This window comes from Alteromonas sp. ABV4_515, from assembly GCF_056160345.1.
The window spans coordinates 576,714-634,384 of the sequence record NZ_JBSWWZ010000001.1 but is presented as its reverse complement, the minus strand read 5'-3'; the positions used below and the strand labels follow the sequence as shown (position 1 = coordinate 634,384).

Here is a 57,671-nt window from a genome sequence, read left to right as displayed (position 1 = left end):
CAGTAATTCCTACTTATGCGCATTTTTGCGGAAATTCCGTTTCCAGGTCATGTCTGCGTTTGATGGTGTGGAAGCGCTGAAGATCTTGCGCGAGAACCCTGACATAAAACTCGTCATTTCAGATTACATGATGCCCAATATGGACGGCTTTGAGTTGGTTAAAGCGGTTCGACAAGACAGGGCCTTCCAGGATCTCGTATTCATTGGCCTATCGGCAAACGGAAACAGTATGTTGTCCGCCAAATTTATTAAAAGCGGTGCCAATGATTTTCTGAGTAAACCTTTCTATCACGAAGAGTTTTTCTGCCGGGTGTTACAAAACCTCGAAGCTCAGGAAATGCTGGAAACAATCCGCGAAGCTGCCAGCCTGGATTCCCTAACCAATACATATAACCGCCGCTACCTTTTTGAACATGGCGAAGCACTGTTCAGACAAGCAAAAGGCGAAGTGGGTCTCAGTGTGGCCATGCTTGATGTTGACGACTTTAAATCCGTGAATGATACCTATGGGCATAAGGTGGGCGACCAACTGTTGCAAGAGTTTGCCAGCCTGATGGGAGACTACTTTGGTGATGATCTCTACGGTCGATATGGCGGTGAAGAATTTAGCGTGATGTCAACGCGTCAGTATCACCTGTTTATTGAAGACATTAATAAATTTGTTGCGGCGGTTAGAAACCACGAGTTCACCGAACACAGGCTCAAACTCACCTGCAGTATAGGTATTTGTTCAGAAGAGCAAGAAACGCTGGATCAACTGGTTGATATTGCAGACGCTCGCATGTACAACGCCAAGCGCTCAGGAAAAGACCAAGTTATAGAGATGGATTGAGTCGACGGGCTTATGAGCCAATATTCAGTGCGCGGTGCTATGGAAAGTATTTAAAATTGATTAAGGACAATGGTTATGTGCAATCGAATACCTTTTGGCGCGCTTTTGTTTACGCTGGTTTGTTGGCTTTCCACGCCACTTGCCAGCGCTAACGAAGATACGCCAGACACTCTAAGCCAGCTTGATAGTGAAATAGCAACCCTCCTCGAAACCCGCAATATTCCCTCTATATCTTACGCCATCATCCAACCTGATCAGCCACTGCATATTAAATCGATAGGCATTGCCGACAACGCCACAGGCAAACCGGTGCAACCTTCTTCTCAGTACCGTATCGCTTCTGTGAGTAAGATGTTTGTGGCTATTGCGGTGATGCAGCTCATTGAGCAAGGCCGCATCGATCCTGAAGCGAATGTGCGTGATGTATTGCCCGACTTCATGTTCGAGAACCCTTGGGAAGATAGTCACCCCCTCAAAGTAAAGCATCTGCTCGAGAGTACAACGGGGTGGGATGATTTGTCGCTGATGGAATTTGTCCATGATAGTCGGCCAGCACTGCCGCTCGACGATGCGCTGAATTTCCACCCAGACAGCCATGTATCACGATGGCCGCCGGGAACCCGCCATGCGTATTCAAATAGTGCTGCAGCTGTTGCGGCCCTGCTGGTAGAAAAAACTGCTGGCATGCCCTTTGGTGACTATGTCAAAGCCAATATCTGGCAGCCATTGGGCATGAATAACACCACTTACAACAAACCCGACGATGAGCATTCTGTTACGGGATACAGCAACGGCCATGCGGTATCTCATCAACAAATACTGGTTTACCCTGCAGGCGGCGCATCGGCCAGTATTGAAGACCTGGTCACCTTGCTACAAGTGTATCTCAATCGCGGTGAACCGCTGCTAGGCACCTCAAGTGTTGAGCGAATGGAACAGTCTGAAACCACCAACGTGGGTACGTTTTCTGGCGGCTATGGCATTTATAATTTTGCGGCCACGTTCGACGGTTGGCGTTTTCGTGGTCATGACGGCTCAATAGCTGGCTGGTCTTCCGAGCTGGCATACATGCCCGAAACCGGCGCCGGATTTGTGGTATTGCAAAACAGTGAAGATCAGCGAGGTTTTTATCAGGTGGTGCGTAAACTGGCGGATTTTCTTTCCCAAAATTACCCGTTGCCAGAATTAGAATCACAACCTGTACCAGCAAATTGGCAGGAAAAATCAGGTTTTTATCGCCCTATTAACCCCCGTATTGAGAAACAATATTTTCTTGAGCGAATTGGTTCACCTTTGAAGATAGATATCACCGAAAGTGGCGCGATTCTTTACAGCGTGGCAACCCCGGGGTTCGACCGGGAAGCCGTTTATGTGGGTGATAATTTATGGAAGAACGACAAAGGTGCCGTGGTAATGACTGCCGGAACCGATCCGGAAGCAGGAGACGTCATTCATTACGGCAACATGGTGTTAATGAAAACCTCCGCGTTCGATGTTTTTGCCGATAAAGCCGTTTTATTGCTTTGGTTGCTGTGCTTAATGATTTCTCTGGTATACACGCCGGTGTGGCTGATCAACAAGGCCAGAGGCAAAATCACAGCACGCGCTGGCATTATGCTTCGTAAGTGGATGTCGTTGTCTATGCTATCAGCAGTGGCTTTCTTGGCGTTACTCGCAGTTGGTTTAGGCGACCCTTTTGGTCAGCTTTCTGCGCCCGGATTTGTGTCGATAGGGATCACCGTGATGTCTGTGGTATTTGCTGCTATCACCCTGTATGCCTGTGGTGTGCGGTTCAAATATCGTGGCAAAGACACGTCCCGCTGGCTCCGGGGCTTTGTTGGTTTCTATTTGGTTTTACAGGTGGTTGTGGTTATCTATTTGTTTATCAATGGTGTAATCGGACTCATCCCCTGGACCTGATAGCGCAATAAATTAGCCCATAAAAATCTGTCGCTCCTGTTTTTTTACATCATAAGGCCATTGCGCCTGTGATAGTGAAAAGGTGGGAGCGCCTACCTTCCACTTTTTTTGCTTTTAGCGTTTCACTTTTTACGTTTCAATTTGCGCGTTAACCCGTCGTTAACCCTCCCCGCGTTATTCTGAGATCATCAGAGTAATAAGAGATGCGTCATGAACGTTAAACTGTCGATGCTGGCAATCGGCATCAGTTGCCTTCTAAGCGGCTGCGCCAGTCAATCCGAAACCCATTACAGTGAGCAGGCATTGGAAAGCCTTAACACCGGTGAAAGCTGGGGCCTCGAGCAGTCGAATGCCAAAAGAACAACCAGTCTTGTTGAGTTAATGCCGGTTGCACAAGTGCAGCATCTAATCGACGAAGCCTTGCTGCATAACCCCGGATTGCAACAAACGCTGATCACCTTGAAGCAATCCCGGGTGCGGGAAACCTCGGCAAACGCATCCCGACTGCCGCAGGCATCAACCTCATTGTCGGGCTCAAAATCTGAGAACGGGGAAGACGTGTATAGCGCTGCACTGAATGTAAGCTGGGAACTTGATGTGTGGAATCGCATTGGAAACAGTGTGAGTGCAGCTGAATTCACTTCTCAGAGCAATGCCGCCGCACTGCAGTCGGCGCAAGCGACATTAGCAGCCAGCGTGATGCAGGCTTATCTTGACGTAATAACACAGCAAAAAGTGTTGGAAATTGAGCGAAGAAACCTCGCTACGCTGGAAAACAGTGAAAGTGTGATTCTGGCGCGCTACCGGGCAGGTCTTGGCACCTTGAGCGATTTAGACACCGCCCGTACCAGCAGCGCAACTTCTCGCGCAAATATTGCAGAATACGAATACAACCTGGCGAATTCACGGCGTTCACTGGCGGTGTTGCTGGGCAGAACCGATATGTCGCTAAGTGATATTAGTGATGCCAGTCAGTTCCCGGAAGTGATATTGCCACTGGCAACCATGCCCGAACAGGATTTGGCCCGCCGGCCGGACCTAATGGCGGCGTATTATCAGATAAAAGCGAATGAGTCCTCTGAGAAAGTCGCGTATAAACAACTGCTTCCTTCATTAAGTATTTCTGGTTCACTCAGTGACAGTGGCGGCACGCCAGCGTTAGCATTGTTTAAAGATCCGGTATGGAGCCTGTTAAGCAGTGTAACTGCGCCACTATTCCAAGGTGGTGAACTGCGAGCCAATATCAAACTGGCAGAACTGGATACCCTGAACAGTTGGTGGGGTTATCAACAAACTCTGCTGACTGCCGTACAGGAAGTGCAATCGGCACTGGATTTGGAAACCACCTACCAGCGCCAGCAACAGCACACCCGTCAGGCGTATCAGAACGCCAGACGTAGCCTGGACAACTACACCAGCCAGTACCGTCAGGGTTTGAGCGACATACTCGATTACCTCTCGGTCACCCAAACCACCTATTCGCTGGAAGCGCAGTTGGTACAACTGCAACGCAATCAATTATCAAACCGCATTGACCTGGGCCTGGCGCTGGGCCTTGGAGTATCGTCATGAGTCAGAAACGTAAAACTATAATTGTCACCCTTGCTGCGGCAGCGGTGATTTTCCTGTCGTTACAAGTGGTAGGTGGCTCGTCGCAGCCGCCAGGACCACCGTCTGCCCCTGGCGGTAAACCCGAATCTTCCCAGCCGAACGCTGAGCCGGGTTCACAAAATCCCGAGCGTGCAGCAACACCTTCTCGTCCAAGTATGGGCGCACAGGAAGCAACGGTACCTGAGGTGGGTGTGGTGAATGTGGTAAGCCGCTCGCATCAGGCCAATGTGGAAGGTTACGGCCAGGTGAACCCACAGTTCAATCTTACTTTATCTGCACAAGTAGCAGGGCGCATCCAGTCATTGGCTGATAATTTTGAAACCGGCGTACAGTTCAGTGAAGGCGACACCCTGGCAACCATCGACGATACCGACTACAAACAAGCGGCTGCTGCAGCTAGTGCCGCGCTGGAAGAGGCAAAAGTTGCCCTGGAAGAAGAGCGATTACAAGGCAAGCAGGCACTGTCTGAATGGCAGCGTTCGGGCCTTGATGGCGAACCTTCTTCCGCGCTGGTACTGCGCGAGCCGCAACTGGCCGCCGCGGAGGCTGCGGTTAAGCAAGCCAGTGAAGCCTTGACGCAGGCCAAGCGCGACCTGGCTTATACGGAAATTACGTCTCCGTTTAACAGTGTGGTCGTGAGCAGAAGTATTCAGCCTGGCAGTTTTGTTCAGTCTGGTGCTGATGTTGCTGGCTTGTACGCTACGGATATCGCCGAAATCTCTGTGCCGCTTTCTGCCAGTCAGTGGAACAACCTGCCACCTGCAAGCTCGCTTAAACAGCAGCAGTGGCCGGTAACGCTCACCGACATGGACGGGCTTACTCAATGGCAGGGTGTGGTTGAGCGTGTGGAGCAACATCTTGATACCACGTCGCGCCAGCGTAGCGCTGTTGTACGTGTGGCAAAACCTCTTGAGCAATCTACACCGCTTTATTTCGGCACTTATGTGGTGGCGAAAATCACTGGTCGCGTGTGGGATGACGTGTGGCAAATTCCGTCTACGGCGATTTCGCAGAAGCAGGAAGTTTGGTTCGTCACCGATAATAACACGCTGGATAAATTCACACCGTCAGTACTGTTTATGGAAGGCGGTCACGCCTTTATCACCCCGGTGGAAGGTATGGATATGGCAAAAATTGTCGTGCGCCCACTCAACAGTTACTTAGTGAATACAAAAGTAATGCCGGTATCGGAGGCCTCTGATGGACAATAATAACGGCGGTATCATTGGCTGGTTTGCCCGTAACCCGGTAGCCGCTAACCTGCTGATGCTGACAATGATTGTGGTGGGTATTGCGTCGTTGAGCGATATCCGCAAAGAGGCATTCCCAAGCATGGACCCCCGTTTTATTACCGTGTCCATGACCTACGACAGTGGTGATGCCGAGCAGGCGGAAGAGGGCATTGCGATTAATATCGAGAATGCGCTCGAATCTGTGCCAGGCATTAAGCGGATCACGTCTACCTCATCTGCCAGCGGCGCCAGTGTGCAGGTTGAGAAGGAAAGTGACTACGACCTCGATACGCTGCTAACCGATGTGAAAACCAAAGTCGACAGTATCTACAATTTCCCGTCAGATGCAGAAAAAGCGGTGATTTCGAAAGGGCGTCGTCAGGAGCATGTGATCTGGGTTGAGTTATACGGCGATACCGACCGCGCCACCCTGCAACAACTGGGCGAGCGCCTGGAACGAGAATTACTGGCCAAAGACGGTATTCGCGAAGTCAGTACCCCTAATTTTATCGACCCGATGATGTCCATCGAAATTGATGAAGCGAAGTTGCAGGCTTATGGGATCACCATGTCCGACATTGCTGATGCAATTAATCAGGAGTCGGCTACCGCCCTGACCACTAGCCTGCGGAACAAAGAGAAAGTCATCCGTCTTAAGGCGTCTGAACAAGCCTATTATGCCGAAGACTTTGCCAGTATTCCGCTGGTAGCCAATGACAACGGCACCTATCTTACCGTGGGCGATGTAGCCAAAGTCACCGATATGTTTGCCGACGATAGCTATTCGCTGGCCCGTTATAACGGCGTGAACGGCTACGGTATCGAGATCGTGATGGACGAAAACGGTGACGTGGTCAACATGGTTGAACAGGCGAAGCAGGTCGTTGCCGACTGGCACGAGCGCGATTTACTGCCTGAAGGTGTCGAGCTGGAAACCTGGTACGACAGCAGCTCTATGATCACCGACCGCCTTTCTCTGCTCACTAAAAATGCCATGTCGGGCATTATTCTGGTGTTCATAACACTGGCAATATTCCTGAACTTACGCGTGGCGTTCTGGGTTGCGGCAGGCTTGCCGTTTATCTTCTTCGGCACACTGTTTTTCATGACCGACGATTTTGCAGGCATGACCATTAATGAAATGACCACGTTTGGTTTCATAATGGCCCTGGGGATTGTGGTGGATGACGCCGTAGTGGTGGGGGAGAGCGTATACTCCACCCGGCAGAAATACGGCGATACGTTGAGCAACACGATTAAAGGCACCTTACGGGTTGCTGTGCCTACCTTATTTGGTGTGTTAACCACGGTGGCGACGTTCTTTGCGTTGTCGAACGTGGAAGGCGGATTAGGGAAGCTGTATTCTCAGTTCGGTATGATTGTCACGATTTGTCTGTTACTGTCGGTGGTTGAATCTAAGCTCATTCTACCGGCTCACCTTGCACACTTGCCCACACACAGAAAGCCGAAAAAAGGCATTGCTGACTTGTGGGGTAAAGTGCAGCGCGGTGCCGATCGGGGACTGTCTTTCTTCAACGAGCGCATGTATCAGCCTGCGTTGAAAAAAGCGATTCAGTATCGCTATGCCTCGGTAATGCTGTTCATTGCCCTGTTTATTCTGGTGATTGGCATGCCTATGAACGGTATTGTGCGGGTCGGCTTTTTCCCCAGCATGCCGGGTGACACGGTATCCGCTACCATGACCTTACAGAGCGATGCCAGTTATGGTCAGAATGAGAAGAACCTTACCCGCCTTGAAAATACCCTCAATCAGGCCGACGCTTTTTTGATGGAAAAGCATGGTCTTGAAGGTTCGGGTATTGGTAACCTGCAGGTTACCGCCTCTGGTGACCAAAGTGGTAGCCTGACCGTGTTTCTTTCAGAGGACAAGCCTTACACACTGGACGAGCTGGCAAGTAAGTGGCGTGAACTGGCAGGGAACCCGGAAGGGGTGAAGCAACTTAAAATTCAATCCCGCCGCGAGATGGTAAGTGCCTTCCAGGTTGAGCTGAAAAGTATCAGTAACGACACCCTGAACGCGGCTGAAGCGGCTTTTCGTGAAGAGCTCGCCAGTATCGAGGGGGTTCACAGTGTGGAAAGTTCACTCACACCCGGTGAAGCCATGCTGCGCTTTGAACTAACGCCCCAGGGCCGCGCGCTGGGTATGGATACCAAAAGCCTTTCACAGCAATTACTGCGGGCATTCGGTGGTGAAATTGTTCAGCGTTATCTGCGCGACAAGAACGAGGTGAAAGTGCGGGTACGTTACCCGGAAGCCGATCGTTCTAACCCCGCAGATATTCTTAACGCCCGTGTGCGTTTGGACGATGGTACAGTGGTACCACTGGATGTGGTCGCCAGAATCATCCCAGATAGCCAGCAGAAACAAATCACACGGATTGATGGTTTGCGAGCGCTTACTGTCTCTGCGTCGGTTGTTAGTGATACGGTCACGTCTACAGAGCTAGTGCAACAGTTGAACGAAGGTTTGGCGGCGAAGCTTGAGCGTCAGTATGCCGATCTTAAAATTCACTTTGCCGGTGAAGCCGAGCAACAGGAAGAAACCCAGAGCTCTATGGAAACGGTGTTCATCCTGGCGCTGATTGCGATCTATTCACTCCTAGCCATTCCATTGAAATCGTACATACAGCCGCTAATCATCATGACCGCCATTCCCTTTGGCATCGTTGGGGCTATTCTCGGTCATTGGAGTAACGGACTGATGATGAGCTTGCTTTCATTGAACGGCATTCTCGCCCTCAGCGGGGTAGTGGTGAATGACTCATTGTTACTGGTTTCCCGGTTCAATGAACTGCGCCGCATGGGGCAAGGTGTGCAAGACGCTATTGTCGAATCTTGCAGTAGCCGCTTGCGGGCCGTTCTGCTGACATCGGTAACCACCTTCGCCGGGTTGTATCCTATTCTTGGTGAAACCTCACGTCAGGCCCAGTTCCTGATCCCTGCGGCGGCATCGTTAGGTTATGGTATTCTGTTTGCCACTGTCATCACCTTGTTGCTTATTCCTGCACTGGTGCTGATTAACGAAGATGCCAAACGTGGTCTGCTGTCACTTAAGCATGCCATTGGAAAACGGTTTGGAGACCGCAATGACCACATTACTGCTGGTTGAAGATGATTTCGATTTAGCCGGGAACATTGTTGATTATCTGGCACTGGAAGACTTTGACTGTGATCATGCCAGTAACGGCGTGGCCGCACTGAATTTTCTGGAGGAAAACGAATATGCCGTGGTCATTCTGGATATCAATTTGCCCCGACTGGATGGCTTGTCGGTCTGCGAGAAGCTGCGTGAAAAGGGCAATGATACTCCGGTTATCATGCTCACCGCACGGGACCAGCTAGATGACAAGCTGGCCGGGTTTGCTAAAGGCGCCGATGATTATCTGGTAAAGCCGTTCGCCATGGCTGAGCTGGTGGCACGTTTGCAAGCGCTGTCGTTGCGACGAAGCGGACAGGTAAAGCAGCTGCGATGTGGTGAACTTTGCGTAGACGTGAACGGAAAAACGGCTACGTTGGCAGGCGAGCCCATAAAGATGAGCCCCACCGCGTTTGTTGTTCTTGAACAACTGGTACGGGCTTACCCTGCACCGGTATCCAGGGAAATGCTTTCTCAGGCAGTGTGGGGAGAAAACCGACCAGACTCCAACAGTCTGAAGGTACATATTCACCACTTGAGAAAAGCACTGGGGAAAGACAGCGGCCTGGACGTACAAGCCGCTACCGGTGTGGGTTTTAGATTAGTTTCCGGAGCACAATAATATGGTTCGTGGCTTCAGCCTGAGTTTAAGACGCTATATTCTCATTGCTTTGCTGGTAATGGGAACCGTGGTCATTTCTGGTTTCAGCGTACTCGCAATGATGAATTTTTTTGCCGGTATGGATGGCGTTATGCGCGGCACTATGGTGGATGCAGCCAGACAGACCAGGGTCGAGCCAGGTAAGCCACAGGAAGTATTGAGCTATATTATTGCTGCCGACTGGAACGATTTGCCCGAAAGCGTTAAATCAAAATTTAACCCCGACACGCTTCGCCCTTTTCACTTGTATAAGGAAGTGGAGCGATCATTTATTTTTTTCCGCCCTACGAGCGCAATGTTTGTGGTGAAAGTGGTTGATCGCAGAGGCATTCATCCCGACAGATATGTGGCGCAGGTGTTTGGTTCGTTGCGATTAGAAGATGAGCCGAGGTACATCCTGTCCCACGAGGGCTGGTCTATGCTGTTAGGTCTGGTGGTACTGATATTGTTTGCGGGCGTGCTGATGATCCTGTTGCGTAGTGTGTCCAAACCGGTAGAACGATTACGTTTATGGGCGCAGGGGCTTAACGAGCAAACTCTGGAGCAACCTGTACCGGAATTTAAATACCAGGAGCTCAACGAGTTGGCGGGTATTGTCCATTCCAGCCTGCAACACGTGCGGGAAGGATTGGTGAGGGAACGAGAATTTGTTTCCCACGCCAGCCATGAACTTCGCACCCCTATTGCGGTGATTCGTTCCAGTGTGGAATTGCTACATAAGCTTGAAGAGAAGGGGCCATCAAAAGGCGGCAATGCCATACGACGGATTGACCACGCTTCGCACACCATGACCGACCTCACCGAAACTCTGCTGTGGCTGAGCCGACAGGACCACGACGATCTGGTTATCTCTGAAATTCAGCCAGGCAAAATGCTGTCTACACTGGTGCAGGACTTACAATACCTGCTAATCGGAAAGCAGGTGCAGGTGGAACTCGCTACGGATGAGGCCGTTTGCTCTATCCCGCGTACGGCGCTTCGCATTGTGTGCGGCAACCTTATTCGTAACGCATTCCAACATACCCAAAGCGGCACGGTTATCATTCGCCAGTGCGGCCAAACGCTGACCATCAATAATCGTGAAGACAATACCGATCAGTGTGATGACACAACCACAGGCAACGAGCTAGGTTACGGGCTTGGTTTGGATTTAGTGAAAAGGGTAACGGCCAAACTGGAATGGACCTATCAGCACCGTTTTACTTCCGATGGCTGCGAAGTGCGTATTGTGCTCTCATGATTGAAGTTTGCTGTTTGAGTATCATCCCACTGTCATAAATCTGCATTAATGTTGTCATCTCTCATCTTCTGCAGCGAAGGCAACATTGAACGAAAGCAACTCTCCGGCTGACTGGCAGGGCATTACCGACCCGGCAGCCGTTCAGTCCCGCAGCGCGTTAAAAGCGTTTATCCGCGGGCTTACCAATGATCCGGTGGTAGCCGAAGACGTGCTGCAGGAAACCCTGCTGCGCACCAGTAAAAGTGTGCGCTTCGCCGAACTGGAAAATCCACTTGCCTACATGATTACCGTGGCGAAGTCGGTGCTGTATGATTTTCAGCGTAAAGCCGTGCCGAATGCCGTGGACTGGCAGAATGAAGAACTGGAAGCCGCCAACGACAGTCCCGAAACCCATTATCACAACGCGAGTAAACTGGCTTTTATTGAAACCGTATTGGCACAAATGTCGCCGTTACGCCGGGACGTTTTTGTTATGCGGCGAGTAGACGGTATGAGCCGGGACGATATCGCCGCCGCGCTGGATTTGAGTGTGGAAGCGGTGAAAAAGCACCTTACCCGGGCCATGGTAGAGCTGACGCTCAAACTGGAAGAAGCGGGTTGGACAGAATCTGCAGAATAATCATTCTTTTTGTCCCCGAATGCATAAAATCACCATCTATATAATTGAATGTAAGTAACAGAGGCACAGATGACACACGCAGATCATTTAGATCAGGCCGCAGACTGGTTTGATCGCTTTGATGAACTGGACGAACAGGGCAAGGTTGAATTGTCGCTGTGGCTTGCTGTGCCTGAACATCAACAAGCTTTCACGCGCATTGCAGCGGCGATTGGCCAGCCTGAGGTGGCAGCGGCAGCAATACAGCTAGCCAGTCGACAGCGCCACGATAAAACAACCACCATTGTGCCTGACGTCGTCGAAATACGCCGTACAGCGCGCCCGTGGTTTGCCATTGCGGCCAGTATGGCGGTGGCGGCAGTACTGGTTATTTGGCTGGGGTTACAACACAACAATACCGTGCAAACAGAGTCGCCAGTGGCCGTTGCTCAGGCTCAGACACTGTCTGTCGAAACACACGCAGGCTCACCTGAATCGGCCGTGTTGCGAGATGGCTCGGTGGTCTATCTGAGCGGCAATTCATCATTGCAGGTGAATCACACGCAGGCGTTGCGTGAAGTGAGTCTTACCCAGGGACAGGCTTATTTCGATATTGCTCACGCTCCGGAGCGCCCCTTCGTAGTTAATGTCGATACCACCAAGGTGCAGGTCGTCGGCACCGCGTTCGATATAGATAAACTAGCGCATCAAACCGTGATCAGAGTGTACGAGGGGGTTGTTCGTGTGTTTGCTGACAAGTCGCTCACGCTGGTGAAAGGCGAGGGCGTGATCCTGGAAGATGGCAACTGGCACCGTACATTCCGAATCGACGACAGTTTGTTGCCGGAATGGCGAAGTGGTTGGCTAGATGCAGATAATCAGCCTGTTGGCATCGTAACCGAGCAATTGTCCCGCTATCTGAATAAGCCGGTGCACGTGGTAGGGAACGGTAACCAACGCATTAGCGGACGGTTTAATCTTAATGAAGCAGCGAAAAGCCTGCGATTGTTGGCGCATTCAGGTGGGCTTTCACTGGTAGAAAAGGATGACGCCTACGTCATAACGGTGTCCGACTAGCAGGGCGGGTTGTGAAAGTGTTTAAGCCGTTAACGCTATCTCGCTTCTCGTTCACTGCCATCGCGGTGGTGACAGGTTTGTGCATTGCCTTACCCGCCAGCGCTGCGGTTTCTTCACCGTCTCCTGTTCCTGTTTTTATTGCATCCCAACCGCTTAAAGACAGCTTGCGCGCGCTCTCTGAGCGGTTTGGTCAGTCTTTTGTCACTGACGCTGCAGTTAATACGGCCATGAGCACCCCAGCGTTGAATGGCCAGTTTACCTTGCCGCAAGCCTTAGAAGCGCTGCTACATCCCGCGGGATTGCAATACCGCATCACCGCCGAGGGTATCGTGATTAGTCCGGCAGATGAATCGCTCCCCCAAGCGCCTATTGAAGAGGTGGCAGTTACCGGATTACGGGCTTCGCTGGATGTCTCCCGTCAGCGTAAGCGTGAGAATCACGTGATTTCCGATGTGATTGCATCAAACGATATTGCCAGTTATCCAGACCGCAACCTGGCTGAATCGATGCAGCGAATTCCCGGCATGTCGATTACCCGTGAAGCCGGGGAAGGCCGTCAAATCATGCTGCGGGGGCTCAACCCGGATTTCACCCTGGTTACCCTGAACGGCATGACAGTGTTGGCAAACAACGATTCGCCCATGGATAGCAGACTTCAGAAGCAGCGGGACCGTTCTTTCGATCTGAATTTGTTTGCCACTGATTTGTTCAGTGAAATACAAGTGCTGAAAACCTACGATGCTGAATTACCCACAGGGGGAATGGCAGGCATTGTGGCGCTTAAAACCGCGCACCCTTTCGACCACCCCGGTTTACACTGGAACTTGTCTGCCCAAACCGGTGAGAACCAGTTTACCGACGCATTATCGAAGCGGGTATCTGCCATGGTGTCGAATACCCGTGGTCACTGGGGCGCATTGTTCTCTGTGGCCTACGGCACCCGTTCTTATCAGGAAATGGGCGCAAATACCTTTCGGTGGCGCAGTATTCCGCCTGATGGGGCGGATATCTCCGCCTTACCCACAGCGCTTGTCAGTGCATGGCAAAATGGCGAGTTAACCATACCTCGGGGGAATCGCTACTCGGTATGGCAGAGTGACATGGACCGCGCCGGAGTGGGAGCCTCCATTGAATATAAAACCGACTTTGCCCACGTTACCCTGGATTGGTTGCACGGACGTTTGGCTGGTGAGCGATACGAATATCACTTGTATCCCCGAGGCTTTAATTCGACTCCGGTGATTGAAGGGGAAACCCGTATCGTTGATGCCGCTGTGAACGACCAGAACGAACTGATTTATGCGGCCTATGAACAGGCTCAGGTGGGAACGGAAAGTCGTTATCAACAAGTGGCCACCATTTACAATCAGTGGGTGATGAATGTTGAGCATCATTGGGCACAGGCGCTAACCGGTAGCGGTGTGATTGGCTGGGAGCACGCCCGTTACGATATGCCCCGCAGCAACAAGGCCTACATGGAAGGGGAAACCGATATCACGGTGGATTATCGCCACGACGCTCGCTTTGCTGACATCACCTATCAGGACGATCTGACACAACCCACTTTCTGGCAAATGAAGGAACTGGACGCCGAAGCCTATTTCGCCGCCACGGATTTTTTCAACGCCCGCTACACGTTAGCCTACAAGCCGACGGATAACACGACCTGGAAGACCGGCATCGAGCTGGTTCATTTTCGCAATCAAACCGATTTTTATGATATCCAGGATCTCCTTTCTGCTGACTGGGCAAACGGGCAACGAGACAGCACGGTGCCCGAAAGCTACAGCACGCCTCTCACTGCTCATCCTAAGCTTAACTGGCTGACACTCAACACCAATGCGATATTTGATTATTTCGGATTGCCCAATGAGGTAAGTGCACTGAAGGGCACCCATGCTGCCGCTGAAAGTGAATATAACACCGAACAAGACGACATCATCGAGCAGCGCCTGGCGCTGTATTCGTCATTCAGCACAGATTGGGGAAACTGGTTGCTGGATGCAGGCTTACGCATTGAAAGCGAGCAAACCCGTATCAGCGATTCTGACAGCGAGTTCGCCCGCAACCGCACACTGCGTCACACCCATTGGCTACCTGCGGTGAATCTGCGTTATCGACTGGCCACAGACAACACATTGCGTCTGAGTGTGAGTAAAACGCTGGGCCGCCCCCAGTTAGATGATCTGGCCGCTGCTGTACGCTATGACAGCGAAGAAAATACGCTCTATGGCTACAACGACAGCCTGAAACCCTACAGCGCTTACAATATCGATGTTGCCTGGGAGCGATATCTTTTCGACACGAACCGCTTTGCAGTGAGCGCATTTACAAAGTATCTGGATGACTACATTGTTTATGTAAGTGACAACTTACTAATCAGTCAGTTTCCGGAATACGAGGACTTGCTTTCGCTATCTGCGAGCGACAGTGTGACACTGGTGACGGCACAGAATGCCCAGCAAACCTGGCTTTACGGTGTAGAGGCCAGTGTTCAGCTCGAGACGCCCTGGCCCTGGTCGCCCCAATACCATCTGGGTGTGGTGGGAAATGTGAGTTACACCGAAGGCGATCTCACTTACCATAATGCCAATACCGGCGAAGCGCTGTCGGTGAAAAGCTTACCGTTTCTTTCTCCCTGGCTGGCGAACATTACTGCTTACTGGGAAAGCTACGATTTAAGTATTCGCCTTTCAGCCACCTATCGCGACGATTATCTCGCAAGGGTCGATAGCCAGACTTTGCAGGATGAAGACGAAACCGGCTTCGAAGAAAGTGTGTATGTTGATGCCGTCATTGCCTGGTACGTGGCGGATAACTGGGAGCTACGACTGGAAGCTACAAATCTCACCAATCAAAGGGAAATTCAGTATTCCGATTCCTCTCACCGCCCTTACAACACCACCTTAAGCGGACGGGATTACTACGTTGGCGTAACGTATCGTTTTTGAATCGCTATTTGAACTTATATCAGGGCTGGAACGATAGAAACAAAGCCAATTCGAACAAAAAGGGCCGTGAAACCGGCCCTTTTGGTTGTTCAGTGAGAACTTACATCACATAAGTCACGCCCAGATACACAGTACGACCACTTAATGTGGTGTTGTACAGGCGGTCATCAGAGTCAGAGTACTGCTCTTCACGCTCATCGCTCAGGTTAATGCCTTCCAGGCTCACTTTCAGTTTCTCGTTAATGTTGTAGAACGCCGAGAAGTCATAGTAAGTGGTGCCGTGGAAACCCGCTTCATCCTGATCGTCACTGGAAGTTTCTACCTGTGTCAGGTAGTCATCACGATGGGCTGCAGATACGCGGGCACCCCAGGTTTCTGTTTCGTAGTAAACTGTTAGGTTGTAGGTATTTTTCGACAATCCATAGAACGGTCGGGATACCTGCACGTTTTCGCCGTCTACCAGAACATTGTGTACCGATTCGCCATCCGCATAGGTGTAGTTGGCAATCGCGCCTAGCTTATCAAACGGTGCTGGCAGGAAGTCGAAATCACGCTGAAACGCCACTTCCCAACCGCTGAAATCACTGTCTTCCAGGTTCTGTGGCTGTGACACGTTGTACAGCGTGCTGGCAGACTGCGCCACACCGTTTTCGTCTACCGCGCCTTCAATCAGGGCTGAAGGATAACCGGTTTCACCGTAAGGTGTAGGAATGGTGGTGGTGGCGATAAAGTTGTCGATGTCTTTGCGGAAGTAAGACAGCGCTGCGTAGCCTACGTCATCAAAGTAGTATTCAACGCCGGTTTCCATGTTCAGGGTTTCGAATGGCTGCAGTGACGGGTTACCAGAGCTGATTGACAAGCCGCTTGAACCGGCCAGCGGGTCGGTGTTGATGCTACCGCCAACGGCCAGGTTATTTAGCGTTGGGCGAGTCAGGTTCTTACCCGCACTGGCGCGCAATACCAGATTGTCGGTGGCATACCACGCCAGGTTCATCGCTGGCAGGAAGCCATCGTAGTCACTTTCAATGGTGACATAGTTGGTGTCGTTAACCAGGCCGGTAGACGCAATTTCTGTTTCATAATAACGCACACCAAAGTTTGCACGTAGCTCAGTATCGCCCAATAGCATGTTAAGATCATAAAGCGCATACGCTGCTTTGGTTTCTTCTTCCACATTGTTTGGCGTGCGGCTCATGGTGCCATTACGGTCGATATTGAAGTCGGCAAGCACGGCGTTCACATCTGTACTCAGCCACGACTGACGTTCGTGCCCGTTATTTACGTACACAGTGGCAGGGTCAACGATGTCAGACACTTCACCCGACTGCCATTCACTGCGCAGCAGGTTGTCGGTTTGCAGGTAGTTGTCCATGTGTTTGAACTTCTTATACGACAACCCGAACTTCACGCTGCTGATATCATTGAGAAACAAATCGGCATCAATTTTAGCCACGTCGAAACTGTTCTCTACCTCGTTTTCAAGTAGGTCAATTTCATGATAGCGGAACTCATCGATGTTAGTTGGATCGTAGTCGTTGATATAGGTGTTCTGGCCGTAGAATCGGTCTGGGCGGAAGTCCAGTGTCATGTCGCCGAAGGATTCAAGATACACCTTAGCGCTGTTGTCTTGGTATTCGCTCTTCATGTGACCAGCAAGGGCAGATAGCGATAAATCAGAATTCACCGTCCAGTCAGCATTGAATACAAACTGGGTGATTTCTGTTTTCGCTGTTTGATCACGACTTTCTGAATGCAGCGCCGTGTTTTGCCATTCTGAGTACACCACTTCATTGTTGCTGTTGTATTCAATGTCGGACAGTTCAGAGCAGTAGTAGCGCGCGCCGTCATCGTAGTCCGGCCCGGTGCAGCCTAACGCCGTTGAGCTGGAACCACGGCTTTGCAGGTGAAATTCAGAGCGCTTGTTATCCAGTTTGCCGTACAGCGCATCTAAACCGAACGACAGGTCGCTGGTAGGACGATACTGCAGTGCAACCGTTGCACCCAGCCGGGTTTGGTCGCTGTTAAACAAAGAGTAGCGGCTACCACGGGAGAAGCGCAAATCACCACTGTTTACCGCGTCCTGATCTTCCGCTGATAACGCAGAAATGTCAGAACCCTGGGCATCACGAGGACGCCAGCGATAGGTGTTATAGCCCTGTTCGCTGGTATCGCGGTTGCTGTATGCGATGGAGAACAGTGCGCCGAACTTGTCCCAGGTATTCGAAACCAGAGCCGCGATGCGCGGGCTGGTGTCCTCGGTATTTGAGTTCTGACCCGCTTGTGCACTGATAGCACCCTTGAAGCCATCGTAATCAAAAGGTTTGGCAGTGTGCAGACCTACCGTACCGCCGATACCACCTTCATCCATATCAGCAGAGTACGATTTCTTCACGTCGATTTGGTTAAACAGTTCTGACGCAAAAATGTTGAAGTCGAAAGAGCGAGAGTTGTTTGTGGTACCACGACTGTCCATGGGCGAAGAAGACGTGCCCAGTGCTTCCATGCCGTTTAACTGTACTTGCGTAAAGTCTGCATTCAGACCACGTAATGAAATTTGACGGCCTTCACCCGCTTCACGGGTAATGGTGACGCCCGGTACACGCTGCAGGGATTCTGCCAGGTTCAGGCTGGGGAAGTCGGCAATGTCTTCGGCCAGAATGGTATCTTGCGTGCCCAGCGCATCTTTTTTCAGATCTTTTGCTTTAATGAGTGAGCTACGAAAGCCTGACACTTCAATTTTTTCAATGTCGTCTGCACTGGCTTGTTCTTGTGCCACAGCAGCAGAAGAAATGGAGCCTAATACGCTGATGACGGAAGCCGCCAGAACGTGTTTCTTAAACGTGGTTGTCATAGTGTGTTCCTGTTTTTAATGTTGAGTGATGTGAATTACTGGGAAACCGGGTTCTTCCGGCGCAGGGCGCCATTGGCAAAACTGACAACGTGGCCGTCACGTTTTGCCTGCGAAGAACCCGGATAAAAATCGGTGGAAATCATTTGCGCGCCACTGGTAAACGCCGCCAGTTTTTGCGCTGCTTTTTCTTCATTGCAGGCACTGAAGTCAGCATCGGCTCGGGTGCGAACCAGAAACCCCTCTGCCACACGCTGTTTAATTTCGGTGTGTTGCGTAAACGGGTCGTTGATGATCATGAAAGCGGCGCCATCATCGTTTGCCGGTAACGAGGCAAACATCACGCGACCTTTCAGTCCTGTATGGTTTGCCATGAAGCGCGCGTTCTGATCAACGTTGCCATCGAACACGAAGATAAATTTGCCGCGCAGGCTGTCAGCGTCAGGCCAGCCGCGTTCAAGCACGGCCTCACGCAGAGTGCTGAAGTCACCACGGATATCGTCAGGGGTGATAACGCGCTCTTTTAATGCAGTGCGGATGACTTCATTGAGTTGGTCGTAAGTGGCTGCAGTGAAGGGCGCAGGCGCAGGGCTTTTTATAAAAGAAGGCTGGTTCTCTTTGGCATTCATTAGTACCACAATAGGGAAGTGGTCAGCATGGGCCTCAGACCAGCGTTTTAACTTGTCCAGGCAAGCGGCAAAATCGGTGCAGTGAGATTGCACATCAACGTGAGGTATATGCAGTACCTTAAAACCCGGTCGTGCCAGTTCCCGTTGCGCTTCATCACTTAGCCAGGTTTCACCAAGGCGTGTAGCCAGTTCCGGTTTGTCATATTGATTGCCTGTGGGGTCATTCACCACGTCAATTTCTAACTGACGCAAACCTGAATCCAGTTGTACTTCAAGAGCGCCGTGGCCGTAATTAACCTGTTTAGCAGCTCGGGGATTGTTGTTGGCCAAAAACTGATAAACCGATGCAGGCAAGCCTTGCTTGTAGCTGTTGTGCGAGCCAATCCATTGATAATCCGTAAGTGCACCAGCAAACGTTGTTTGCGTAGCCGCTATGGATAAAAGCAGGGTTGTTAAAAGTCGCATTGGTTTTCTCTCACAGGTCATGTGTGAGGAAGATGCGAAAAGCAAAATTTCGGGGACAGCAAAAAATCGCTAACCTATTAATATTCATAAAATTGTCACATTTCAGATGAAGTTTTTGTGACATTGAAAAATCTCTGTCCCCGTTTTTTAAAGGTGCACGTCTATGTGAGTTGGGCCGCTATTTTTTTGTATGTTTTAACGGGCGGCATTCGCTATTCAGGATGGGAAAAATGAAAACGGTATTATGGGGAAAATGGGTGTTTGGTATGGTTGCCGGAATAATACTTTCTGGCTGCGGTGCCGAAGCGGCGAAAACTGAATTGCCGGAACCTGGTAATCAGGAGAAAGAGCAGGAGTTACAAATTGCCTTTCTTGCAGACATTCATTTGCATGACTTCTTCTCGGCAGCTGAAAATTTGGAAGCCTCTGAACTGCCCGTAATCGCAGATGCGCGAACATCAGATCAAAGCACGCAGGGAGCACAAACACCGGTGTTAATGCGCAGCATGCAGGCACAACTCAACAGTACCCGCCTGTTCAATGAAAACTATTTTGTTTTTCGCGCTGCATTGGATGAGATTGCTGCCAAAGGCATAAAGCTGGTGGCGTTACCCGGAGATTTTTCTGATGACGGACAGCCTGCCAATGTGAAGGCGCTGGCTGCCATTCTGGCTGAATACTCCGATAAATACGGCATGCGCTTTTTTGCGATTACTGGCAACCACGACCCTGTGCGACCCTTCTCCCGTGCCGGAGGAAAGAAAGACTTTCTGCATCGAAGCGGCAAAGAAGTAGCGGTAATGAGTCCTGACCACCCTGATTGCCTGAATAAATCGGCATGGCAATGCAGCAATGCACTGCGGGAATGGGGCTATGTTGACATCATGGAAACCCTGAAATCACAGGGCTTTAGCCCGTCATCGCAGGATGTGTTGTATGAAACGCCCTTTGGAACCGCTGATGTTGCCAAACGTGGCTGGCGGTGGTGCGATCCAGAAAGTAAAAGTAGGGAAAGCAATTCGACTGAAGAGAGCGGCAAATCTTGTATCTTCATGCCAGATGCCAGCTATCTGGTTGAACCGGTAGAAGGCCTTTGGCTATTGGCTATCGACGCCAATGTGTATACACCCAAAGGAATGGTTTCGTCGCGGGAATTTAATGGTTCGGGAAATGCGGGTTATAACGCGCTGGTGGACTATAAACCTGAACTCCTTGATTGGATAGCGGGCGTAGTAAAGCGAGCAGAAGAGCATAACAAGCGCCTGATTGCGTTCAGCCATTTTCCTATGGCGGACTTCTACGACAACACACGAAAGCAGCTGGCTGAGCTGTTCGGAGACACCGGCATGCAACTAAAACGTATGCCGTCAGCATCGACAACGCAGATTCTGTCTGATCTAGGATTGCGGTTGCACATGGCCGGACACATGCACCTGTACGACATTGCACAGCCCGAAGATACTGGCGGGCTGGTGAATGTGCAGGTACCGTCACTGGCTGCCTATCAGCCAGGCTACAGCGTGGTTACCTTAAGCAATGATGGCAGTACTCAGGTTGATACCATCATTCAGCAGCAAGTCGCCCGTTTCGATACCTTGTTCCCTGTGTATGCTAAAGAATGGCAATACCGCAACCAGGCGGGGCTGATGAACTGGGATAAAACCATTCTAGATGCGCCGGACTATCTGCGTTTTACCGACGCGCATTTAAAAGAAGTGGTGCGTCAGCGCTATGTGGGTCGTGAATGGCCGCAGCCGCTGGCTACTTTCATTCAAAGCAAAACGGTTGGTGACGCACTGGAAACGCTGGTGTGTGGCAATGTCGGTCGCGTTACTGATGCAGCACTGCTCGCAATGCCCGCCATTACCTTGGCGAACGATTATTACCGGATGAGAAACGCCGGTCAGTTTGCTGACCTCGGTGGACGGGAGATAGTATACGAGCGCCTCAGGGATGCCACGTTGCATTGTGAGTTGCCAGAAACTGCTCTTTTGCATACGCACCTGGTGAGGCGCTTTGTCGAACTGCTCAGCGACGTGGCGGTATCACGGGACGTTACGTCAATCACGGTGAAGGGCATCTAACAGGGGCGCTGGCGCGCCCCGTTGTCAGCCTGCTATCGTGATGATCGCTTCTGCCAGCTTCTGCATGTGGGCAACCGGGGTAAAAATTTGCGGCGTCACGCGGATATTACTGCCGCTGGATAAGTCATTTCTGACAACGGTAAAAATACCAAATTCTTCTTCCAGGCGTTTTTGTAATGCCTGATTTTCTTCGGGGCTGGTTTTGCCTTTTAAACGAAAGCCACCCATGCCAGATGCATTATGTGAACTGGCTGCGCCAAGTATTTCAACTTCAGGGTTTTCCCTCAGTGGTAGCGTCCAGCTTTCCCACAAATACCGCAACCGCGCTTCTTTATTTTTGCCGCCAATTTTGTGGTGAAATGCCAGGGCATCTGGCACGCTTAAGAAACTGGCGAAGTCAGACGTTGCAAGATGTACGCGGTTAGCCACGTCATTGTCGCCCGGATCTTCGCCCGGAAAGGGCATTACAGGTGCTAAGGTGTGTTCCCGCATATACAGAGCGCCTACACCCACCGGTGAACCAATCCATTTATGCAAATTGAAAATTGCCCAGTCGACACCAAGTTCATCCGGCGTGAAGTCGAGTAGACCCCAGGACTGAGCGGTATCACAAATAACATAGATTCCATGTTCTCGCGCAAGTTCTGCAATACGCTTAACCGGCATAACAAGGCCATGCTGATTGCTCACATGGGTAAGCAGCATCAGTTTTAAACGTGGATTGCGCTTAAATGCTTTGCGATACGCATCAACGTAATCATCATCTGCACCGGAGGCCGGAAGTGATAACTCGTGACCTTTTACGTTTCTACTTTCGCTTAACCAGACCATCATGTCCTGGTAGGCAGGGTAATCTATATCTGCCCACAAGATTTCATCGCCTTCCTTAAAATCATTGAATTGCGTGATCAAATTCACGAATGATTCCGTGGCATTGCGGGTCAGCATGATCTCATGAGTTTTAACCTTCAAAGCGTCAGCAACAGACTCCCGCGCGGCAAGAAAATCGGCTTTATACTGCTTACGCACGTACCAGGACATGGCATGATTGACCTTCTCCGTGTGGTCAAAGAAGGCCTGCTGAACAGAATTGGCCATTTTGCCCCAGTAGCCCTGTTCCAGATTGATGATGTCGTTTTGCACATCAAACTGACTGCGTACGGCTTGCCAAAAGTTCTCATCCCTGGCCACGGTTGCAGCTGAACCAACCGGACTTTCAAATTGCTGAGCAGATAAAGATAAAGCGGTAGATGATGCGGCAAATGCCGCTGAATATTTCAAAAACTGTCTTCTGGATGACATGTGTTCCCCAAACCTTGTTATTTTTAGTAATGTTATAGTGTTGCAATTTCCACGCTATAATCTTGAAATGTAAAAGTCCCGGTTTTGAGACGGATGTGCGGAAAATTTAGCCGAAGATGTGGTAGCCGGAGAGATGGATAGTGAAACAGTGAGGGAGAGAAGGGGCTATCAGCCGTTTGAAGGCACCTGCACGATAAGCAGGTGCATCCTTTTTCTGGCCGGTTATTTGATTATTAATTCCGGCTAGGTGCTTAAAGCAAAGCTTGTTTTCTTTCTGCTGGCAACTAACACCATGAGTAGCCCAAGTAAGGCGGTGCCTGCGCCAGCTAAGGCTACCGCTGGTAATCCAAGACCTGCACTTATAACGCCGCCACCTAAAGCTGCGCCAACTGCATTACCAAGGTTGAACGCACCAATGTTCATGGCCGATGCCAGATTCGGCGCTTCGCTGGCCTCCTGCACCACCAATGATTGCAGCGGTGGAACCACAGCGAAGCTGGCAATGCCCCAAAGGAAAATCAGTGGCACAACAACAACGGAAGAAGACATGGTAACGGTAAAGATCACCAGCAGCAGAATGACTGCAATTAACGATACGATTAATGTGCCGTACAACGTGCGGTCGGCATAGCGTCCGCCCAGCACATTACCCACTGCAAGCCCCACGCCGTAAAGCACCAGCATAGCTGTGACAAAAGTCGTCGAAGCATGAGTTTCTTGCTGCAGAATTGGCACAATGTAAGTAAATACCGTGAACATAGAGCTGGCACCCACCACCGTTAACAGGAGCGCTGCCAACACAGAGCCTTTGCTTAACACGGCTAGTTCATTACGAATGTTCGCTTTTTCCTGATTCACCAACGGAGGCAAGCTAAAGCGCAAGGCTATCATTGCCACTAAGCCTATAACCGCAATACCTAGAAATGCATTTCGCCAGCCCAGCGTTGTGCCCACAAAGCTTGCCAGCGGCACACCGCCAACGGTCGCGATAGTAAGCCCTGAAAACATTGCCGCAACCGCACCGGCGCGTTGGTTTGGCGGCACTAATTGGGTTGCAACCACAGCACCAACACCAAAAAATACGCCGTGATTGAACGAGGTAATAATGCGGCTAATCATCAAGGCGCTGTAACTGTCGGCCAGCGCGCTCATTAAATTACCCAGAGTAAAAATGCCCATAGACAACACCAGCAGGCGACGGCGCGGCATATTGGCAAACAGTAAAGTCATGACCGGCGCACCCACCAGCACCCCAAAGGCATATGCACTAATGAGAATACCTGCCGTTGGAATAGAGACGCCTAAGTCATTTGCTATCACGGGCAGCATTCCCATAGGTGAGAATTCCGTTACACCAATTCCAAAAGCACCAATGGCCAGCGCCATCAGTGGAAAGTTAATCTTCATGTTGAACTCAAGTTTATTTATGATGCTTGGGAATATAACGACATAAAGAATGCCCGTGTAGTGGGGTGGAAAGCTAATCTGTTTTGCATTGGATTCACAAATGAAGCAAGTTAAAGCTGATAAAACGGCTGAAATGGAAACCTTTTTAACGGTGGCGACACTTGGCAGTTTGAGTGGGGCGGCCAGAGAACTCGGTCTAACACCATCGGCAGTAAGCCGGATGATGACCCGGATAGAGAAGCGTTTAGGTGTGCGGTTGCTTGTCCGTTCTACCCGCAAACTTTACTTAACCAGCGAGGGGGAATCTTATGCCCTGGCTGCACGGCGGATCTTGAAAGATGTCGAAGAGACCGAGCGCGCCATTGCCGATCGCGCCAGTCCAAGCGGTTTAATTAAAGTGAGTACCGCAACAGCCTACAGTCGTTTGACCATGATTCCCTTGTACAAAGAGTTTTTAGAGCGTTATCCCAACATTAAAATAGAAGCCGAGGTAAGCGATAAAATCAGCAATGTGGCCGATGGCCATATTGACGTCGCAATTCGTTTCGGCCCTTTACCTGACAGCAATTTGACCGCCAGGCGCTTAGGAGAAACCGGCAGAACCATTGTCGCATCGCCGAACTACTTAGCACAGGCAGGCATGCCTGAAACCCCCGCCGACTTAAAGCACTTTAATTGCCTGGATTTTAGCTTCCAGCGCATAGAGCCCGGATGGCCTTTTCGTGAAAATGGTGAAGACTACATTCTGCCCATAGAAGGGAATATGACGTCGAACAATGGTGAAACGCTGGTTGAACTTACCATGGCTGATATTGGCATTACCCGGGTCGGCAACTTTCATATCAAACAGATGCTCGCATCGGGACAACTTGTTCCACTGCTAGAAGACTTCAATCCACAAGACAAAGAAGTTATCCACGCTGTGTTTATTGGCGGGCGACACATGCCGGCCAGAGTGAGGGTGTTTGTGGATTATCTGGTTGAGAAAATGGCTTCCAACTCTTAGAAAATGCTACTTCTTTCCCCATGTTTATATGAAATTCGAACAGGGCTTTCTTTTACAACGGAATGGAGCGTTCTTGTTAGAATGTAAAATGTTAAAGTCAGTAATGCGCTATGCTGGTTGCCCCGGTTTTGCTGATGGTTAACGCTAGACAAATTTAATAAGGCCTGTTGTGAAAAAAGTCGGTATTTTCGTAGACGTGCAAAACGTCTATTACACCACCCGCAGTGCGTTTAAGCGCAATTTTGACTACAACCGTTTCTGGGCTGAGGTGACTCACGATAGGGAAGTGGTGACAGCCAATGCTTATGCCATCAATCGTAACGACGAAAAGCAGAAGCAGTTTCAGAATATTCTCAGAGCTATTGGCTTTGAGGTGAAGCTGAAACCCTTTATACAACGCGCCGACGGCAGTGCCAAGGGCGATTGGGACGTGGGGTTGACGTTAGATATGATAGAAGCAGCGGAACATTGCGACATACTTGTACTGGTGTCTGGCGACGGTGATTTTGATTTGCTGGTTCAGCGTGCCCGGAAAAAGCATCAATGTGAAGTGGAAGTGTACGGTGTTGAGACGCTGACTGCCGACAGCCTGAAGCGCGCGGCTGACCGCTTTGTGCCAGTAACGGATAGTCTGCTACTCTGAAGCCTCCATGCTACTGTCACTGATAATTCTTAAAACATTTAACTGGATTCGTTCATGCGCGTAAAACTCCCCTGCTCAGCCAAAGCTGTGGCTCTATCGTTAGTTACGGTTCTCTCTTTTTGTGTAACCTCTTTCACTGCTGTGGCAGAAACGGCTGCCTGGGCCCAACCAGAAAAAGAGCTGATGGTGCCGGTGGAAGGCGGCAAGATCTATGTGCGTTTAAATGGACTCGAACATAAAAACTCAACACCGGTGATATTTATTCACGGTGGTCCGGGTGGCACGCACAATGGCTTCGTCGGCATGACGGAACTGGCCAACGACCGTATGGTGATCATGTACGATCAACTCGACAGTGGTAGATCAGAGCAGCCAAACGATCCGGCCAACTGGCGGGTCGAACGATTTGTTGATTCTCTAGAGACGATTCGGAAAAACCTAGGGTTAGATGAGTGGCATGTTGTGGGCCATAGTTGGGGCTCGGCGCTGGCACTGGAATACTCGGCTAAATATCCCCAGCACACCGTGTCTACGGTTTTGGGAGGCACGTTTATTTCGACGCCACATTGGATCATGGATGCAAACCTGTTGGTAAAAGCCGCCTCGCAAGACGTACAAAAAACGCTGAAACAGTGCGAATCAGCAAAGCCACCAGAAGGCGATGTTTGTCGTAAGGCTTACACCAAACTTTATTCAGCTTATTACACCCGGGGCATTGGCACCGAAGCGGCTAGAGTCTACTACGAGAACGTAGGCGGCAACGGCTTTAATCCGCTTATCTACAACAAAATGTGGGGACCGAGTGAGTTTTCATCTACCGGCGTGCTAAAGAGCTACGATGCCACCCATTTACTGGCAGACATCGACCCAATGAAAACCCTGTTTATGATTGGTCAATATGACTCAGCCCGGATTGATACGGTGCAGGACTATCTGGCACTGACACCCGGTGCTGAACTGGCTGTGGTACCCGGTGGCGCACACGGTTTCTATAATGATAGGCCACGCATCACGTTTGCATTGTTGAAAAGCTGGTTGGACAGAAAAGACAAGTAAGGTACACCCTGTTACAGCGACTTGCGTGAAATGAACACTCCGCTGAAGCGGAGTGGAGTCATTGCATGTAAAGTACAAAGCCTATCAATTTAATTAGCTTCGCTTTACCCTTTGTCTGAAGCCGGCAAGTCCGGCTAAAAGGCAACCCATCATTGCAAGGGTACCTGGCTCTGGCGCGTTTACAGATGGTGGTGGGGCATTGAAACCCGCTTCCCCGGAAACATAAAATCCAGCAAAGAAAATGTTGTCGTTAACTGAAGGGTTTATGGTGTCTACAGTAATCGAGCTATCGCCCACATTAATGTAGTTTGTCAGGTCGTAACGCTCTGTATCTTCAGCATAAGAAGGCATGAATGGTGAATAAGCATCGTCGAAGCTGCCGAAGGTGATCAGCGAACCATTTGCCTGGTTTTCACCGTCATCAAATCCTCCGGCATTTTCTGTAATCAGTGTACCATTGACTGAAACGTCAGATGCCTGATTACAGCAACTAAAGCCTATACCTAGCACCATCTCTGCAAAGAATCCTGGCGAGGTAGGATCTAAAGGGCTTGCGAAGTTAATTGATGTTGTATCGCCGAGAATGTCCGAGAAACCATCCAGCAAGCCAACAGAAGCAATCGGTAAACTTGAGTTTTCGTAAACGATAACCAGACCACTACCGTCAACTGATGCACCACCCACGAGTTCTTCGATACTGAAATCGTAGATACCACCAGGACCAGCATCGATAGTACTCTTCACAATGGAAGTTACGTCTGCTTTATGCATTCCTGTATGTGGATAACTTGGATTAGTGACCTCCGGGCCAAAAGTAACATTCACACCGTCTAGTGCCACGGTTGGGGTAGAGTTTGAACCTTGAGTCGCGGTATAAAGATAGGCAGCCACTACTGTAGAACCTGCGTCTACACTAGCACTAACAATACCGCTATTACTCGAACCGCCCCATCCATCTGTGGACATTCCGACATTTCCATAATAAGTCGAACTTGGTATGAGGGCCCCGTATGATGACGCTGACAGAGCAATTGCTGAGATGCTTAAAGCCTTAAAAAGGCGCGACATTGACTTTTGCATTACAAAATTTCCTATGATTTGACTTTATCCTTGCTTAGAAATCTTTCTAAGAATTTTTCCGCAAATTAAACGGCTAAATGCGAACTTGATTTGTGCAAAAAATAAGCCAAATAAGGAAATTCTTATTTAACAGAAAGTTAAATTCTGTGTAAATTTTATACGGTTTGGGTTGTAATTTTTACCGACAGTAAAAAAGTATTGGATAGCGCGTTTTTACTGCATGTGCACTGTGGTAACAGTGAAAAGAAGCCGCTGAAGACGGTTAATGTGCATGAGGGCTAACGATATGTACCTGTTGATCGCGCTGTCTATCTTTTCGCTTAGCTTTTTTAAGCGGCGGGCATAAATCATCGTTGTTGTAGTACACAATGCATTCCAGACACTGCACGCACTCGTTGTAATTGATGTCACCTTTGGGCGTGATGGCTTTGATGTCGCATTTGTGATGACACAGGGTACAGGGGTTGCCACAAGCCTTGCGACGGGTAAGCCATTCTCCGGCGTGAAAGTAACCCAGAACGGCCAGGCCGGCGCCCAGCGGACAGACATAGCGGCAGTAGAATTTATTGATCCACAGGCCGGCAACCAGCAAGGCTACGGCATACAAAACAAACGGCCAGGTACGCACAAACTGGAGTGTGATAGCGGTTTTGAACGGTTCCACTTCTGAGGCGATTTCGGCTACTCTTACTGATGCAAAAGACGTGATCACCAGGCCAATCAGAATGGCGTACTTAACCCACCAGAGTTTACTGTGAGCGTCGAAAGGCACCTTCTTCTGACGGATACGCAGCTTTTTCGCCACCCAGCCCACCATTTCCTGCAGTGCGCCAAACGGGCACAGCCAACCACAAAAAATACCACGCCCAACGATAAACAGGCTAACGAATACGTAGCTCCAAAGAATGAACAGAATGGGGTCCATCAAATACATATTGATGTCGAAACCATTGATCACACTTTGCAGGATTGGATAAATGTTGACGATGGAAAGCTGTCCCTGCCACAGCCAGCCAATGAATATGAGCGTGTAGGTGAGGAAACTCCAGCGAACCCAGCGGAATAGCTTCTCGTTAGCCGACAAGCGATGCTGGAATATGAAAATCAGCGTGACCAGAATCAGGCTCACCACCAGAACGGAAATATCCATGATGCGGTTTTCCCAGATTCGCACCCAAGGCGCTTTCGGGGCTTCTTCCACCACGGCTTCGGCAAAATCAAACAGGGTTTCCGGCAGGCTGTAATCATCGTGCAGGTGCAGTTGATTGCGTATGAGATGGTTGCGGGCAATATCAATGTTCAGATTCAATGACATGGTATCCCCAGGGTTGAAGCCAGACTGGGTGTTTACCACGAATACCTGCACATCGTCGCTCTCAGGCATGCCCGCGCCCAATTGTTGGTCGGCATAACTGTAGAAGTTTAAATCCCGCATGGGGAAGGGCAAATCATTCTGCGTCAGCGAAATGCGATTGGCTACCGTGCCGGGTTTGAAGTCGTCTTCCAGGTAGCTGAAGAAACCTTCCGACATCACCAGAAAAGCCTGCTCATTGGGCTTCAGTATTGTCATTAGGCGTTGATATTCGCTATCACCCAACACGTTACGCCCGATAGTCGGGGCGTTCAGGTAGGCGTAATACACGTCGAAGTTGTCGTAAGAAAGGTCAAAAGTATCGCTGGGGAATGTATCAAGCTCAATGTTAAAGCCATCGGCCATATCTTGTTGGCTGATGCGCCATTGACGTACCAAGCCTTCATCAAGCAACTGCTGCCAGTTCTTCTCCTCAAAGGTGTCTTTTGGCGTGGCTAACGGTGAACTGGCGAAGCCGGACAATAATTGACGCGCAACTTTAAGCGAAGACAACAAAATGGTGTCGTTAATGATGATCACCGACACCGTGGCTTTGGTAACGCCATCCACATGCACTGTAGAGGGGTCGTCCGGATTATTCTTGGCAGCAGAATCTACAATTACCCGCTGTCCCACATTCAAGCCTTCATATTGATTAATGAAATTGAGCATGGGTTCCGGGCCAAGCCCATGCAGGAAAATGGGCTCATGGTGATTGATTATACGAATGCCTTTCACATTGCCGGCGGTGTCTATGCCAATAAGCAGGTTGATTCGGGTACCCGAGAAGCCGGGTAAATTCACCAAATCGTTACTGGCAAATACATAGCCCAGTAATTCCTGTAACTGATAAACCGGTTGTACGGGGACATCGGTTTGCTTTTCGCCTATGAGCGTGGCTTTAGGAAAAATGGATTGGATAAGGGAATCATCGATACTGACTTCTTCGGCCAGCGTGGCACATGTGCTAATGCAGAGTGTAATGAAGAAGAGGAGTCTTAAAAAGGCAGTATGGATGAATCCTGTCATGAGGTGGGTCCTTAAAAAAAGAGCTGGCGTCAGGTCCATACCAGCTCCTCAAAGAAAAACTCGCAACAGGGTTGTGGGACCAAAACCCTGCTACGATGCCCGCGTTACGAGCGAGGCAACTTGAAGGTCCAGACTGTACCGCCTTGGTTGATGTCTTTTACGCGTTTGGCAACTTCACCACCCCAAAGAGGAACGGCGCCACCCCAACCAGACAGAACACTCAGATATTGCTCACCGTCCATCTCCCAAGTAATCGGAGAGCCGACGATACCTGAACCTGTATTGAACTTATAAACAATCTCACCGGTCTTCGCATCGAAGCCCATCAGATAGCCTTCTGGAGTACCGGTGAATACCAGGTTACCCGCAGTAGCCAGAACACCACCCCACAGAGGCGCGCCGTTCTTGTATTCCCACACAGTTTCACCGGTTTTCGGATCAACCGCTTTCAGTGAACCAATGTGGTCTTCGAATACTGACTTGATGGTGAAACCAGAGCCTAAGTAAGCCGCACCTTTCTTGTAGCTTACTGGCTCATTCCAGATGTCCATACCCCATTCGTTAGAAGGTACATAGAACAGGCCCGTGTCTTCGCTGTACGCCATAGGCATCCAGTTCTTACCACCCAGGAATGAGGGTACTGAGAATACTGTTTTACCTTTCTCACCGTTCTCGCTTTCAGAAGGGTCACCAGGACGGCCGTTTTCAGTATAGATAGGTGTACCGTCGTCGTTCAGACCGCTCGCCCAAGTAATACCGCTTACGAATGGGAAGCCACGGATGAAATCGCCGTTTTCGCGGTTCAGTACATAGAAATAGCCGTTACGGTCGGCGGTTGCCGCTGCTTTAACGGTTTTACCTTTTGACTTGTAGTCGAAGGCAATGAGCTCGTTAACACCGTCGAAGTCCCAGCCATCGTGTGGCGTGGTCTGGAAGTGCCATTTGATTTCGCCGGTATCAGGGTCGATAGCCAAACGTGAAGAAGAGTACAGATTGTCACCAGGACGTAAGTGAGAGTTCCACGGTGCAGGGTTACCCGTACCCATGAAGATCAGATCTTGATCTGGGTCGTAAGTACCGCCAAGCCATGTTGCTGCACCACCGGTTTTCCACAGGTCGCCAGTCCAGGTCTTGTTCGCTTCACCACCAGTGATGCCGTTTTCTTTGCCGTTCAGGTAACCCATGTGACCTTCAACGGTAGGACGGGTCCATACCAGTTCACCGGTTTTCGCATCACGGGCTTCAACTTTACCCACGATACCGAATTCACCACCAGAAATACCGGTGACAACTTTACCTTTTACAATCATAGGCGCAGCAGTGAATGAGTAACCTGCTTTGTAGTCACCCATTTTCTTACGCCATTTCACTTTACCGGTCTTTTGGTCAAGTGCTACCAGAATCGCGTCCAGGGTACCGAAGATAACCAGGTCGTCGTACAGTGCTGCACCACGGTTGATTACGTCACAGCAAGGCATGATGCCGTCTGGCAGACGGGCTTCGTATTGCCACAGCTCATCACCGGTTTTTACGTCAATGGCGTAAATACGTGAATAAGAGCCGGTTACGAACATAACACCGTCGTGTACCAGAGGCTGTGATTCCTGACCACGTTGCTTCTCGCCACCTAGTGAGAATGCCCATACCGGGTGCATTTTCTTAACGTTTTTGGTGTTCAGCGTGTCCAGAGGGCTAAAACGCTGACCGCGCGGGCCCATACCATAACTAAGTACGTCGCCGGTAGTTTTGGCATCGTTGAGGATATCTTTATCGGTAACGCCTGCCGCTTGAACACCAACAACGGTGCTAAGAGACAAAGCCAGACCGACAGCAGAGCTAATCAGGTGACGTGAAACTGTTCGACATTTCATCAGGTTTCTCCAGTAGTTCAACAGGTGCTTGAGGTGGTTATTCCACCTTTTTGCGCAACCGGCGCGCCTTTCTAAAACCTCGTTAAAGGTTGGGAGAGGTTTTTCCAGGTTGCCTAGCGTTATAGTTCAATCCGTCTTCCGGCGCGTTATGAGTTGGGCAACAGTCACTAAGCATAGACTATGTTCGGATGACGACAGCATCAGTATTAGCTAATGTTTTTTTAACAACCATTAAACCTTGGATTATCATTTTTAATCCCTTAGTAGTACTACCTGCTTATTTGCTTCGAAAAGTCGTAACAAACCGCTGTCATTTAGCTGCTTTGCATTGATAGTGTTACGTTTTTTGGTGTTTTATATAAAAGCGGTGAATGTGAAAAGTGGCGCGAAATTGGAGCTGAAACAAGGCTGTAATGCTGGCTATTTAAGGGTGAGTAAGGAAAAGTTCCCGGTATAAAAACCGGGCTTCTTAGAGTTGAATGGGGTGTCACCGGCTATTCGGCATAAAGACCAGGAATAGTGTAGGTGACGCCGTACTTTTCAAAGATACTTTGCATGCGACCGTCTTTGATCATCGGCTCGGTAATGCCTTCAATGGCGTAGGCAAGTTGTCGGTAGTCCGTTTTTACCGCCATGCCGATGTCCCAGGCTTTTATGCTCATGGCAGCTAAGCCGGTAGCATTGATGGTGTATTGTTCAGAGGCAGGTCGTGCCCACTCCAACTGAGATTGCATGCCCGCGACAGCAGCAACTTCACCCTTCTTGAACAAATCAACGCCATCGAAGGTGGTGGTTGTATGCACCATGTTCTTGCGCAAACGGCCGCCAATGGTCGAACCCAGAAAGGTGTCGGGCAACGAGTCGATTTCTACCGCAATTTTTTCATACTGAAAAATCGCTAGCGTATCGATGCCGTTGGTCTTTTCTGTGTTTTTGAGCAGCGCCCATTTCTCACGGTGATAGGGACCAAACATAGCCACCATTTCATTGCGGGGTAAACCGTAGCCATCAATGCCATAGCTAAACTTGCGGTCGTAAGGGACACGCAACATTAAATCGGCTTTCTGACGAGTGATGATATGGCCTTTCCACACGGCCTGACGCAGGTCGTCTTCAAGGTTCTCGTCGGCATTTATCCACATGAATTCGGCTTTTACGCCCAAACCTTCGGCAATGGCATTGCCCACGTCAATGTCGATACCCGTCGGTTTATCGTTTTCCAGGTAGGAATAGGGAGGGAAGTTATTGTACACCGCGATGGTGATGACGCCAGCATCGATGATGTCGTCGTAGCTTTTGGCCTGAACTGAAAAAGCGCTGGCTGCTATAAAAGCAGTCAGCGCCAGGCCCGTTATCCAGCAACGTAATAAGCGAGCCATGGTCGTTACTCAGGCGTACCGCGAGTCTCAATGTAAGATTTAATCGCCCACATCGCTTCTTGGCTCAGAATGCCTTCAAACGGAGGCATATAAACGCGACCGTCGATTACTGCACCGTTACGGATACGCATCAGGAACCACTCATCAGCTTCTTCCGGGCTGAAAAATTCGTTTTCGTCATTAAGTTTACGCAAATCAGGCGTGATACCACCAGAGATAACTTCCAGACCGTGACAACGTGCACAGTTCTGGTTGTAAGCTGAGTCACCAATTTTGATGGCAGTTTCATTGCCGGTGAATGGATTAGTTGTTTTCCACTCTTCACCTAATTGCGGTAACGCACTGGTATCGACAGCCTGAGGGGTAACGTCGCCGTGAGCAAATGCCTGCGCGGAGGAGAGCGCAATCACTGCTGCAAGCGTGTTACGCATGATGGTAGAAAAAGTTTTCATGTGTACATCTCCAAAAGTTGTCAGATAGTGTCAATGCTGGTTAGAGTTGGCGGACAACCTCAGTTGGTTTTGTTGTATTTGCGACACAACCAGACACCTTTTACAAATTAGGATATAAGCGCTTTTCCTCCAATTGTACTAAGGTAGTAAACCTTTCATCCTTTAAGCTCATTCATTATGGCGGGGGCATCAACTAGTATTTAGTTCACCTTCGCGAAAAGGAGGGTCGGAATGACCGCCCTATATAAAAAAATAATAGCGAAACTTGCCAAGACCTTATGTTTACGTGCAGCGAAGCGTTGCTGTAAACGGTTGCGCCTAAACTTTTTCCTGCCATTGCTTATGCTTTGCTTACCGCCCGTTCACGCCAATGAACTGACCGTAAATATAGCGTACGTTATGCAAACCTCCAGTAAACCTTCGCCATCGCTAGCGTTGTTTAAAACACCTGAGAATAACGGCGTTGCGGGTGCTGAACTGGGCATTGTCGATAGCAACACCACCGGGAAATTCTTAAAGCAGCATTACGCTCTTCAAGTGGTTGAGGGGGCGGATTCTGCTGAGCTTATCGAGTCGTTGAAAAGCTGGCTTGCCACGAACCCAGGGCCCGTTATCCTTGATGTGTCAGACAAGGTAATGTCGGCAATGTTGGCACTGCCAGAAGCTAGCAACCGGTTATTTATCAACGCCACAAATAAGTCTGATCGTTGGCGGGTTACCCAATGTCAGACTGGGCTGCTACACACAGCTCCGAGCTACGCCATGCTAGGCGATGCACTGGGACAGTTTTTAATGGCGAGACGGTGGCGTGAATGGTTTATCGTAGAAGGGAGCAGCGAGGCAGATAAAGCCATGGCTAACGCTTATGTAAGAAGTTCAAAGCGTTTCGGCACCGAAATTACCGGTCGCAGAACCTGGACCTTCGATACGGACCTACGCCGTACCTCTCAGCAGGAAGTGCCTGCACTGACACAGGGTGAAGATTACGACGTGGTGCTGGTAGCTGATGCAGATAACCTGTTCGGCTTTTATCTTCCTTACAACACTTACCTGCCTCGCCCTGTAGCCGGTACGCATGGAATGAAAGCCGCAAGTTGGCATCGCAGTATCGAACAGTGGGGGGCGCTCCAATTGCAAAACCGCTTTTTCGATACCAATGGTCGCCCAATGAATGAAGACGACTACAACGCTTGGCTAGCCGTACGAGCGGTTTCTGAAGCCGTCACTCGCACCAAAGCAGCGAATTCTGCTACGCTTTATCAGTATCTTATGAGCGATAAGTTCGATTTGGCGGCATTCAAAGGGCGTAAGCTTACCTTCCGAAATTGGAACGGTCAGCTTCGACAACCCATTCCACTTGTTCAACCTGAATCTCTGGTTTCCCAGTCGCCTCAGCAGGGTTTCCTGCATCCGAATACCGACCTGGATACGCTGGGGTATGACAAACCTGAAGTGCGCTGCTCAATGGCACAGGAGTAAATAATGAAGTCTTGGATTTTGCCTGTAATGATGATGGCTGCGAGCCCGGCGATGGCAGATATTGCCTACGTATCGAATGAAAAAGATGACACTCTGACCCTAATTGATACTGACGCCCTAGAGGTATTGCAAACCATTGACGTCGGCATGCGCCCCCGGGGCATTATTTTCAGTCACGACTACAAATATTTGTACATCTGCGCCAGTGATTCTGATGCGGTGCAGGTACTGGATGTGGCAACCAACAAAATTATCCATAACCTGCCTTCTGGTGAAGATCCTGAGCAGTTCGCACTGCATCCTAACAATCACCACCTGTACATCGCTAACGAAGATGATGCCGTTGTTACGGTGGTCGATACTGAAAAGCGGGATGTGGTGGCACAAATCGACGTGGGCGTAGAGCCTGAAGGCATGGCGGCCAGTCCAGACGGGAAATGGGTGATCAATACCTCTGAAACCACCAACATGCTGCATTGGATTGACGCCAGCACCCAGGAACTTGTCGATAATACCTTGGTGGATCAGCGCCCCCGTCATGTGGAATTTACTAAAGATGGCAAAACCGTATGGTCATCTTCTGAGATTGGCGGCACTGTCTCCATTGTTGATGTGGCCAGCAAAGCCATCACACATACCATTAATTTTAAAATTCCCGGCGTGCACAGAGACAAGATTCAGCCTGTAGGCGTAAAACTCACCGATAACGGCAAATATGCGTTTGTGGCACTGGGTCCTGCTAATCATGTTGCTGTGGTTGATGCAAAAACCTACGAAGTACTGGACTACCTGTTAGTCGGTCGCAGAGTGTGGATGCTTGAATTCGCCAACGATCAAAAATTACTGCTGACGACCAATGGCGTGAGTGGAGACGTCTCGGTAATTGACACCGACGATTTAAAAGTGATTAAAACCCTGAAAGTGGGTCGCTACCCTTGGGGTGTGGCGGTGAAGCCGTGAGTCTGGCCCTGAAAGTCGATTCGCTGCGTTATCGTTACCAGCAAAAGTGGGTGCTGGACAACGTGGATCTGCAACTAGAGCAGGGGCAGTTTTACGCCTTGCTAGGGCCAAACGGCGCGGGTAAAAGTACGCTGTTTAATCTGCTGTGCCAGCTGCTTCAAACCCGTGACGGCGCCATTGATGTGGCCGGTCACAGCACCTTGAAGGCACCGCGCAAAGCGTTGGCAGCACTGGGCATTGTGTTTCAGCAAAGCACGCTGGATTTAGACCTCACCGTGCAGCAAAACCTGGAATACCACGCCAGTCTTCACGGCATGTCGACAAAAGCGAGTAAAGCGGCTATCGAGCGCGAACTTGCTCGCTTTGAACTTACCGACCGCAAAAAAGATTCTGTACGTTCGTTAAATGGCGGCCACCGTCGCAGGGTGGAAATAGCCCGTGCATTGCTGCATGAACCGGCCATTTTGCTTCTCGATGAAGCCAGTGTGGGACTGGATATGCCAACCCGCGACAGCATCAATCAGCATATTCGTGGCTTATGTGAATCACGGGGCATTACTGTGTTGTCGTCGACCCACCTGGTAGATGAAGTGTTGCCTGAAGACCACCTTATTCTGTTACATCAGGGCAAAATTCTGCTCGACAAACCCTGTCAGCAAGCGCTGGATGATGAGCTGGTGGGCGACGTGAAATCACTGTACCGCAACCTCACTACTTCCGGGGAGGCAGCATGAAATATTGGGTTGCGTTCAAAGGCATTGTGATTCGAGAAATGTGGCGTTTCTGGCATCAAAAAGCCAGACTGGTTAGTGCGCTAGTACGACCCTTATTGTGGCTGGTGGTGTTCGCTGCCGGATTCCGGGCTGCGCTGGGCATCGCAATTATTCCGCCCTACGACACGTATATCACCTATGATGTATATATCATGCCGGGTTTAGCAGGCATTATCCTGCTGTTCAACGGCATGCAAAGTTCTTTGTCGATGGTATACGACCGGGAAATGGGAAGTATGAAAATTTTGCTTACCAGCCCATTGCCAAGGCCATTTTTGTTGGTGTCGAAACTGGTGGCTGGGGCGATTATATCGTTGTTGCAAGCCTATGCTTTTTTCCTGGTAGCCTGGCTGTTGGGTATTGAAGTGCCGCTGATGGGCTACTTATATGCTGCTCCAGCTCTGCTGATAACCGCCTTAATGCTCGGCGCTCTCGGCTTGTTGTTGTCGTCGTTTATCAAGCAGTTAGAAAACTTCGCCGGAGTGATGAATTTCGTCGTCTTTCCCATGTTCTTTCTTTCCTCAGCGCTTTATCCGTTGTGGAAACTTAAAGAATCGAATGAGTGGCTTTATTGGGTGTCAGCGTACAATCCCTTTACCCATGGCGTTGAATTAATACGATTTGCTTTATATGAAAGCTGGAATCCTACGGCAACATGGGTCACTCTAGTTACCACAGTCCTATTCTGCGGCGTGGCAATTTGGGGGTACGATCCAAAGCGTGGTATGCAACAAAAGAAAAAACCAAGCAAGTAGACAGCTTAATGCTCGACAGCGGTATGCTGAATTGACTACTATTCGTTTAGAATTAACAAAAGGTTTACAATTATGGTAGAGATCCTGGTTGCAGACGATCATCCACTTTTTCGTTATGCCATTACAGATTTCGTAGAGCGCAATATCGCTGACACGAAAACTGTCACCTGTACTGATCTCGATGCTGCCATTGAGGTCGCAGAAGAAAATCCAGACATTGATCTGGTTTTGCTCGATTTAAACATGCCTGGCATGGACGGATTGAACGGTATTGTTCGATTCCGAAATCAGTTTCCGGAAATTCCCATCGTGATCGTTTCTGCTGAAGAAGATAAAAACGTGGTATTGCAGGCGTTTACCTATGGTGCAGTAGGCTTTATCACTAAATCCTCCAGCTGTGAGCAGATTGTAGCAGCGTTAGAGCAAGTGCTTTCGGGTCAGGTTTATTTGCCGCCAGATATTATTCGCAAAGGTGGTAACAGCAAGCCAAAAGATGACAGTAATTCTCAGCAAATCGACCCTAAACTGATTGCAGCGCTAACCCGTCGTCAGCTGCTGGTATTTGAATGTATTGCGAAGGGTAAGTCGAATAAACAGATTGCGTACGAACTTAACATTGCCGAAACCACGGTGAAGGCTCACGTATCTGCTATTCTCAATAAACTTAACGTGCACAACCGCATTCAGGCTGCCCTGTGTGCGGCCAGCATCGACTTTAATCATTATTTGATGCGATGAATAAATGATTATGTGGCCGGCTGTCATGGCTGGTCGCAGCTGATGCTACTTATTGCTTAACAGGAATTTACGTAAATCCCGCTCTTCCCGCATGACGTATAAGATGAATACCTTATCTGCTTCCAGTTTATAAAAAATCCGGCAAGGACTTGCTACTACTTCGCGATAATTTAAATGCTCAAGTTCGGGCGGAATGCGTCCTGATTCAGGACATGCTATTTTTAGCTTCTGAATGACTAACAACCTTGCCATCAGAGAGTGCACGTTCTCCCCGTGCTATGCCTTCTAGAATAGACAAACGATTTTGCATAAACTCATAGTCACTGACATCTACGAGGTAAGCCGAAGGAATACCATGTTCTGTTATCAAAACCGGTTCTTTTGTATCACGTAAATCAGCAAGAATTTTTGTCGCCTGCCGCTTAAGCGATGTGACCAATTCTACTTTCATATACGGTGTCTCCGTATGAACACTAAAGTATCACTCAAGTGATACTATTCTATCATTCACACATTTACAAATTGGAAACAGTCATGGCCGGACTTAAGTGATGAGACAGGTTGTCTGAAATCACTCCCCAGCCTTTTTCGACATCAGGTTGCTCAACGCCAGTTTCATCTTGTGAGGCTTAACCGGCTTGTTCAGAAGTGAATAGCCTTTGGCCCGCACGGACTGACGAAGCTCGTTGGTGTAGTTGGCAGTGATCATAATTACGGGCACATCGCTGCCCAGCTCTCGCTCTACAATTTCCAGCGCGTCAAAGCCCGTATCTCCATCGTCGAGGTGGTAATCAGCAACGATGAGATCAGGTTGTAAGTCTTTTAGCCAGTTATCCCGCGCCAGGTCTTCCAGTGTTTGTACGCTGGTCACATCAATGCCCCAGCCGGTAAGTAACTCTTCCATACCACGACAAATGGCTTCGTCGTTATCAATGATCAGTAGGTTTGCACCTTCCAGGTGACTGTTAAACCGGTCTTGTACGGCAGGTTTAATGGGTAAATCTGCTGTACTGCGTTGAGTACCAAAGGGAAGGGTTACCGTGAAGCGGGAACCTTTGTTCTCCACTGATGCTACGCCGATTTTGTGATTCATCACGGTAGCGAGTTTATCTACAATGGCCAGACCTAAACCCAAACCTTGATCGTGACGCCGTTTTTTCGCTTCTACCCGGTTGAATTCCTGGAATATTTCGCTGAGCTTATCTTCCGGTATACCGATGCCGGTGTCGCAGACCTGAATTTCAAGGCCGTGGGCTCTGCGTCGCGCACCCAGCAGAATTGTGCCTTCATTGGTGTAGCGAATGGCATTGGAAAGCAGGTTTCGCAGGATGCGGGCCAGTAGATAGCCGTCGGAATTTACTACTCTGGACGAGTTACGGAAACGGAATTTGAGCCCTTTCGCTTCTGCTTGAGGACGGAATTCAGCTTCCAGATTTGTCATTAAATCTTCAACCGCGAAGTCGTCGAGTACGGGCTCAATAAGGCCCGCTTCCAGCTTAGAAATGTCTACCAGGGCGGAAATTAGCGATTCGAGATTTTCCAATGAATAACTTAATGAATTTGTCAGCTTTAGTGCTTCTGGTTGTAACTTTTGTTCTGCCAGCGCGCTAACAAACAAGCGTGCGGAGTTCATAGGTTGAAGTAGATCGTGACTGGTGGCAGCCAGGAACTTACTTTTTGATTCGTTGGCGTGGTCGGCCTCGCGCTTAGCTTCCAGCAAGTGGATTTGTGCTAACTGGCGGTCTTCAATTTCTTTGCGCAACTGTGCGTTAATCTCAGAAATTTTCTTGGTACGCTGATTAACCCGCTGCTCCATGTAATCATAAGCATGCTTAAGGGCCCGGGCTGTTCTACGTTGTTCGGTGACATCCTGTTCAAGGGCAAAAAAGCCCACCACGTTGCGGTCGTGATCGAAATGGGGAATGTAGGTTTTATTGGAGATCCGGCTATTGCCATTTTCCATGGTACTTTCCACCTCGAAATTCACCGATTGCCCCAGCATCGCCCGCTCAATGTAGATAAACAGATTATTGAAGGCCTGCTCACCCAACACGTGGCGTAGGTGCTGACTGATGATCTCTGAACGGGAACGGTGATACCACTTTTCGAATTCGCGGTTAACGAACTCGTAGCACATATCTTTATTCACGTAGGAAATAAGCGCCGGCATGGCATCGGTAATTAAGCGAATGCGCTGCTCGCTTTCCTGTAATGCACGCTGATGATGACTGCGCTCGGTAATATCGGTAAAGGTATTGAGCATGCCGCCAGAAGGGATCAGGTGGCTCTTGAACAACAACACACAGCCATTTTGCATGGTCACTTCTGTCTCGCAGAAGCCATCGTCGTTTAGTTGTTCCGATAACCGTAATGCGGGCAGGGCATGTAGTTCGCTATTGGCGAGCAGTTCATCATACTTGTCGCCTCGGCGCACCTCACTTTCCTGTAAACCGGCAAACTCAAGAAACTGCTGATTCCAGGTTTCCAGCTCATTGTTTTCGTTAATGAGCGCCACACCCTCGGTCATGTTTTCAAGGGTAGATTTCAGCAACTGTGCTTGTTCCGCCATGGCGGTTTGATAGCGAAGTTCTTCGGTCTTCTTGATGTTGGTGATATCGGTGTACACCACCACCAGGCCATTTTCAGCGGTTTTCCTTTCCGACATCTGAATCCAGGTGTCGTCGCGCAATTTAAAAATCGTCTGGGTAATGGATTCAGGAAACGCACTGACTTTACGTTGAACCTTGCAGCTATGATCGACTAACGGCAGCGAAGCGGCGGTGATTTGCTGAAAAGTTGTTACTCCCATTTCGAACTTAATGCCGAAACGGTTCCAGAATTCACGGCAACGATTGTTTACCAACACAATTTTCCGTTCGGCGTCGAACAACACAAACGATTCTGAAATACTCTCGATGGCGTCGGTGAGTCGTTGTCTGTCTTGATCTGACGATACCCGGCTAATTTCCGCTTCGTGGCGAGCCTGATCGAGTTGTTGGTTTGATTCTTCAAGCCGGTGCAGGGTTTGCTGAAGCTTGTAGGTACGCTCTTTAACCTTGTCGGCCAGCAGTGCTGCGTCTTCAAAGCTTTGATATGCATCACTGTGGTTGCCCCAGCCCATTTCCACACGGCGCATTAATACCGAATTGATTTTATTGAGCTTTTCATTTTCGTAACGAAGCCGTTCCAGTTCGTCGGAAGCGGATTCAGTTTCAACGGCCGGGTAGGGGCTATGAGTAGGTATGTTCTGGCTGGAATTCGTCACGGGGATATCCTATAGCAACACCAGTGAAGGTATGATTAAGGTGTAACCCATTGATTTGCTCACCATAGGTATTAAAGCCAATGACATTGTGCTCCCGGTATAACGCAGACATTTCTGTTTCCAACTGATACTCGTCAACTTCAGCGCGGCGATGCACGCAATCGAAGCCAATAAGCAGTTGGATCTCACCCACTGATTCTTCCAATAAATTAAAGATCATTGAGGTATGAGAAAGCAAGCCAGGTGAGGTCATTTGTGTAAGCACTACGCCTGCGTCTATTGCGCAGAAGAAGGTAAGGCTAAGGTCGTCATTAACCTGCTGAATACTACGAATGTAGAGATGATCACCAATCTGAACCGCCAATGGATACATGGCAAACGTGCGAGGATTGAGATCTTCCAGTTTCAGGTTATTAATGCGGCAGTATTCCAGTGCAGCAGGCTCGGCATTGAACTCTTGCACCACACGTAAATTGGGTGAAACCTGAGTGACTACCAGTTTTTCCTGCTGCGGAGCCAGATGATGCTGCGAAAATACTTCAAACATACAGGTGGTATTCACCAGCATGAATACGGCAGCGTCGCTGTAGAATTTACCGTTATAGAATACCTGGGTGTCTACGAAATGCTGGTCATCACCGGCAGAACCTCCCACCAGCGGCACTTCATGCAAACTGGTACTCAGAGCGGCAATTACCTGCTCCTCGCGGATGGATAATCCGTCGAGCAATGTCATAGCAAAGCAATGCTTGTCGATAGGAGTGGGCGTGACAGCCTTTTTACGTAGATTATCCATCATGCTGGCAACCAAAACATCGGCGTCGTTCTTAGTAAACGCCGTCAGGTTCTCAATGAGTACTGACTCCACTGCAAAAGACTGATGGCTTAAACCAAACGCACTAATGCTATGTTTACAGTACCCAAAAGGGGTTATTTCACCCGCAGATGTACACCCGATAACGGTAATATCAGGGAAGTAGCGCGATAATTCACGGGAGAGTAACTCCAGCGGATATCGTGTGCAGCAATAAAATACCACGCAGGTAGGCTCACACGGAGCAAGTGCCCGATAGATTTCAGCAGCAGCTTTTACCGGGTCTTGATTTTCACTCCCGGCGCGGGCTACACCGCTGACTACATCGTGGGCGACAGCCAGTTGTGCTTGTTGACGACTCATGTTTCCTCCAGAGGTATGGAGGAATAATATCTGTTTCACAAATGCTTAACAACAATGTTGTGCAATTTCACATACGGACTCACCTGTCTGTGTCTCCATAAAGGAGTGCCGGGAAGGCGTTATACAGTGGTTTACATACCTCATTGACCGCCTCATCGTGGAGGAATCGCGGGCGGGGCAGTGAGATAATTTCCTGGTGCACAATGGTCATGGGCTTTGCGTCTAATATCAGCACGCGGTCGGCTATGGTGACGGCCTCCTTTAAATCGTGGGTTACGTAAATAATGCTGAAAGGCTGTTCCTCTTTCAGCGTCAATAATAATCGTCGTAAACTTTCTGCGGCCGGGGCGTCCAGTGATGAAAACGGTTCATCCATGAGTAATACGCCAGGGTTAAACATCATCGCGCGCGCTAACGCCAGGCGTTTGGCCATGCCGCCAGACAATCGCGCAGGATAGCTGTTGATGTCTTTTTCCAGCCCTACCAGTGGGAGTAGTTTTTTCGCTTCGCTTTGTGGATCAGGATGGGTGGCGGGGGCAACCAATGTGACATTTTCCAGCGCAGTGAGCCACGGCATCAGGCGGGCTTCCTGGAACATTAATCCAACAGGACGCTCGGGCACTTCGGCAATCGTACCGTCGTATTCAGTATCGAGCCCGGCGATAATGTTCAGCAGCGTACTTTTTCCTGCGCCAGACGGGCCAATAAGAGCAACAATTTCACCTTCTTCAACGGAAAAATTCAGATCGGCGATTAGTGGGGTAGCGGCTTCAAATGCCTTTTGTTTGACTTCAATTCTCATCGTTGACGCCACCCTGACACCCTTTTTTCAAGCGGGCGTAAAACCAACGCCTCAATGCCGTATACAATGCTAACAAAGGCCAATGTGTAGGCTAAAATGGCGGTGATATCGAACAGTTGGAAATAGGTAGAAAGCTGAAAGCCAACCCCATTACTGCAGCCAATAAGTTCTACTACCAGCACGATTTTCCATACTAGGGCAAGGCCGCCTCGTGCAGCCGCGATGACATACGGATAAAGCTGAGGTAAATACACCTTGCTGAAGGTTCGTAGTGGAGACAACTGGTAAACTTTGGCGACTTCCATCAGTTTGTTGTCTACGGCACGGGCGCCTTCACGCAGGGTCACCGCCACATTCGGCGCCTTGTTTAACACCACAGCCAGAATAGCGGCGATATCGTTCAGACCGAACCAGATAAAGCACAGGATGATGGTGACCAGTGCAGGTACATTCAGCATGAGAGTAAGAATGCTGTCTGCCCAGTCATCAACCCGTTTGCTATGACCCATAACCAGGCCAATGGCAATGCCGATTACCATAGCAATAGAAAATGCAATGGCAACGCGGAGTAACGTTTGGCTGAGGTGATACAGTAGCGGGCCTTGCAATTCACTACCTAAGCGGGCAAATACGTCTGTTGGCGCAGGCAAGAGCGCAGGGTTAAACACGGCCACGCACACTTGCCAGAAAGCCAGTAACAGGCACACTGATGCCAGCCGCTTCAATACCGGAAGCTGGTACCAACGCTGAGTGCTGGCATTTAGTTCGCCAGACACGCTATTCCCATTGCCAAAGGATGGCTTCTGGCAGGGCTGTGAGGCTACCGGTGACATCATTGTCTTCCTGGTTGGCTACAAGCATGGCAAACACCTTCGCCATGGCGGGTTCGGTTTGTTCGGTCACGTGGGTGAAGACGCCATCACGGAATCCGGCAATAAGGTAAGGCTGCGCAGGTTGTGGATAGCGAGTGAAAGCGGGTAGCGATTGCCATACCTCGTCCTGTTCTTTCATTTTTTGCTTCGCGTCGGCTGACAGCGCCAGAAATGAATTAATCGCGCTACGGTGCTCATTAGCCCAGTTTTCACTGAATACCCAGCCTAGTACCGGTAATTTTGTCTCGATACCTGAAGCTTGAAGTAAGTCTTCCATTGTCAGCAGTGTCGGCATATCTTCAGCGTTAAGCTGCGCAGCGTAGTGCCAGAAGTTGAGTACACCGTCCAGTTCGCCTTGTTTTACCAGTGCATTAAGCATGGGGGGCGCACCGAATTTAACGACGATGTCTTTGCCCAGTATTAATCCGGTTTGTTGCTGAATAAATGTTTTGAATAGCACCCAGTTTTTATTGGTTTTCCCGCCGGCGATACCGATAGTTTTGCCTTTTAAGTCACTGAGTGAATGAATGTTTGCGTTGTTTCTAACAACAAGTTGGCCACCGTTAGACGAGTAAGGCGCGAAACGGTATTCGCGGCCAAGGCCTTTTTGTCTGGCAACCCATAGCCAGTCGTTGAGAATGACGTCTACTTTTCCGCCCTGAAGTGCGACAAGTAGCGCCTGAGTAGATGCAAGTGGTATCGCCTCTACTTGAATATCATCGTTTTTTTGCAAGCCTAGGTGTTCAATGGCCTGCATTTCCCAGTTCACTGTGCCGTACTGTAAAACACCTACGCGGACAACGTCTTTGGCAAACGCGTCTTTTACCAGTGCCAGACTGGAGAACAGGAGGCTTAGCAGTAACAGAATGCGCGGCAATACAGTCATAAGGTACTTTTTTCTTCTAGGTTTTGAGAATGGCTTACCTTATTAAGCGTAGACCAGCAGAGGAAAAAGGTACCCGCCAGAATGACGGGTACCGGACTTACGCCTTTTCAGGCAACGCTTTTAGAAAAAGCCCAGCGGGTTGATGTCGTAGCTGGTCAGCAGGTTTTTAGTCTGCTGATAATGGTCCAGCATCATCTTGTGGTTTTCACGGCCTACGCCAGATTTCTTATAACCACCGAATGCCGCGTGAGCCGGATAGGCGTGGTAGCAGTTCATCCATACACGGCCAGCTTCGATGCCGCGACCCATGCGGTATGCACGGTTTGTATCACGGGTCCACAGACCAGCACCCAGACCAAACTCGGTGTTGTTAGCGATGGCCAGTGCTTCCGCTTCGTCTTTAAATGTTGTTACGCCTACTACAGGACCGAAAATCTCTTCCTGGAATACACGCATGTTGTTGTTGCCTTTCAGCAGCGTCGGTTCGATGTAGAAGCCTTTATTGAAGCCTTCAACGTTGGCAGGACCGCCACCGATAAGGACTTCGGCACCTTCTTTCTTACCAATTTCCAGGTAGCCCAGAATCTTGTCATACTGCTCGGCAGAGGCCTGTGCACCCACCTGCGTATCAGTATCCAGCGGGTTACCACGTTTGATTTGCTGTGTACGGGCGATTACCAGAGAGATAAAGTCATCGTACATATCTTCCTGGATCAGAGCGCGTGAAGGACAGGTACATACTTCACCCTGGTTGAAGAAGGCCAGCACCGTACCTTCCACACACTTGCTGAGGAACTCATCTTCGTGCTTCATCACGTCGGAGAAGTAGATGTTAGGCGACTTGCCACCCAGTTCCACGGTCGAAGGAATGATATTCTCTGCAGCGCATTTCAGAATGTGTGCGCCTACCGGAGTGGAGCCTGTGAAAGCGATTTTAGCGATACGCTTGCTTGTTGCCAGTGCCTGACCGGCTTCTGCGCCATAACCGTTGATGATGTTCAGTACACCAGCAGGCAGCAGATCAGCAATAATTTCAGTCAGAACCAGAATAGACGCAGGTGTCTGCTCAGCTGGCTTGAGAACGATACAGTTACCCGCAGCCAATGCCGGAGCCAGCTTCCACGCTGCCATCAGGATTGGGAAGTTCCACGGGATAATCTGACCAACTACGCCCAGCGGCTCGTGGAAGTGATACGCGATGGTGTTTTTGTCGATTTCGCTGATAGAGCCTTCCTGCGCACGGATACAGCCGGCGAAGTAGCGGAAATGGTCAGCGGCCAGCGGGATGTCGGCGTTCAGGGTTTCACGAACGGCTTTACCGTTGTCCCAGGTTTCTGCCACAGCCAGTGCTTCAAGGTTTGCTTCGATGCGATCAGCAATTTTCAGAAGCAGGTTAGAGCGTTCAGTGGCTGAGGTCGAGCCCCAGGCCGCTTTTGCCTTGTGAGCCGCATCAAGCGCCAGCTCAACGTCTTCGGCGGTAGAACGTGGAATGGAACAGAATACTTCGTTGTTAACCGGTGAAACGTTGTCGAAGTACTGGCCTTTTACTGGAGCGACCCATTCGCCGCCGATGTAGTTGCCATATTGTTCTTTAAACGTTACAACCGAGTCTTGTTGTCCAGGTGCTGCGTAAATCATATTTATTACTCCGGTTTTTCAATTTTAAAAGCGTTGCCAGATCGCGAGTTTTAGTCTGTGGACAGCATTTTCGTCTGTCCCGACCCCGGCCCCGCGGACCGGAAATGAATGACTGTTATTTTTCTGGCAATCAAATAACAGTTTAGAAATTTACAATGCCGCCAATCGCGATAGTGTCGGCTTCTTCGTCACCGAGAATGCCGCTGAATTCACTGGAGGCGTATTCAACAGCAAAAGTGACGTGGCTGTTGTAGTTGTAGAACCAAGCAACCTGCATCGCTTCGTGGCCAATGTAGTCTGAATCTTCAATTTCGTTCTCACCGTAAGACACCACAAAACGGTGATCGTCCATTTTGTATGAACCTTGAACCAGATAACCGCTGCTATCTAATTCATTCATGTTCATGTCGTACATAGTTACTGGGCCTAAGCCAAGTGCTGCTTCTGTTGGGCCAAGCAAAATACCGATACCTTCACCGGTGTAACCTGATGCATGCAGTGCAAAGCCACCAAAGCCTACTTTTACGCCGTAAGAAGTACCTGTTGAGTCAACATCACCCATGGTGTCTGACTCTGAACTTTGGTTCAGGAAACCAACCCACGCTGTTACATTACCGCCGTCGAAATCAGTTGAGTAAGTGGCTTCCGCTTCGATGCGTGGTGCAGATTCTTCGCGGTCATCAGCCGCATTGACAGGTGATGGATCGATTGCTGCGATTGCTACTTTGAAACCGCCACCAAAAGTCGGTGTGGTATAACGAATTTGAGAGGTTGGCATAGGATAGGTGTAACCGCTGCCGATGTTACCGAATGAAACGCCCTGACCGTCGATAAGACCAAGCGTGTCATTCACGTTGCCGTAGCCCATCAGGATTTCATCTAAGAAAATGTTGTTACGGTTGAACAGGGTAAAATCTTTACCCAGTAACACTTCACCCCAGTCTGAACCGAGTGTTGCGTAGAACTGACGTACATCAATACCGGTTGAAGTTACCGTGCTGTTGCTGTCATTGATGGTGACCCAGAAAGAAGAACGTCCGCCTACTTTCAGGCCGTTGATGTCTTTGCTGAAGTTCATTCCCAGCCAGTTTGGCAGGAAGCCCATCTTAACGCGAGACTGGTCGCGTGATGTACCAGCAGCATCGCTTTCGGTGCTGGTATTTACGTAAAATGTGTTGAAAGACGCGTCCACAGATACTGTGGCAACTTCTGCGTCATCATAAATCGTGATGGCTGCATTGGCGCTTGAGCAAACCAGTGCTGATACGGCTAAGGCAAGAGGCTTGAGGCTTACGTTCTTGTTGTTCATGTGTTTCACCTATCTTTGATTTGTTTAGTTTTCGTATAGGCGGAGCAACAATTCACATTGATCCCGGGTTACTCATGCCCATTGTTCACTGATGCGTTGCCAGCGAACTTTTTTTGATGTTTCGAGTATTGTTGTCGGGGGCTAAATTGGAAACTCGTCGATAGGGGCGATTCGCTTATCCTTTAGTCCGTCAATGAAATGAAACTATAGGTGTACTTCCAAAGTAGTAGTATTGGCGGTGGCTTCAGGTAGCGCTAAAAAGTACCATTAAAACAAACCTGAATGAGGCCGTGCGCAGGCTTCCCCCACTGTTTTTTTCCACTTACTATTGAGACAGTTCAAGCTGTCTGTAATCCATTTTGAGAGAATTATGACTGCAAAGCGTCACAAATCATTTCCACTGAGCTCGCTGTACTGTGCCCTTTTGACTATGGGCGCAGTCTCTTCTGCGGCAGCGCAAACTGAAGCGGACAGCATTGAACACATTACAACCACTGCATCTCGCACTGGCACAGACAGCTTCACCCAACCGGTCACGGTAAGTAGCGTAGACGATGACGAGATTGCACTTCTGTCGGCAACACATATAGAAGAAGTGTTCGATAATATCGCTGGGGCGCAATTACAGCGCGGGAACGGCCAGGAATACCTTCCAGCATTACGCTCGCCGGTATTTTCGGGTGCGGGCGCCTGTGGCGGCTTACTTACTGCCGAAGACGGCATTCCTTTGCGATCGGCCGGTTTCTGTAACATTAACGAATTGTTTGAAGCCCACAGTGAAATGGCCCAGCGAATTGAAGTGTTAAAAGGCCCAGGCTCGGCACTTTACGGTTCTAACGCCATTCACGGCGTGGTGAACGTGATCACGCCAGATACCACGCAGGGTGGTGGTATGGCGGGTTTTGATTATGGTTCTTACGGCTACACACGATACAAGCTGCGCTCTGGCTACGACGCTGGGAATACTGGTGTAGGTATTAATGCCAGTGTGACCAGTGATAACGGTTACCGTGTTGATGAGGGGCTGAACCAGGAGAAAGTGAATCTTCGTCACCGCTACGAGGGCAACCAATTTTCTGTTAATACTGGCCTCACATATACCAACCTGGAGCAAGATACAGCGGGTTATATCAGCGGTACCGACAGCTACAAAGATAAAGCACTGGCGCAGGGCAATGAAAACCCGGAAGCTTACCGCAATGCCCGTTCACTACGACTGTGGAGCAAGGTAGCAATGACGCTGGATAACGGCGATGAAATCATTGTGACCCCTTATTTCCGCGATCAGGATATGGATTTTCTGATGCATTTCCTGCCAGGCCAACCCATTGAGAAAAACAGCCAGCGTGGTGCGGGCATACAAACGCTGTGGTCTCATGAATTGGCTGACAATATGACATTGCAGGCCGGTGTTGATGGCGAATACACCTCCGGTGATTTGTTGCAATATCAGGACTCGCCAACCGTAGGATCTGCATTTCTGGTAGAAACCATTCCTTCTGGTCGTCACTACGATTACAGCGTAGACGCCACCGTACTCGCGCCTTTTGCAGAACTCAGCGGAGACATCGACAACTGGCACTGGAGCGCGGGCGTGCGATATGAGCACACCAAATACGACTATACAAATAACATGAATGCTGGTCGGGTACGGGAAGATGGCACCACCTGCGGTATGGGGGGCTGCCGCTATACCCGTCCGGAAAGTCGCGATGACAGTTTCAGTAATTTCTCGCCAAAGTTAGGCGCATCGTATTCGCTATCAGACGATTTATTGGTGTACGGAAACCTTTCGCGGGGCTATCGCGCGCCACAAGCCACCGAGCTTTACCGTTTGCAACGCGCCCAATCTGTCGCCGATCTTGAACCGGTGGTTGCCGACAACATCGAAATTGGCCTGAAGAGCAAAGGCGACGTACTTCGCTACAACTTGTCTGTGTATCAGATGGACAAAGACCACTTTATCTATCGTGACAGCGATTATTTCTATGTGGCCAACGGCAAGAGCCGTCACCAGGGCATTGAGCTTGAGGCGGAATGGCAGATGAGCGAACAGTTTGCGTTAATAGTTGCAGCCACCGCAGCGAAACATACGTACCGCCATTCACAGCTTTCTGGCGAAATAGACATTAACGGCAATGGCATGGATACCGCGCCACGACATGTAGCCAACACCCGCCTTCGCTACACGCCGGCCGAAAACATTATTGCTGAACTGGCGTGGAATCACGTAGGCTCGTATTACACCGATCCGGAAAACCAGCATGAATACGATGGCCACGACATTGTGGACCTGAGAACCAGCTGGGATATCACACCGCAAATGACGGTGTCTGGACGAATTAATAACCTGTTTGATGAAGCATACGCAGAACGCGCAGACTACACCTCGTTCAGTGGCGACCGCTATTTCCCCGGTCGTCCGAGAAACTACATGGTTAGTCTCGTTTATCGTTGGGAATAAAATTTCCAACTGTATGTTACGGATGTGAATCTGGTGCGCGCATGGGTGAGGCGTTGATTTCTCAGAACCGTCTGCCGCAGGGAAGCGGCAGCCGAGGCCCCATGGATGGGTTTACGCCGTGTTCTGAAAAACAACGCCTTCCCCTTGCAGAAGCGCAAGACATCCTTGCTGAACGCCCACCTCATCCGCGCGCCAGACGTGCAGCGAACGTTTTAGCATGTGGTTGGTGGTGCGTATAGCGAGAAAGAGTCTGTAGTTGAAACCTTCCGCAGCATGGATGCTGCGGTAGAGCGCCCAGGGATGGGTTTACCGCGTGTTTCAAATACAGACTCTTTCTCGCTGTATAAGCAACACTCGCAGTTTTTCGAGCTATTGGATGACACCGTTTTCAAGACATTCAATAGCTGGAAAAATTGTATTGAGGAAACATCATGAAAAAGATCGTCGTTGTTGGCGGTGGTGCTGGTGGTCTCGAATTAGTGACACATCTGAGTCACAAGCTGGGCCGGAAAGGTGAGGCAGAAGTTATTCTGGTTGATCGTAGCCAGACACACGTGTGGAAACCTTTACTTCACGAAGTGGCGGCCGGGGTTATTGATAAAAACTCCGACGGTGTGGATTACCGCATGCACGCCGTGCGTCATAAATACCAGTTCCAGTTGGGTAATATGCGCCAGCTGGACAAAGAGAAAAAGCAGATAATTCTCGACCCCCTTAACGACCGCGACGGCAAAGAAATCTTGCCAGAGCGCACTATCGATTACGATTACCTGGTGATGGCCCTGGGCAGTGTTTGCAACGATTTTGGTACCCCCGGCGTGGCCGAATATTGCTATAAACTCGACTCCCTGGCCGGCGCTGAGCGTTTCCACCGCGCGTTACTGAATCAGTTACTACGCATCAATCAATCTTGCACCGAGCAGGATATGCTTCACGTTGCCATTGTTGGCGGTGGTGCTACGGGCACTGAGCTGGCGGCACAACTTCACCATATTGCCAATCTCGCCCGGGCGTACGGTATGCCGGAAATGTCTGCCAAGCGTTTAAAGGTGTCCATCATCGAAGCTGGCCCTCGTATTCTGCCCGCATTACCTGAAAAAATAGCTGCGTCAGCGAAAAAAGCACTGCTGAAACTGGGTGTAGAAGTACTTGAAGGCGCTATGGTGTCTGAAGCCACAGAAAAAGGCTTTAAAACCAAAGACGGTCAGGAAATTGATGCTGACTTAATGGTGTGGTCAGCAGGTGTGAAAGCGCCGGATTTCCTGGTGGACATGGGCATTTTTGAAACTAACCGTGCTAATCAGATTTTGGTGAATGAGTATCTGCAAAGCACCATTGATAATCACATTTTTGCCATCGGTGACTGCTGTGGCTTCAAACAGAAAAACGGAAACTGGGTGCCGCCTCGTGCGCAGTCAGCTCACCAAATGGCCACCACTGCCGGTGAGAACATCATTGCCATGTTCCGCGACAGGCCTCTGAAGGAATATGAGTACAAAGACTATGGGTCGCTGGTGCATCTGAGTAAGTACAGCACAGTCGGCAGCCTGATGGGCGCCTTGTCTAACTCCAGTATGTTTATTGAAGGGCGACTGGCACGTCTTGTTTATATCTCACTGTACAACATGCACCAGTTTGCCGTACATGGTTGGTTTAAAGGCACTATGACATTGATGAGTCGTAAGGTGGGCAATATTGTGGGTCATAAACTCAAGCTGCACTAGCACCGTATAAAAGCCAGTGTAATGAGTTAGAGAGTCAGGGGTTCTGGCTCTCTTTTTTATTTATAAAAGGCTGAATCGAATTTGTGTACTTAAATAGTGTCAAAGCGATTCCCGTAAACGATGTCTGGTCCGCATGGAGATTGAAAGTATGAATTTACACAGCGTTTTAAATCAGGTGCTTAACTCGTCGGTAGTGAAACAGCATAAGGACAAACTGGGTGGCTTAGGTTCCGGGTCGTCGTCGGGTTCCGACTCACTAAAGAAAATGGGGCTGGGTATTGCCGGAAGTAGCTTGCTCAAATCACTGCTGAAAAAAGGCAAAGGTTCCACGTTACTTAAAGCGGGTGGCGCCGTGGCTATCGGGGCACTGGCCTACAAGATTTACAATAATTATCAGGCAGAAAAAGCGACGTCTGGTACGGCTGAAACGTTCAGCGAGAATGATTCGAAGCATTCGGTAAATGTATTAAAAGCGATGATTGCCGCGGCGAAAGCCGACGGTCATATTGATGAAACTGAAATGAAGCATATTCATGAAGCACTGGCTAATTCAGCCATCGGCAGCGATGAAAAGCAGTTTCTGGAAAGAGAAATCAATAAGCCGCTTGACCCTTCAGAAGTGGCGGCACTGGCTTCGACACCTGCTGAGGCTTCAGAAATTTATTTGGCTTCATGCTTAGTGATTGATGAAAAAAATCATATGGAAACCGTATACTTGCAGGAGCTTGCCCGCATGCTCAAGCTGGATGACGAGATGGTCAGGCGGCTTAATGAAAGTAGTCGATAGTTATTTTGGAATTTAAATAGAAAATGGAAAGATTGTTCGAAAAGTTGCTTTACGCATCGCGCTGGCTGATGGCACCTATTTATCTGGGGCTCAGCCTGCTTCTTATCTTGTTAACGGTGAAGTTCTTTCAGGAACTGATCCATATAGTGCCCATCATTTTCTCAGTACCGGAAGTTGATTTGATTCTACTGGCGCTGACACTTGTGGATGTGTCGCTAGTGGGCGGCCTGGTCGTTATGGTGATGTTTTCAGGTTACGAGAATTTCGTTTCTAAAATCGATCTCGAAGAGAGCAGCGACAAGCTAGGTTGGTTAGGTACGCTGGATACGGGGTCGCTTAAAAATAAAGTCGCCGCTTCCATTGTGGCAATTTCATCTATTCATCTGCTAAAAGTTTTTATGAATGCCCAGACCATCGAGAACGAGAAAATCATGTGGTATCTGTTCATTCACATCACGTTTGTCGTTTCTGCGTTTGCCATGGGCTATCTGGAAAAAATTAAGAAACACTAAGTCATACAAAGTAATGGCTGTTAAACCTCTATGCTGGCAAGCTTGATGGCAATAACAATGAGGACAACAGCCACGGTTCCATCAAAAATACGCCACCGCAATGGCGAGCTTAACCAGACTTTCAGTTTCGGTGCCAACCACACCAGGCTACTGAACCAGAAGATAGAAGCGACAATCGCGCCCGCTGCAAAAATTTCCGGCTGTGGCTGCAAACTACCAATATTTCCCAGCAATACCACAGTATCAAGGTACACGTGAGGGTTGAGTAAACTGATCCCCAATGCCACCAGACAGGTTTTACGTGCAGACAATGCTTGTTGTGGCGCCACTTGTAGCCCACCGTTTCCTTTCCATGCCCGAGTGAGGGCTTGTGCTGCGAGCCAAAGTAACAGCGCTACGCCGCCCCACATAAGAAAAGGTAACAGTGCGGGCAAAAAAGCCTGAATTTTTACCGCAGCAAACACGCCGGTAATGATGAGTAACACGTCGCATAGAATACAGGTGAGTGCGATGGTTACGCGATGAGGGTTCACCATGCTTTGACTCAGTACCCAAATATTCTGCGAACCAATGGCGACAATCAGGCTAAGCCCCATCAAAATTCCGGTGATCAACGATTCCACGCTATTTCCTCTTACATTGTTCATGCGTTTTCAAACAGTGCGCAGAATAAAGATTAATGGTTTATGATTCTAATGAATAAACCTACTCTATCATGCGTAAAAATCATGTTTGACTATCAATTACTCCGGGCGCTAGAAGCCGTGATTGCCAACCGGGGCTTTGAACGGGCGGCGCAAAAGCTGTTTATTACTCAGTCAGCGGTGAGCCGTCGTATTCGCCAACTGGAGCTGCAAATCGGTGAACCTGTGTTGGTGCGCTCACAACCGCCAGTGGCTACACCTGCCGGAAGCCGACTGCTCACTCATCTGCAACAGGTTATTCAGCTTGAGGCTGCGTTGGGGATGCAGTCGGGCGATGAAGACGCCGAGCAAAATATTCTTGCCGTTCGCATGGCGGTGAATGCAGATTCTCTGGCAACCTGGTTACCTCGGGCGTTGACGTTACCAGAGCAGAAATTCAGTTTCGATTTTCTAGTGGAGGATCAGTCTGTAAGCCTGAAAAGAATGAAACAGGGTGATGGTGTGTATTTGCAGCAGCGATGAAACCGTTAATGGTGGTAAATCCGTTTATCTTGGTGCGCTTCGTTACCGCGCCGTGGCCAGTCCTGGCTTTCTGTCGGCTCATGGCATCACAGAAACTGCTGACCTATTCCATGCCCCTTGTCTGGTGTTCGACCACAACGATAGAACACAACACGATTTTATGCGTGAATACGCGGGCGGTGAGCCAGAATATATTCATTGGTGTCCGTCGTCCGAAGGCTTTCGGCAGGCCATGCTAGCGGGCATGGGGTACGGTATGTTACCGGATCTTCAGATTGAGGATGCCATCGACACCGGTGAACTGGTCGATTTGTTTCCTGGCAAGTACATGGATATTCCCCTGTACTGGCACTACTGGCAATCAGAAAGTCCGCAACTGAAAGCGTTAAGGGAGCATGTGGTTACTTCGGCGCAAAGCTATTTGCAATGAACTATTTGCAATAAGTAATCAGCAATAAGCCATCCGTAATCGTCTTCTTAACTTTTCGAACTGTTGATAGCAGGCTAGTAATCCACCTTCTTACGCATATCCTTGCGCTGGCTCTGCTGTTTCTTTGCTTCCGCACGACGTTTCTGTACGCCTTTACTTACACGCGTCGGGCGGCGGGTTTTCTGTACTTTGGTGGCTTCGCCAATCCATTGTGAAAGTCGGTCGATGGCGTCCTGACGGTTCTGCTCCTGAGTGCGGTAATTCTGTGCTTTCAGCACAAACACGCCTTCTGCAGTGAGCCGTGTGTCAGCTTTAGCCAGCAGACGTGCTTTAATGTGCTCAGGCAATGAAGACGCGGCCACGTCGAAGCGCAGATGAATTGCGCTGCTCACTTTATTCACGTTCTGTCCGCCAGCGCCCTGGGCACGAATAGCGCTCATATCAATTTCGCTATCATCAATGCGCAGGGTGGGGGTAATAAATAACGTCGTCATCAGTTTACCGTTAGACAATGCTGAGTGGGACGTGCCGGAAATACTCTCAGCAATGTACTGTTGAGGGTTTCATAGTCTGCAGCCATTTTGTCGGCTTGCTGCTGGGTGAGAACGCTGCCGAAGGCGGCAATCCGGGCTTCTTCTACGTGGGTATAGTAGAAGATTTGCATGTCGGTGCCGCTGTCTTTCCAGGCGGCATACATATTGTCGATATTCTTTTCTGAGTCATCGATAAACACTACTGCATCGAAGTGACGATTAGTCTGCTTCAGAACCCAGTGCAGCATGTCGCCTTTATTCATACCGGTTGTCATCATCACGCCCTGGCTGTAAGTCAGTTCACGCTCTAGTTGCTCGCGGTATTCGGGTAATGCGCCATCTTCGGTGGCAAGCGGCGATTTGGTCATATCAATACCGTTACTTTCCAACTCGCGCTCAGTCGCCGCACGGTAGCGGGGATCGCGTGAAGTGAGCGCTATCACCGTATTACCGTTCATCTGCCAGGTTGCGACCATTTCCGGTACCAGTGGATCGGTCAATCGCATGGGGTTGAGTTCATAAAGTAACCCAATGGTGTCTTCAAACAGACAGGACACTTTTTGCTGGTCTGTAGGCTGAATGTCCAGTTTGCCACGCTGCCACTGATACCAGATGTCGCCACCTAAATCAGTCGCACTGGTCAGCAGGGTATTGTCGATATCGGACACAATCAGCACATTCTCGGGGCCGTATTTGCGGTTAAAAGCATCCACTTTCGCATCGATATCAGAGTAAGACGTGGTTTCTGTAATTTTTACTGTGCCCTTGGGCGTTGGCGTGCTGGCACAGGCGGTAAGAAACAACGCTGTCGCCACAGAAAGCAGGGCAGATTTTAACAAAGGGTTTTCCATAAACGCGTTTTATTGATTCCAAAAACCGTACTTTAGCAGGTCGTGTTAGCGGAGAAAACGGCAACATGTGGATTAGCGTCGGTTTCGAAGAGTGCTTTGAGGTGATAAGAAAAAGCCGGTCATAGGGAATGACCGGCTTCAATGGGCTTACATCAGAATACCAGGCTGACGAATGCAGAGATGCTGCGCGGTGCACCAACGCCGACAAACTCAGTGGATTCGATATCATCGTAAATCCCTTCCAGTACTTCATCGGCTTCACCATAGGTACCGAAGGTCTCGTACTCTTTGTCGAGCAAGTTGTCGACACGCAAGCCAAGTTTTAAGGCTTCGGTGAGCTGCCAGGTCGCTGATACATCAACGACCGTGTAGCCGCCAAGTTGGCGGTTCTCGTTGGCTTCATCGCCACGGAAGTATTGGCCGCCAGTGTAGTTTACTGACATATCTACCAACAGGTTGTCGATTACCTGCCAATCGAAGTCCAGTCCAAGTTGCATGTCTGGCTGTCCTGGAATGGTGTCACCCGCTTGAACCTGACGGTTACCACCCAGCGGATTTTGCGGGCTAAAAGCGGTATAGTCAGATTGGAAAGTGGCATCTAAGAAGCTGGCACTGGCACCAACAGAAAGGGTGTCAAAGTTATAGCGAGCCGCAAATTCTGCACCCTGA

47 protein-coding genes and 1 pseudogene (2 of these 48 cut by a window edge) are annotated in these 57,671 nt (G+C 49.7%); 26 read left to right on the top strand and 22 right to left on the bottom strand.

All coding sequences use genetic code 11. The features are described from left to right. The 10 genes from ACXAGX_RS02695 to ACXAGX_RS02650 form a co-directional block, all read left to right on the top strand. Window positions 1–832 carry the 3' portion of a diguanylate cyclase gene (locus ACXAGX_RS02695; protein WP_474818837.1) on the top strand. 401 nt of this gene lie to the left of the window's left edge, so the window shows 832 of its 1,233 coding nt (coding positions 402–1,233); its start codon lies beyond the left edge, outside the window; it ends in the stop codon at window positions 830–832. A gap of 75 nt (window positions 833–907) precedes the next feature. Further along, entirely contained in the window at window positions 908–2,752 is a 1,845-nt protein-coding gene (locus ACXAGX_RS02690; RefSeq protein WP_474836436.1) for a serine hydrolase, read from the top strand. A 210-nt stretch (window positions 2,753–2,962) separates the two neighbouring features. Further along, a complete protein-coding gene (locus tag ACXAGX_RS02685) occupies window positions 2,963–4,324 on the top strand; it encodes a TolC family protein (protein WP_474836434.1) in 1,362 nt (453 codons plus the stop codon). Beyond that, a complete protein-coding gene (locus ACXAGX_RS02680) occupies window positions 4,321–5,574 on the top strand; it encodes an efflux RND transporter periplasmic adaptor subunit (protein ID WP_474836432.1) in 1,254 nt (417 codons plus the stop codon). Before ACXAGX_RS02685 ends, ACXAGX_RS02680 begins: the two co-directional genes overlap by 4 nt. Continuing rightward, complete coding sequence (locus tag ACXAGX_RS02675) at window positions 5,564–8,725, top strand: efflux RND transporter permease subunit (protein WP_474836430.1); 3,162 nt, start codon at window positions 5,564–5,566, stop codon at window positions 8,723–8,725. The genes ACXAGX_RS02680 and ACXAGX_RS02675 overlap by 11 nt, the downstream gene beginning before the upstream one ends. Next, window positions 8,703–9,374, top strand: a complete 672-nt coding sequence (locus tag ACXAGX_RS02670) for a response regulator transcription factor (protein ID WP_474836428.1) — start codon at window positions 8,703–8,705, stop codon at window positions 9,372–9,374. The genes ACXAGX_RS02675 and ACXAGX_RS02670 overlap by 23 nt, the downstream gene beginning before the upstream one ends. A 1-nt stretch (window position 9,375) precedes the next feature. Further along, a complete protein-coding gene (locus ACXAGX_RS02665; RefSeq protein ID WP_474836426.1) occupies window positions 9,376–10,653 on the top strand; it encodes a sensor histidine kinase in 1,278 nt (425 codons plus the stop codon). Between the two features lie 85 nt (window positions 10,654–10,738). Then, window positions 10,739–11,272 carry an RNA polymerase sigma factor gene (locus ACXAGX_RS02660; protein ID WP_474818844.1) on the top strand — a complete coding sequence of 178 codons (534 nt, stop codon included), beginning with the start codon at window positions 10,739–10,741 and terminating at the stop codon, window positions 11,270–11,272. Between the two features lie 69 nt (window positions 11,273–11,341). After that, entirely contained in the window at window positions 11,342–12,328 is a 987-nt protein-coding gene (locus ACXAGX_RS02655; protein WP_474818845.1) for a FecR family protein, read from the top strand. An 11-nt stretch (window positions 12,329–12,339) separates the two neighbouring features. Further along, the gene (locus ACXAGX_RS02650; protein WP_474836424.1) at window positions 12,340–15,279 is read left to right on the top strand and encodes a TonB-dependent receptor; all 2,940 of its coding nucleotides are present in this window, start codon (window positions 12,340–12,342) and stop codon (window positions 15,277–15,279) included. A 100-nt stretch (window positions 15,280–15,379) separates the two neighbouring features. Here the strand turns inward: ACXAGX_RS02650 and ACXAGX_RS02645 are convergent, their stop codons facing one another. Together ACXAGX_RS02645 and ACXAGX_RS02640 are read right to left on the bottom strand one after the other, a co-directional pair. Further along, complete coding sequence (locus ACXAGX_RS02645) at window positions 15,380–18,130, bottom strand: TonB-dependent receptor (RefSeq protein ID WP_474836422.1); 2,751 nt, start codon at window positions 18,128–18,130, stop codon at window positions 15,380–15,382. A 35-nt stretch (window positions 18,131–18,165) separates the two neighbouring features. Continuing rightward, window positions 18,166–19,221, bottom strand: coding sequence for a Ca2+-dependent phosphoinositide-specific phospholipase C (locus tag ACXAGX_RS02640; RefSeq protein WP_474836420.1), 1,056 nt, complete (start codon window positions 19,219–19,221; stop codon window positions 18,166–18,168). A gap of 230 nt (window positions 19,222–19,451) precedes the next feature. On the opposite strand from ACXAGX_RS02640, the gene ACXAGX_RS02635 reads away from it, so the two are divergent. Beyond that, complete coding sequence (locus tag ACXAGX_RS02635; RefSeq protein ID WP_474836418.1) at window positions 19,452–21,305, top strand: metallophosphoesterase family protein; 1,854 nt, start codon at window positions 19,452–19,454, stop codon at window positions 21,303–21,305. Between the two features lie 24 nt (window positions 21,306–21,329). On the opposite strand, the gene ACXAGX_RS02630 is transcribed toward ACXAGX_RS02635, so the two are convergent. Continuing rightward, entirely contained in the window at window positions 21,330–22,607 is a 1,278-nt protein-coding gene (locus ACXAGX_RS02630; protein WP_474836416.1) for an aminotransferase class V-fold PLP-dependent enzyme, read from the bottom strand. 243 nt (window positions 22,608–22,850) lie between these two features. Then, window positions 22,851–24,014 carry an MFS transporter gene (locus tag ACXAGX_RS02625; protein ID WP_474836414.1) on the bottom strand — a complete coding sequence of 388 codons (1,164 nt, stop codon included), beginning with the start codon at window positions 24,012–24,014 and terminating at the stop codon, window positions 22,851–22,853. Window positions 24,015–24,114: 100 nt separating this feature from the next. Between ACXAGX_RS02625 and ACXAGX_RS02620 the strand changes: the two genes are divergently transcribed. The 3 genes from ACXAGX_RS02620 to ACXAGX_RS02610 all read left to right on the top strand — a co-directional run bounded on the left by ACXAGX_RS02620 (window position 24,115) and on the right by ACXAGX_RS02610 (window position 26,719). Next, the gene (locus ACXAGX_RS02620; protein ID WP_474836412.1) at window positions 24,115–25,020 is read left to right on the top strand and encodes a LysR family transcriptional regulator; all 906 of its coding nucleotides are present in this window, start codon (window positions 24,115–24,117) and stop codon (window positions 25,018–25,020) included. Window positions 25,021–25,189: 169 nt separating this feature from the next. Then, the gene (locus ACXAGX_RS02615) at window positions 25,190–25,663 is read left to right on the top strand and encodes a LabA-like NYN domain-containing protein (RefSeq protein WP_474836410.1); all 474 of its coding nucleotides are present in this window, start codon (window positions 25,190–25,192) and stop codon (window positions 25,661–25,663) included. Window positions 25,664–25,717: 54 nt separating this feature from the next. Further along, complete coding sequence (locus tag ACXAGX_RS02610; RefSeq protein ID WP_474836408.1) at window positions 25,718–26,719, top strand: proline iminopeptidase-family hydrolase; 1,002 nt, start codon at window positions 25,718–25,720, stop codon at window positions 26,717–26,719. Between the two features lie 93 nt (window positions 26,720–26,812). Here ACXAGX_RS02610 and ACXAGX_RS02605 read toward each other — a convergent pair whose 3' ends face one another. The 5 genes from ACXAGX_RS02605 to pedF form a co-directional block, all read right to left on the bottom strand. After that, window positions 26,813–27,685, bottom strand: coding sequence for a PEP-CTERM sorting domain-containing protein (locus tag ACXAGX_RS02605; protein ID WP_474836406.1), 873 nt, complete (start codon window positions 27,683–27,685; stop codon window positions 26,813–26,815). 376 nt (window positions 27,686–28,061) lie between these two features. After that, window positions 28,062–30,179, bottom strand: coding sequence for a 4Fe-4S binding protein (locus ACXAGX_RS02600; protein ID WP_474836404.1), 2,118 nt, complete (start codon window positions 30,177–30,179; stop codon window positions 28,062–28,064). A gap of 104 nt (window positions 30,180–30,283) precedes the next feature. Continuing rightward, entirely contained in the window at window positions 30,284–32,050 is a 1,767-nt protein-coding gene (locus tag ACXAGX_RS02595; protein WP_474836402.1) for a methanol/ethanol family PQQ-dependent dehydrogenase, read from the bottom strand. Window positions 32,051–32,544: 494 nt separating this feature from the next. Then, complete coding sequence (locus ACXAGX_RS02590) at window positions 32,545–33,429, bottom strand: substrate-binding periplasmic protein (RefSeq protein WP_474836401.1); 885 nt, start codon at window positions 33,427–33,429, stop codon at window positions 32,545–32,547. A 5-nt stretch (window positions 33,430–33,434) separates the two neighbouring features. Next, window positions 33,435–33,881 carry a cytochrome c-550 PedF gene (gene pedF, locus ACXAGX_RS02585; protein WP_474836399.1) on the bottom strand — a complete coding sequence of 149 codons (447 nt, stop codon included), beginning with the start codon at window positions 33,879–33,881 and terminating at the stop codon, window positions 33,435–33,437. Window positions 33,882–34,280: 399 nt separating this feature from the next. Here pedF and ACXAGX_RS02580 point away from each other — a divergent pair, with 399 nt between their 5' ends. The 5 genes from ACXAGX_RS02580 (at window position 34,281) to ACXAGX_RS02560 (ending at window position 38,586) form a co-directional block, all read left to right on the top strand. Beyond that, window positions 34,281–35,360: an ABC transporter substrate-binding protein gene (locus ACXAGX_RS02580; RefSeq protein ID WP_474836397.1), complete on the top strand. Its 1,080-nt coding sequence runs from the start codon at window positions 34,281–34,283 to the stop codon at window positions 35,358–35,360. Between the two features lie 3 nt (window positions 35,361–35,363). Then, window positions 35,364–36,320 carry a YVTN family beta-propeller repeat protein gene (locus ACXAGX_RS02575; protein ID WP_474836395.1) on the top strand — a complete coding sequence of 319 codons (957 nt, stop codon included), beginning with the start codon at window positions 35,364–35,366 and terminating at the stop codon, window positions 36,318–36,320. Then, on the top strand, window positions 36,317–37,054 hold the full coding sequence (locus tag ACXAGX_RS02570; RefSeq protein WP_474836393.1) for an ATP-binding cassette domain-containing protein: 738 nt from the start codon (window positions 36,317–36,319) through the stop codon (window positions 37,052–37,054). Before ACXAGX_RS02575 ends, ACXAGX_RS02570 begins: the two co-directional genes overlap by 4 nt. Further along, a complete protein-coding gene (locus ACXAGX_RS02565; RefSeq protein ID WP_474836391.1) occupies window positions 37,051–37,848 on the top strand; it encodes an ABC transporter permease in 798 nt (265 codons plus the stop codon). The genes ACXAGX_RS02570 and ACXAGX_RS02565 overlap by 4 nt, the downstream gene beginning before the upstream one ends. 72 nt (window positions 37,849–37,920) lie before the next feature. After that, window positions 37,921–38,586 (top strand): response regulator, encoded by a 666-nt coding sequence (locus ACXAGX_RS02560; RefSeq protein WP_474836390.1) that lies wholly within the window; start codon window positions 37,921–37,923, stop codon window positions 38,584–38,586. A 45-nt stretch (window positions 38,587–38,631) separates the two neighbouring features. Here the strand turns inward: ACXAGX_RS02560 and ACXAGX_RS02555 are convergent. The 9 genes and pseudogenes from ACXAGX_RS02555 to ACXAGX_RS02515 form a co-directional block, all read right to left on the bottom strand. Further along, window positions 38,632–38,796 (bottom strand): annotated as a pseudogene (locus tag ACXAGX_RS02555) (type II toxin-antitoxin system RelE/ParE family toxin); the annotation flags it as partial. Then, on the bottom strand, window positions 38,792–39,037 hold the full coding sequence (locus ACXAGX_RS02550) for a type II toxin-antitoxin system Phd/YefM family antitoxin (RefSeq protein WP_474818867.1): 246 nt from the start codon (window positions 39,035–39,037) through the stop codon (window positions 38,792–38,794). The gene ACXAGX_RS02550 and the pseudogene ACXAGX_RS02555, both read right to left, overlap by 5 nt. Before the next feature lie 120 nt (window positions 39,038–39,157). Beyond that, window positions 39,158–41,851, bottom strand: a complete 2,694-nt coding sequence (locus ACXAGX_RS02545; protein WP_474836388.1) for a NahK/ErcS family hybrid sensor histidine kinase/response regulator — start codon at window positions 41,849–41,851, stop codon at window positions 39,158–39,160. Beyond that, window positions 41,817–43,028 carry a nitric oxide-sensing protein NosP gene (gene nosP, locus ACXAGX_RS02540; protein WP_474818869.1) on the bottom strand — a complete coding sequence of 404 codons (1,212 nt, stop codon included), beginning with the start codon at window positions 43,026–43,028 and terminating at the stop codon, window positions 41,817–41,819. Before nosP ends, ACXAGX_RS02545 begins: the two co-directional genes overlap by 35 nt. Window positions 43,029–43,107: 79 nt before the next feature. Beyond that, entirely contained in the window at window positions 43,108–43,830 is a 723-nt protein-coding gene (locus ACXAGX_RS02535) for an ABC transporter ATP-binding protein (RefSeq protein ID WP_474836386.1), read from the bottom strand. After that, entirely contained in the window at window positions 43,827–44,666 is an 840-nt protein-coding gene (locus ACXAGX_RS02530) for an ABC transporter permease (protein WP_474836384.1), read from the bottom strand. The genes ACXAGX_RS02535 and ACXAGX_RS02530 overlap by 4 nt, the downstream gene beginning before the upstream one ends. Further along, entirely contained in the window at window positions 44,608–45,588 is a 981-nt protein-coding gene (locus ACXAGX_RS02525; protein WP_474836382.1) for an ABC transporter substrate-binding protein, read from the bottom strand. Before ACXAGX_RS02525 ends, ACXAGX_RS02530 begins: the two co-directional genes overlap by 59 nt. Before the next feature lie 120 nt (window positions 45,589–45,708). Then, entirely contained in the window at window positions 45,709–47,226 is a 1,518-nt protein-coding gene (gene exaC / locus ACXAGX_RS02520) for an acetaldehyde dehydrogenase ExaC (RefSeq protein ID WP_474836380.1), read from the bottom strand. Window positions 47,227–47,368: 142 nt separating this feature from the next. Next, window positions 47,369–48,535 (bottom strand): porin, encoded by a 1,167-nt coding sequence (locus tag ACXAGX_RS02515; protein ID WP_474818874.1) that lies wholly within the window; start codon window positions 48,533–48,535, stop codon window positions 47,369–47,371. A 370-nt stretch (window positions 48,536–48,905) separates the two neighbouring features. Between ACXAGX_RS02515 and ACXAGX_RS02510 the strand changes: the two genes are divergently transcribed. The 5 genes from ACXAGX_RS02510 (at window position 48,906) to ACXAGX_RS02490 (ending at window position 54,022) form a co-directional block, all read left to right on the top strand. Next, on the top strand, window positions 48,906–50,999 hold the full coding sequence (locus ACXAGX_RS02510) for a TonB-dependent receptor (protein WP_474836379.1): 2,094 nt from the start codon (window positions 48,906–48,908) through the stop codon (window positions 50,997–50,999). Between the two features lie 41 nt (window positions 51,000–51,040). After that, complete coding sequence (locus tag ACXAGX_RS02505) at window positions 51,041–51,238, top strand: hypothetical protein (RefSeq protein ID WP_474836377.1); 198 nt, start codon at window positions 51,041–51,043, stop codon at window positions 51,236–51,238. A 192-nt stretch (window positions 51,239–51,430) separates the two neighbouring features. Continuing rightward, window positions 51,431–52,723 (top strand): NAD(P)/FAD-dependent oxidoreductase, encoded by a 1,293-nt coding sequence (locus tag ACXAGX_RS02500; protein WP_474836375.1) that lies wholly within the window; start codon window positions 51,431–51,433, stop codon window positions 52,721–52,723. Window positions 52,724–52,871: 148 nt separating this feature from the next. Continuing rightward, the gene (locus ACXAGX_RS02495) at window positions 52,872–53,510 is read left to right on the top strand and encodes a tellurite resistance TerB family protein (protein ID WP_474818877.1); all 639 of its coding nucleotides are present in this window, start codon (window positions 52,872–52,874) and stop codon (window positions 53,508–53,510) included. 23 nt (window positions 53,511–53,533) lie between these two features. Further along, the gene (locus ACXAGX_RS02490) at window positions 53,534–54,022 is read left to right on the top strand and encodes a TIGR00645 family protein (RefSeq protein WP_474818878.1); all 489 of its coding nucleotides are present in this window, start codon (window positions 53,534–53,536) and stop codon (window positions 54,020–54,022) included. Window positions 54,023–54,042: 20 nt separating this feature from the next. Here the strand turns inward: ACXAGX_RS02490 and ACXAGX_RS02485 are convergent, their stop codons facing one another. Further along, window positions 54,043–54,645: a LysE/ArgO family amino acid transporter gene (locus ACXAGX_RS02485; RefSeq protein ID WP_474818879.1), complete on the bottom strand. Its 603-nt coding sequence runs from the start codon at window positions 54,643–54,645 to the stop codon at window positions 54,043–54,045. Between the two features lie 105 nt (window positions 54,646–54,750). On the opposite strand from ACXAGX_RS02485, the gene ACXAGX_RS02480 reads away from it, so the two are divergent. Both ACXAGX_RS02480 and ACXAGX_RS02475 read left to right on the top strand, forming a co-directional pair. After that, window positions 54,751–55,188, top strand: a complete 438-nt coding sequence (locus ACXAGX_RS02480) for a LysR family transcriptional regulator (protein WP_474836373.1) — start codon at window positions 54,751–54,753, stop codon at window positions 55,186–55,188. Continuing rightward, entirely contained in the window at window positions 55,163–55,618 is a 456-nt protein-coding gene (locus ACXAGX_RS02475) for a LysR substrate-binding domain-containing protein (RefSeq protein ID WP_474836371.1), read from the top strand. Before ACXAGX_RS02480 ends, ACXAGX_RS02475 begins: the two co-directional genes overlap by 26 nt. 74 nt (window positions 55,619–55,692) lie before the next feature. Here the strand turns inward: ACXAGX_RS02475 and arfB are convergent, their stop codons facing one another. The 3 genes from arfB to ACXAGX_RS02460 form a co-directional block, all read right to left on the bottom strand. Then, complete coding sequence (arfB, locus tag ACXAGX_RS02470; protein WP_474818881.1) at window positions 55,693–56,112, bottom strand: alternative ribosome rescue aminoacyl-tRNA hydrolase ArfB; 420 nt, start codon at window positions 56,110–56,112, stop codon at window positions 55,693–55,695. Next, on the bottom strand, window positions 56,112–56,990 hold the full coding sequence (locus ACXAGX_RS02465) for a DUF2608 domain-containing protein (protein WP_474836369.1): 879 nt from the start codon (window positions 56,988–56,990) through the stop codon (window positions 56,112–56,114). Before ACXAGX_RS02465 ends, arfB begins: the two co-directional genes overlap by 1 nt. A gap of 164 nt (window positions 56,991–57,154) precedes the next feature. Further along, window positions 57,155–57,671 carry the end of a TonB-dependent receptor gene (locus tag ACXAGX_RS02460; protein ID WP_474836367.1) on the bottom strand. Its footprint extends 1,913 nt past the window's final position, so only the last 517 of its 2,430 coding nucleotides appear in the window; the start codon falls outside the window, past its right edge; the stop codon is at window positions 57,155–57,157.

Bases quoted from the DNA above. Each gene is read 5' to 3' on its own strand.
- arfB (WP_474818881.1), bottom strand. From the start codon at position 56,112: ATGACGACGTTATTTATTACCCCCACCCTGCGCATTGATGATAGCGAA.
- ACXAGX_RS02510 (WP_474836379.1), top strand. From the start codon at position 48,906: ATGACTGCAAAGCGTCACAAATCATTTCCACTGAGCTCGCTGTACTGT.
- nosP (WP_474818869.1), bottom strand. From the start codon at position 43,028: ATGAGTCGTCAACAAGCACAACTGGCTGTCGCCCACGATGTAGTCAGC.
- ACXAGX_RS02690 (WP_474836436.1), top strand. From the start codon at position 908: ATGTGCAATCGAATACCTTTTGGCGCGCTTTTGTTTACGCTGGTTTGT.
- ACXAGX_RS02490 (WP_474818878.1), top strand. From the start codon at position 53,534: ATGGAAAGATTGTTCGAAAAGTTGCTTTACGCATCGCGCTGGCTGATG.
- ACXAGX_RS02530 (WP_474836384.1), bottom strand. From the start codon at position 44,666: ATGATGTCACCGGTAGCCTCACAGCCCTGCCAGAAGCCATCCTTTGGC.
- ACXAGX_RS02590 (WP_474836401.1), bottom strand. From the start codon at position 33,429: ATGGCTCGCTTATTACGTTGCTGGATAACGGGCCTGGCGCTGACTGCT.
- ACXAGX_RS02475 (WP_474836371.1), top strand. From the start codon at position 55,163: ATGGTGTGTATTTGCAGCAGCGATGAAACCGTTAATGGTGGTAAATCC.
- ACXAGX_RS02635 (WP_474836418.1), top strand. From the start codon at position 19,452: ATGAAAACGGTATTATGGGGAAAATGGGTGTTTGGTATGGTTGCCGGA.
- ACXAGX_RS02605 (WP_474836406.1), bottom strand. From the start codon at position 27,685: ATGTCCACAGATGGATGGGGCGGTTCGAGTAATAGCGGTATTGTTAGT.
- ACXAGX_RS02630 (WP_474836416.1), bottom strand. From the start codon at position 22,607: ATGTCATCCAGAAGACAGTTTTTGAAATATTCAGCGGCATTTGCCGCA.
- ACXAGX_RS02535 (WP_474836386.1), bottom strand. From the start codon at position 43,830: ATGAGAATTGAAGTCAAACAAAAGGCATTTGAAGCCGCTACCCCACTA.
- ACXAGX_RS02505 (WP_474836377.1), top strand. From the start codon at position 51,041: ATGGGTGAGGCGTTGATTTCTCAGAACCGTCTGCCGCAGGGAAGCGGC.
- ACXAGX_RS02685 (WP_474836434.1), top strand. From the start codon at position 2,963: ATGAACGTTAAACTGTCGATGCTGGCAATCGGCATCAGTTGCCTTCTA.
- ACXAGX_RS02665 (WP_474836426.1), top strand. From the start codon at position 9,376: ATGGTTCGTGGCTTCAGCCTGAGTTTAAGACGCTATATTCTCATTGCT.
- ACXAGX_RS02625 (WP_474836414.1), bottom strand. From the start codon at position 24,014: ATGAAGATTAACTTTCCACTGATGGCGCTGGCCATTGGTGCTTTTGGA.
- ACXAGX_RS02525 (WP_474836382.1), bottom strand. From the start codon at position 45,588: ATGACTGTATTGCCGCGCATTCTGTTACTGCTAAGCCTCCTGTTCTCC.
- exaC (WP_474836380.1), bottom strand. From the start codon at position 47,226: ATGATTTACGCAGCACCTGGACAACAAGACTCGGTTGTAACGTTTAAA.
- ACXAGX_RS02500 (WP_474836375.1), top strand. From the start codon at position 51,431: ATGAAAAAGATCGTCGTTGTTGGCGGTGGTGCTGGTGGTCTCGAATTA.
- ACXAGX_RS02565 (WP_474836391.1), top strand. From the start codon at position 37,051: ATGAAATATTGGGTTGCGTTCAAAGGCATTGTGATTCGAGAAATGTGG.
- ACXAGX_RS02560 (WP_474836390.1), top strand. From the start codon at position 37,921: ATGGTAGAGATCCTGGTTGCAGACGATCATCCACTTTTTCGTTATGCC.
- ACXAGX_RS02600 (WP_474836404.1), bottom strand. From the start codon at position 30,179: ATGACAGGATTCATCCATACTGCCTTTTTAAGACTCCTCTTCTTCATT.
- ACXAGX_RS02550 (WP_474818867.1), bottom strand. From the start codon at position 39,037: ATGAAAGTAGAATTGGTCACATCGCTTAAGCGGCAGGCGACAAAAATT.
- ACXAGX_RS02655 (WP_474818845.1), top strand. From the start codon at position 11,342: ATGACACACGCAGATCATTTAGATCAGGCCGCAGACTGGTTTGATCGC.
- pedF (WP_474836399.1), bottom strand. From the start codon at position 33,881: ATGAAAACTTTTTCTACCATCATGCGTAACACGCTTGCAGCAGTGATT.
- ACXAGX_RS02610 (WP_474836408.1), top strand. From the start codon at position 25,718: ATGCGCGTAAAACTCCCCTGCTCAGCCAAAGCTGTGGCTCTATCGTTA.
- ACXAGX_RS02595 (WP_474836402.1), bottom strand. From the start codon at position 32,050: ATGAAATGTCGAACAGTTTCACGTCACCTGATTAGCTCTGCTGTCGGT.
- ACXAGX_RS02575 (WP_474836395.1), top strand. From the start codon at position 35,364: ATGAAGTCTTGGATTTTGCCTGTAATGATGATGGCTGCGAGCCCGGCG.
- ACXAGX_RS02515 (WP_474818874.1), bottom strand. From the start codon at position 48,535: ATGAACAACAAGAACGTAAGCCTCAAGCCTCTTGCCTTAGCCGTATCA.
- ACXAGX_RS02620 (WP_474836412.1), top strand. From the start codon at position 24,115: ATGAAGCAAGTTAAAGCTGATAAAACGGCTGAAATGGAAACCTTTTTA.
- ACXAGX_RS02680 (WP_474836432.1), top strand. From the start codon at position 4,321: ATGAGTCAGAAACGTAAAACTATAATTGTCACCCTTGCTGCGGCAGCG.
- ACXAGX_RS02675 (WP_474836430.1), top strand. From the start codon at position 5,564: ATGGACAATAATAACGGCGGTATCATTGGCTGGTTTGCCCGTAACCCG.
- ACXAGX_RS02495 (WP_474818877.1), top strand. From the start codon at position 52,872: ATGAATTTACACAGCGTTTTAAATCAGGTGCTTAACTCGTCGGTAGTG.
- ACXAGX_RS02670 (WP_474836428.1), top strand. From the start codon at position 8,703: ATGACCACATTACTGCTGGTTGAAGATGATTTCGATTTAGCCGGGAAC.
- ACXAGX_RS02480 (WP_474836373.1), top strand. From the start codon at position 54,751: ATGTTTGACTATCAATTACTCCGGGCGCTAGAAGCCGTGATTGCCAAC.
- ACXAGX_RS02645 (WP_474836422.1), bottom strand. From the start codon at position 18,130: ATGACAACCACGTTTAAGAAACACGTTCTGGCGGCTTCCGTCATCAGC.
- ACXAGX_RS02580 (WP_474836397.1), top strand. From the start codon at position 34,281: ATGCAAACCTCCAGTAAACCTTCGCCATCGCTAGCGTTGTTTAAAACA.
- ACXAGX_RS02640 (WP_474836420.1), bottom strand. From the start codon at position 19,221: ATGCGACTTTTAACAACCCTGCTTTTATCCATAGCGGCTACGCAAACA.